48 protein-coding genes (1 of these 48 running past the window's edge) are annotated in these 57,671 nt (G+C 63.3%); 25 read left to right on the forward strand and 23 right to left on the reverse strand.

The annotated features are described in order from the left end of the window. Positions 1-23: 23 nt before the first annotated feature. The 7 genes from AD89_RS20375 to dnaA all read right to left on the reverse strand — a co-directional run bounded on the left by AD89_RS20375 (position 24) and on the right by dnaA (position 10,862). Positions 24-875 carry a DUF3566 domain-containing protein gene (locus tag AD89_RS20375; RefSeq protein ID WP_025779556.1) on the reverse strand — a complete coding sequence of 284 codons (852 nt, stop codon included), beginning with the start codon at positions 873-875 and terminating at the stop codon, positions 24-26. After that, positions 872-3,439, reverse strand: a complete 2,568-nt coding sequence (gyrA, locus tag AD89_RS0113000) for a DNA gyrase subunit A (RefSeq protein WP_025779558.1) — start codon at positions 3,437-3,439, stop codon at positions 872-874. The genes AD89_RS20375 and gyrA overlap by 4 nt, the downstream gene beginning before the upstream one ends. Before the next feature lie 140 nt (positions 3,440-3,579). Next, positions 3,580-5,577: a DNA topoisomerase (ATP-hydrolyzing) subunit B gene (gyrB, locus tag AD89_RS0113005; RefSeq protein WP_025779559.1), complete on the reverse strand. Its 1,998-nt coding sequence runs from the start codon at positions 5,575-5,577 to the stop codon at positions 3,580-3,582. A 241-nt stretch (positions 5,578-5,818) separates the two neighbouring features. Next, complete coding sequence (locus AD89_RS0113010; protein WP_025779561.1) at positions 5,819-6,331, reverse strand: DUF721 domain-containing protein; 513 nt, start codon at positions 6,329-6,331, stop codon at positions 5,819-5,821. Next, positions 6,328-7,464 (reverse strand): DNA replication/repair protein RecF, encoded by a 1,137-nt coding sequence (gene recF, locus AD89_RS0113015; protein WP_025779562.1) that lies wholly within the window; start codon positions 7,462-7,464, stop codon positions 6,328-6,330. Before recF ends, AD89_RS0113010 begins: the two co-directional genes overlap by 4 nt. Further along, the gene (gene dnaN / locus AD89_RS0113020; protein ID WP_025779563.1) at positions 7,465-8,604 is read right to left on the reverse strand and encodes a DNA polymerase III subunit beta; all 1,140 of its coding nucleotides are present in this window, start codon (positions 8,602-8,604) and stop codon (positions 7,465-7,467) included. Between the two features lie 557 nt (positions 8,605-9,161). Beyond that, positions 9,162-10,862 carry a chromosomal replication initiator protein DnaA gene (gene dnaA, locus AD89_RS0113025; protein ID WP_025779565.1) on the reverse strand — a complete coding sequence of 567 codons (1,701 nt, stop codon included), beginning with the start codon at positions 10,860-10,862 and terminating at the stop codon, positions 9,162-9,164. Positions 10,863-11,277: 415 nt separating this feature from the next. On the opposite strand from dnaA, the gene rpmH reads away from it, so the two are divergent. From rpmH to AD89_RS0113055, 7 genes are all read left to right on the forward strand, one after another. Beyond that, the gene (rpmH, locus tag AD89_RS19720; protein ID WP_039211706.1) at positions 11,278-11,415 is read left to right on the forward strand and encodes a 50S ribosomal protein L34; all 138 of its coding nucleotides are present in this window, start codon (positions 11,278-11,280) and stop codon (positions 11,413-11,415) included. 2 nt (positions 11,416-11,417) lie between these two features. Then, positions 11,418-11,783 carry a ribonuclease P protein component gene (gene rnpA, locus AD89_RS0113030; RefSeq protein ID WP_025779566.1) on the forward strand — a complete coding sequence of 122 codons (366 nt, stop codon included), beginning with the start codon at positions 11,418-11,420 and terminating at the stop codon, positions 11,781-11,783. Next, on the forward strand, positions 11,767-12,123 hold the full coding sequence (gene yidD, locus AD89_RS18665; RefSeq protein ID WP_025779568.1) for a membrane protein insertion efficiency factor YidD: 357 nt from the start codon (positions 11,767-11,769) through the stop codon (positions 12,121-12,123). The genes rnpA and yidD overlap by 17 nt, the downstream gene beginning before the upstream one ends. 133 nt (positions 12,124-12,256) lie before the next feature. Further along, positions 12,257-13,210, forward strand: coding sequence for a membrane protein insertase YidC (gene yidC, locus AD89_RS0113040; RefSeq protein WP_025779570.1), 954 nt, complete (start codon positions 12,257-12,259; stop codon positions 13,208-13,210). Positions 13,211-13,218: 8 nt separating this feature from the next. Continuing rightward, entirely contained in the window at positions 13,219-13,776 is a 558-nt protein-coding gene (locus AD89_RS0113045) for a Jag family protein (protein WP_025779572.1), read from the forward strand. Continuing rightward, the gene (gene rsmG / locus AD89_RS0113050; RefSeq protein WP_025779573.1) at positions 13,769-14,467 is read left to right on the forward strand and encodes a 16S rRNA (guanine(527)-N(7))-methyltransferase RsmG; all 699 of its coding nucleotides are present in this window, start codon (positions 13,769-13,771) and stop codon (positions 14,465-14,467) included. Before AD89_RS0113045 ends, rsmG begins: the two co-directional genes overlap by 8 nt. A gap of 67 nt (positions 14,468-14,534) precedes the next feature. Further along, positions 14,535-15,431: a ParA family protein gene (locus tag AD89_RS0113055; RefSeq protein WP_025779575.1), complete on the forward strand. Its 897-nt coding sequence runs from the start codon at positions 14,535-14,537 to the stop codon at positions 15,429-15,431. Here the strand turns inward: AD89_RS0113055 and AD89_RS20380 are convergent. Further along, positions 15,348-16,055, reverse strand: a complete 708-nt coding sequence (locus AD89_RS20380) for a hypothetical protein (RefSeq protein ID WP_231488674.1) — start codon at positions 16,053-16,055, stop codon at positions 15,348-15,350. The genes AD89_RS0113055 and AD89_RS20380 overlap by 84 nt on opposite strands. A gap of 214 nt (positions 16,056-16,269) precedes the next feature. On the opposite strand from AD89_RS20380, the gene AD89_RS20385 reads away from it, so the two are divergent. Then, on the forward strand, positions 16,270-17,394 hold the full coding sequence (locus AD89_RS20385) for a ParB/RepB/Spo0J family partition protein (protein WP_231488676.1): 1,125 nt from the start codon (positions 16,270-16,272) through the stop codon (positions 17,392-17,394). A 3,118-nt stretch (positions 17,395-20,512) separates the two neighbouring features. Here the strand turns inward: AD89_RS20385 and AD89_RS0113065 are convergent. The 7 genes from AD89_RS0113065 to AD89_RS0113095 all read right to left on the reverse strand — a co-directional run bounded on the left by AD89_RS0113065 (position 20,513) and on the right by AD89_RS0113095 (position 30,231). Further along, positions 20,513-21,601, reverse strand: a complete 1,089-nt coding sequence (locus AD89_RS0113065) for an N-acetylmuramoyl-L-alanine amidase (protein WP_025779579.1) — start codon at positions 21,599-21,601, stop codon at positions 20,513-20,515. Positions 21,602-21,753: 152 nt separating this feature from the next. Next, entirely contained in the window at positions 21,754-22,071 is a 318-nt protein-coding gene (gene trxA / locus AD89_RS0113070) for a thioredoxin (RefSeq protein WP_025779581.1), read from the reverse strand. A gap of 124 nt (positions 22,072-22,195) precedes the next feature. Continuing rightward, positions 22,196-23,182 (reverse strand): thioredoxin-disulfide reductase, encoded by a 987-nt coding sequence (gene trxB / locus AD89_RS0113075; protein ID WP_025779583.1) that lies wholly within the window; start codon positions 23,180-23,182, stop codon positions 22,196-22,198. A 113-nt stretch (positions 23,183-23,295) separates the two neighbouring features. Continuing rightward, positions 23,296-25,818 (reverse strand): integral membrane protein MviN, encoded by a 2,523-nt coding sequence (locus AD89_RS0113080; protein ID WP_025779584.1) that lies wholly within the window; start codon positions 25,816-25,818, stop codon positions 23,296-23,298. Between the two features lie 22 nt (positions 25,819-25,840). Continuing rightward, entirely contained in the window at positions 25,841-27,460 is a 1,620-nt protein-coding gene (gene murJ / locus AD89_RS0113085; RefSeq protein ID WP_025779586.1) for a murein biosynthesis integral membrane protein MurJ, read from the reverse strand. Between the two features lie 3 nt (positions 27,461-27,463). Then, the gene (locus tag AD89_RS0113090) at positions 27,464-29,746 is read right to left on the reverse strand and encodes a DUF6049 family protein (protein WP_025779587.1); all 2,283 of its coding nucleotides are present in this window, start codon (positions 29,744-29,746) and stop codon (positions 27,464-27,466) included. After that, the gene (locus AD89_RS0113095) at positions 29,743-30,231 is read right to left on the reverse strand and encodes an NUDIX domain-containing protein (RefSeq protein WP_025779589.1); all 489 of its coding nucleotides are present in this window, start codon (positions 30,229-30,231) and stop codon (positions 29,743-29,745) included. The genes AD89_RS0113090 and AD89_RS0113095 overlap by 4 nt, the downstream gene beginning before the upstream one ends. A gap of 140 nt (positions 30,232-30,371) precedes the next feature. On the opposite strand from AD89_RS0113095, the gene AD89_RS0113100 reads away from it, so the two are divergent. The 9 genes from AD89_RS0113100 (at position 30,372) to rplI (ending at position 41,242) form a co-directional block, all read left to right on the forward strand. After that, positions 30,372-31,847, forward strand: a complete 1,476-nt coding sequence (locus tag AD89_RS0113100) for a CCA tRNA nucleotidyltransferase (RefSeq protein ID WP_025779590.1) — start codon at positions 30,372-30,374, stop codon at positions 31,845-31,847. Positions 31,848-32,066: 219 nt separating this feature from the next. Beyond that, positions 32,067-33,440, forward strand: a complete 1,374-nt coding sequence (locus tag AD89_RS19355; RefSeq protein ID WP_025779593.1) for a choice-of-anchor L domain-containing protein — start codon at positions 32,067-32,069, stop codon at positions 33,438-33,440. Between the two features lie 232 nt (positions 33,441-33,672). Continuing rightward, positions 33,673-35,379 (forward strand): AMP-binding protein, encoded by a 1,707-nt coding sequence (locus AD89_RS0113110; RefSeq protein WP_025779595.1) that lies wholly within the window; start codon positions 33,673-33,675, stop codon positions 35,377-35,379. A gap of 281 nt (positions 35,380-35,660) precedes the next feature. Beyond that, positions 35,661-38,078 (forward strand): transglycosylase domain-containing protein, encoded by a 2,418-nt coding sequence (locus AD89_RS0113115; protein ID WP_025779597.1) that lies wholly within the window; start codon positions 35,661-35,663, stop codon positions 38,076-38,078. 16 nt (positions 38,079-38,094) lie between these two features. Beyond that, a complete protein-coding gene (locus AD89_RS0113120) occupies positions 38,095-39,420 on the forward strand; it encodes a hypothetical protein (protein ID WP_025779599.1) in 1,326 nt (441 codons plus the stop codon). A 109-nt stretch (positions 39,421-39,529) separates the two neighbouring features. Continuing rightward, positions 39,530-39,820, forward strand: a complete 291-nt coding sequence (rpsF, locus tag AD89_RS0113125; protein WP_025779601.1) for a 30S ribosomal protein S6 — start codon at positions 39,530-39,532, stop codon at positions 39,818-39,820. A gap of 34 nt (positions 39,821-39,854) precedes the next feature. Then, the gene (locus tag AD89_RS0113130; RefSeq protein ID WP_025779603.1) at positions 39,855-40,481 is read left to right on the forward strand and encodes a single-stranded DNA-binding protein; all 627 of its coding nucleotides are present in this window, start codon (positions 39,855-39,857) and stop codon (positions 40,479-40,481) included. 46 nt (positions 40,482-40,527) lie between these two features. Then, positions 40,528-40,767 carry a 30S ribosomal protein S18 gene (gene rpsR / locus AD89_RS0113135; RefSeq protein WP_025779604.1) on the forward strand — a complete coding sequence of 80 codons (240 nt, stop codon included), beginning with the start codon at positions 40,528-40,530 and terminating at the stop codon, positions 40,765-40,767. A gap of 16 nt (positions 40,768-40,783) precedes the next feature. Then, positions 40,784-41,242 (forward strand): 50S ribosomal protein L9, encoded by a 459-nt coding sequence (rplI, locus tag AD89_RS0113140; protein WP_025779605.1) that lies wholly within the window; start codon positions 40,784-40,786, stop codon positions 41,240-41,242. Positions 41,243-41,426: 184 nt separating this feature from the next. Here the strand turns inward: rplI and efeB are convergent, their stop codons facing one another. The 8 genes from efeB to AD89_RS0113180 all read right to left on the reverse strand — a co-directional run bounded on the left by efeB (position 41,427) and on the right by AD89_RS0113180 (position 49,043). Next, the gene (gene efeB, locus AD89_RS0113145; protein WP_025779607.1) at positions 41,427-42,761 is read right to left on the reverse strand and encodes an iron uptake transporter deferrochelatase/peroxidase subunit; all 1,335 of its coding nucleotides are present in this window, start codon (positions 42,759-42,761) and stop codon (positions 41,427-41,429) included. A gap of 14 nt (positions 42,762-42,775) precedes the next feature. Beyond that, the gene (gene efeO, locus AD89_RS0113150; protein WP_025779609.1) at positions 42,776-44,089 is read right to left on the reverse strand and encodes an iron uptake system protein EfeO; all 1,314 of its coding nucleotides are present in this window, start codon (positions 44,087-44,089) and stop codon (positions 42,776-42,778) included. A gap of 79 nt (positions 44,090-44,168) precedes the next feature. After that, positions 44,169-45,116, reverse strand: coding sequence for an iron uptake transporter permease EfeU (gene efeU, locus AD89_RS0113155; RefSeq protein ID WP_025779611.1), 948 nt, complete (start codon positions 45,114-45,116; stop codon positions 44,169-44,171). 227 nt (positions 45,117-45,343) lie between these two features. After that, positions 45,344-45,910, reverse strand: a complete 567-nt coding sequence (locus AD89_RS0113160) for a DUF488 domain-containing protein (protein WP_025779613.1) — start codon at positions 45,908-45,910, stop codon at positions 45,344-45,346. Then, complete coding sequence (locus tag AD89_RS0113165; protein ID WP_025779615.1) at positions 45,907-46,125, reverse strand: DUF2945 domain-containing protein; 219 nt, start codon at positions 46,123-46,125, stop codon at positions 45,907-45,909. The genes AD89_RS0113160 and AD89_RS0113165 overlap by 4 nt, the downstream gene beginning before the upstream one ends. 122 nt (positions 46,126-46,247) lie before the next feature. Next, complete coding sequence (gene argE, locus AD89_RS0113170; RefSeq protein WP_025779617.1) at positions 46,248-47,423, reverse strand: acetylornithine deacetylase; 1,176 nt, start codon at positions 47,421-47,423, stop codon at positions 46,248-46,250. A gap of 224 nt (positions 47,424-47,647) precedes the next feature. Next, positions 47,648-48,526: a class I SAM-dependent methyltransferase gene (locus tag AD89_RS0113175; protein ID WP_025779618.1), complete on the reverse strand. Its 879-nt coding sequence runs from the start codon at positions 48,524-48,526 to the stop codon at positions 47,648-47,650. Between the two features lie 76 nt (positions 48,527-48,602). Next, positions 48,603-49,043, reverse strand: a complete 441-nt coding sequence (locus AD89_RS0113180) for a hypothetical protein (RefSeq protein WP_025779620.1) — start codon at positions 49,041-49,043, stop codon at positions 48,603-48,605. 288 nt (positions 49,044-49,331) lie between these two features. Here AD89_RS0113180 and AD89_RS0113185 point away from each other — a divergent pair, with 288 nt between their 5' ends. From AD89_RS0113185 to AD89_RS0113220, 8 genes are all read left to right on the forward strand, one after another. Further along, a complete protein-coding gene (locus tag AD89_RS0113185; RefSeq protein WP_025779622.1) occupies positions 49,332-50,648 on the forward strand; it encodes a DUF445 domain-containing protein in 1,317 nt (438 codons plus the stop codon). A 255-nt stretch (positions 50,649-50,903) separates the two neighbouring features. Then, positions 50,904-51,689, forward strand: a complete 786-nt coding sequence (locus AD89_RS0113190; RefSeq protein WP_081770478.1) for an ABC transporter ATP-binding protein — start codon at positions 50,904-50,906, stop codon at positions 51,687-51,689. Beyond that, on the forward strand, positions 51,689-53,107 hold the full coding sequence (locus tag AD89_RS0113195) for an FtsX-like permease family protein (protein WP_025779626.1): 1,419 nt from the start codon (positions 51,689-51,691) through the stop codon (positions 53,105-53,107). The genes AD89_RS0113190 and AD89_RS0113195 overlap by 1 nt, the downstream gene beginning before the upstream one ends. A gap of 11 nt (positions 53,108-53,118) precedes the next feature. Further along, entirely contained in the window at positions 53,119-54,498 is a 1,380-nt protein-coding gene (locus AD89_RS0113200; protein ID WP_025779628.1) for an FtsX-like permease family protein, read from the forward strand. 154 nt (positions 54,499-54,652) lie between these two features. Then, the gene (gene dnaB, locus AD89_RS0113205; protein ID WP_025779630.1) at positions 54,653-55,990 is read left to right on the forward strand and encodes a replicative DNA helicase; all 1,338 of its coding nucleotides are present in this window, start codon (positions 54,653-54,655) and stop codon (positions 55,988-55,990) included. Next, entirely contained in the window at positions 55,987-56,661 is a 675-nt protein-coding gene (locus AD89_RS0113210; RefSeq protein WP_025779631.1) for a hypothetical protein, read from the forward strand. Before dnaB ends, AD89_RS0113210 begins: the two co-directional genes overlap by 4 nt. A gap of 86 nt (positions 56,662-56,747) precedes the next feature. Continuing rightward, entirely contained in the window at positions 56,748-57,107 is a 360-nt protein-coding gene (gene cmtR, locus AD89_RS0113215) for a Cd(II)/Pb(II)-sensing metalloregulatory transcriptional regulator CmtR (RefSeq protein ID WP_025779632.1), read from the forward strand. Then, a protein-coding gene (locus AD89_RS0113220) for a cation diffusion facilitator family transporter (RefSeq protein WP_025779634.1) crosses the window boundary here: on the forward strand, positions 57,104-57,671 show its 5' portion. 158 nt of this gene lie beyond the right edge of the window; only the first 568 of its 726 coding nucleotides appear in the window; it begins with the start codon at positions 57,104-57,106; the stop codon falls past the right edge of the window. The genes cmtR and AD89_RS0113220 overlap by 4 nt, the downstream gene beginning before the upstream one ends.

Consider the following 57,671-nt stretch of genomic DNA (forward strand, 5'->3'; position numbering starts at 1 on the left):
TCAGGTAGCAATAAGGGGAGAGGTCAGTCGTCGGTCAGGGTGAGGCTGAATCCGCCGGCGATGAGGGAGCCGATGTTGTAGATGAACGCCGCCAGAGTCGACAGCGCCGTCATCAGCACGATGTTGATGACCGCGATGATGAAGCCGGCTGCGACGACTCGGCCGAAGCCGAAGATCCCGATGATCCGCTCAGCCGACTCCGCGCCGGCGAGCTCGCTCATCGTCGATTCGAGGCCGCTCATCACACCGGTCGCCTGCAGCACGACCCAGAGGACGATGAAGGCGACGATTGTGGCGATGCCGATCGCCACGGACATGAGGAACGACATCTTCATGACCGACCAGGGGTCGACCGCGGAGACGGTGAGGCGAACCGTGCGGGGGCCCTTCTTCTTGCTGCCCTTCCCGCTGTCGACCATGTTCTTCACGCCCATCTTCACGCTGCCGGAGCTGGCGCGGACGGTGTTCGCGGCATTTCCCATCACCGAGGTGGCGCTGCGGTTGCCGCCGCCCGATCCCTGGGAACCCGATCCCTGGGAACCGGCAGTCGTTGCGCCGGATCCCTGCGACCCGGTCTGAGCACCCGAACCCTGAGAGCCGGTGTGTGCCGACGGCGTCGACCCGGCCGAGGGAGCGCGGTTGGGCTTCGGCGAAGCCTTCGGTGCGGGAGGTGCGACGACGGTGGCGTTCTGGCTGTCGGGCCCCGAGGAACCGCGACCGGAATCGGATCCCTGTTTCGAGCCGGTTCCCGACCCGGCGTTCGAACTCGCTCCGGCCGACTTCTCGTCCGACTTCGACGAGCCGGCCGTCAGACGGGTCGAGCCGCTCGACGTGCGTATGATCTTGCCTGAGCCTGGCTGTTTGCTATCGCTCACTCTTCCACATCCTCGTTGCCGGTCTGAGGCTCTGTGACCTCACCTTCCGGGACTTCGGCATCGTCTTCGCTTTCGATCTCGTCGTCGACCTCGGCTTCGGGCCCACGGGTCACTGCGATAATACGATCTTTCTTGCCCGGTTTCGCGAACACCACACCCATGGTATTGCGTCCCTTCGCCGGAACCTCATCGATGCTCGACCGAACGATCTTACCGCGCTCCATGACCACGAGGACCTCCTCACCGTCTTCGACGATGAGTCCGCCTACCAAGTCTCCGCGCTGTTCGGTGATCTTCGCAACCCGGATCCCCAGGCCGCCACGGCCCTGCAGGCGGTACTCGTCGACCGGTGTGCGTTTGGCGAACCCGGCTTCCGTGACGACGAAGACATAGGTGTCGGGCCTGACGACGTCCATCGTCAGCAGCTCGTCGTCCTCCTTGAACTTCATGCCCGTGACGCCTCCGGTGACCCGGCCCAGGGGACGGATCGACTCGTCATCGGCGGCGAAGCGGATCGACATGCCCTTGCGCGAGATCAGCAGCAGATGGTCATCGAAGCCGACGATGCGGGCCGAGACCAGTTCATCGGGCTGCCCCTTGTATTCGCGCAGGTTGATGGCGATGACACCGCCGGTGCGGTTCGAGTCGTACTCGCTCAGGCGGGTCTTCTTCACCACGCCGGAACGGGTGGCGAGGATGAGGAAGTCGGCTTCCTCGTAGTCCCGGATCGACAGCACCTGGGCGATCGACTCGCCCGGCTGGAGGGCGAGCAGGTTCGCCACGTGCTGGCCCTTGGCGTCCCGTGAGCCCTCAGGCAGCTCATAGGCCTTGGCGCGGTAGACGCGGCCGGTGTTCGTGAAGAACAGCAGCCAGTTGTGGGTGGAGGTGACGAAGAACTGTTCGACGACGTCATCACCGCGCAGTGCGGCACCCTTGATGCCCTTGCCGCCGCGGTGCTGGGCACGGTACAGGTGCGTCTGGGTCCGCTTCGCATAGCCGCCGCGCGTGATCGTGACGACGACCTCCTCTTCGGGGATGAGGTCCTCCATGGACACGTCACCGTCGAATCCGGCGAGGATCTTCGTGCGGCGATCGTCTCCGTAGCGTTCGACGATCTCGTCGAGTTCTTCGGACACGATCTCGCGCTGACGAGACGGTGTTGCCAGGATGTGGTTGTACTCGGCGATCAGCTGCTCGATCTTCTCGGCCTCTTCCTGGATCTTCAGACGCTCCAGGGCGGCCAGTCGGCGCAGCTGCAGGTCGAGGATCGCATTGGCCTGAATTTCGTCGACCTCGAGCAGCTCCATCAGACCGGCCCGCGCCTCGTCCGAGGACGGGGAGCGGCGGATCAGAGCGATGACCTCGTCGAGGGCGTCGAGGGCCTTGAGGTAGCCGCGCAGAATATGGGCGCGCTCCTCGGCCTTGCGCAGACGGAACTGCGTGCGACGGACGATGACTTCGATCTGGTGCTTGACCCACAGACGCAGGAACGAGTCGATGCTCAGCGTGCGCGGCACACTGTCGACGAGGGCCAGCATGTTCGCGGAGAAGTTCTCCTGCAGCGAGGTGTGCTTGTACAGGTTGTTGAGCACGACTTTGGCCACGGCATCGCGCTTGAGCACGATGACCAGGCGCTGACCGGTGCGGCCCGAGGACTCGTCACGCAGATCGGCGATGCCGGCGACCTTGCCGTCCTTGACGTAGGAGGCGATCTTCGCGGCCAGGGTGTCCGGGTTGACCATGTACGGCAGCTGGGTGACGACGAGGCAGGTGCGGCCCTGGATCTCTTCGACTTCGACGACGGCTCGCTGGGTGATCGAGCCGCGACCGGTGCGGTAGGTGTCCTCGATGCCCTTGCGGCCGAGGACCGTCGCGCCCATCGGGAAGTCGGGCCCCTTGATGATGCCGAGGAGGGCTTCGAGAGCCTCTTCCTTGCTCGCCTCCGGGTGGGACAGCAGCCACTGTGCGCCGGCAGCGACCTCACGCAGGTTGTGCGGAGGAATGTTCGTGGCCATTCCCACAGCGATGCCGGCCGAGCCGTTGACCAGCAGGTTCGGGAACCTGGAGGGCAGAACCATCGGCTCCTGGTTGCGGCCGTCGTAGTTGTCCTGGAAGTCGACGGTGCCTTCTTCGATGTCCCGGACCATCTCCATAGCCAGGGGCGCCATCTTGCACTCGGTATAACGCGGGGCGGCCGCTCCGTCGTCGCCCGGGGAACCGAAGTTGCCCTGACCGGCCACGAGCGGGTAGCGCATCGTCCACGGCTGCACGAGGCGGACCATGGCGTCGTAGATCGCCGTGTCGCCGTGCGGGTGGTACTGGCCCATCACGTCGCCGACGACGCGCGAGCACTTGGAGAAGTTGCGGTCAGGGCGGTAGCCGCCGTCGAACATCGCGTAGAGCACGCGGCGATGGACGGGCTTGAGTCCGTCGCGGATGTCGGGCAGGGCGCGGCCGACGATCACGCTCATCGCGTAATCGAGGTACGACCTCTGCATCTCGAGGTTGAGATCAACCTGTTCGATCCGGTTGATTTCTGTTCCGATATCGTTCTCGTCGGCCAATGTGGGCTCTTCCCTTGTGTTCGTACCGTATCCGGCTGGATCTCAGCCGTGTGCGGCGGCGATTGGTGCGTGCAAAGAATGGGTGCGGTGCATCCGGTCTCCCACCCTCACCGAGGCGGCTGCCCGGTGAGGACGGATGATCAGATATCGAGGAAGCGGACGTCCTTCGCGTTCTCCTGGATGAAGCGGCGACGCGAATCCACATCGTCGCCCATGAGGACGGTGAAGATCTCGTCGGCGACGATCGCATCGTCCAGCGACACCTGCTTGAGCAACCGGTGGTCGGGATCCATCGTCGTCTCCCACAGCTCCTCGTAGTTCATCTCGCCCAGACCCTTGTAGCGCTGGATCGCGAGGTCCTTGGGCAGTCGCTTGCCTGCGGCCCGCCCGGTCTCGAGCAGTCCGTCGCGCTCCTTGTCCGTGTACGCGAACTGGTGCGGAGCGTTCGACCACTTGATGCGGTAGAGCGGCGGGGTGGCGAGGTAGACGTAGCCATGTTCGATGAGCGGCTTCATGTACCGGAAGATCAGCGTCAGCAGCAGGGTTGTGATGTGCTGACCGTCGACATCGGCGTCGGCCATGAGGACGATCTTGTGGTAGCGCAGCTTCTCGAGGTCGAACTCCTCACCGATGCCGGTGCCGAAGGCCGTGATCATCGCCTGGACTTCGTTGTTGCCCAGTGCCCGGTCGAGGCGAGCCTTTTCGACGTTGAGGATCTTTCCGCGCAGCGGCAGGATCGCCTGCGTGTTCGGATTGCGGCCCTGCGTCGCCGAGCCGCCGGCCGAGTCACCCTCGACGATGAAGACTTCCGATACGAAAGGGTCCTTCGACTGGCAGTCCTTGAGCTTGCCGGGCATGCCCGAGGACTCGAGCAGACCCTTGCGGCGGGTGGCCTCACGCGCCTTGCGGGCGGCCAACCGGGCCTGAGAGGCCTGCAGCGCCTTGCGCACGACGTCCTTGGCCTGGGCCGGGTTCGACTCGAACCAGTGACCGAGTTCGTCGCGGACCACGCGCTGGACGAAGCCCTTGACCTCGGAGTTGCCGAGCTTCGTCTTCGTCTGACCCTCGAACTGCGGATCGCCGAGCTTGACGGAGATAACGGCGGTGAGACCCTCGCGGATGTCATCGCCGGTGAGGTTGGGATCCTTGTCGCGCAGCAGCTTCTGTTCCTTCGCATACGCGTTGACCAGCGAGGTCAGTGCGGTGCGGAAGCCCTCTTCGTGAGTGCCGCCCTCGTGGGTGTTGATGACGTTGGCGTAGGTGTGGACAGATTCGTTGTACGACGTCGTCCACTGCATCGCGATCTCGAGGGCAAGAGTCTGTTCGCCCTCTTCGGCTTCGAAGACGATGACATCGGGGTGGACGAGATCGGCCTTCTTCGTCGAGTTGAGGTACTCGACATAGTCGAGCAGACCGTTCGCGTATTCGTAGGTGACGGTGCGCGGCTTCCACTCGGTCGCCTCGTCCTCGTCGATCTGGACATCGTCGTCATCGACCTCGTTGTGGCGCTCATCGGTGAGACTGATCTTCAGACCCTTGTTGAGGAAGGCCATCTGCTGGAAGCGCGCACGAAGGTACTCGTAGGAGAAGTCCGTGGTCTCGAAGATCGACCCGTCGGGCCAGAAGGTCACGGTCGTGCCCGTCTCGTCGGTGGCTTCGCCGCGCTGCAGCTCGCCGGTGGGCACGCCCTGGACGAAGTCCATCGTCCACGTGTACCCGTCACGTCTGACCTCGACAGCGAGTCGTTCGGACAGTGCGTTGACGACGGTCGAACCCACACCGTGGAGACCGCCGGCCACGGCGTATCCGCCGCCGCCGAACTTGCCGCCGGCGTGGAGGATCGTGAGGATCACCTCGACGGTCGGCTTGCCCTCGGTGGGGTGCATGGCCACGGGCATGCCACGGCCGTCATCGGCGACGCGGACGCCGCCGTCGGCGAGGATGGTGACCTCGATATGATCGCAATAGCCGGCCATCGCCTCATCGACGGAGTTGTCGACGATCTCCTGAACGAGGTGGTGGAGACCGCGTTCCGAGGTCGAACCGATGTACATGCCGGGTCGTTTCCGGACTGCCTCGAGACCCTCGAGTACAGTGATGTCGCCGGCATCATAATGAGGCTGATCCTCGGTCGTCATATGACTCCTTGTTCGGATGGTCGCTATCAGCTCCCCATTCTACCGCGCCGCTCGCTGAAATGCCCGTAAGCGGCCTGTGAAGGCGTATTTCCCGAATTTTCGAGCCGCAGATGTACCCCCGGACAGGTCGGGGAGCGCCTATGGCCGTTTGAGGCCTTCTGTGTTCTTCTCAGAAATGCAGGGGGTTCACCTCAGAAATGCAGGGCCGATTCCCGGAATCTCGCCGAGGCGGCTGTCCGCTTCATCCGAATGTGTCCCTGGGTCCGCGGCCGGCCACCGATCGTCGGCCGCGTTTGAAGCTGCGCCCCTGGGGCCCCTTGATCTCGATCTCGGTGATCGTCGCCGAGCCCAGTCCCTCTTCGAGTCTGCGCAGGATCGTGGGTCTGAGCACCCGCAACTGGGTCGCCCAGGTCGTCGAGTCCGCGGCGATGACGAGCAGCGGAGGAGAGAAGTCGATGGGAGTCGCGTGCTGGGCCACTTGGGGTCCGACGAGGTCGGGCCACCGGCCGAGCACCTTGCCGATGTCGAGAGACGACGACCAGCCGCGGGCGGTGATGAGCGAGCCGAGCACGGATGACACCGTCTTCGGGTCACGGCCGTCTCTGCCCGATCCGGAGTAGACGACTTCGCCGCGCAGTCGGGAGCGGCGACGGCTGCGGACGAACTTCGCTTCGGTGACTTCCATCCGCCGTACCCGGTCGAGGGCTTCGAGTGCGGCGACGGGAGTGGAGTAGTCCCGGTCGATGCCGCTCATGATGCGCTGCTCTGCAGGAGTCGGGGCTGGTCGATCCGGATTCCCTCGAGTCCATCGGGCAGATCGGAGTCGACGGCTGCGGTGATGAAGACCTGTTCGGCCGACGTCACTCTCGAGGCCAGACGCCGGCGGCGACCGGTGTCGAGTTCGGCGAAGACGTCGTCGAGGACGAGGATCGGCTGTTCGGAGGCGCTGCCGGCATCGGCGGAGAGCAGATCCCATCCGGCCAGCTGCATGGCCAGCGCCAGAGACCAGGTCTCACCATGAGAGGCGTACCCCTTCGCCGGATGGTCTCCGATCATCAGCGACAGATCGTCGCGACCGGGTCCGTGCAGGGTCAGTCCGCGCTCGATCTCCGTCGTCCGGCGGCGGTCGAGGGCCGCAAGAAGCAGTTCCCTGCAGTCGGCGGCGGATTCGGCCTGCGAGTAGTCGATGCGCGAGTCATAGGCGATATGGGCACCTTGCCGCTCGAGTCGGGCGTCGGCGGCGATATAGGCGAAGTTCGTCTGCAGCGGCTCGACGATGTCGGCGAGGATCCGCTGCCTGCCGAAGACGAGCTCGGCCGCGGAGTCCGCATAGGCCATGTTCCAGATGTCGAGAGTCGCCTCAAGGCCGGGATCGCGATCCTCACGGAGTCGTTTGAGCAGAGCATTGCGCTGTTTGAGTGCCCGTTCGAAGTCCGTGATGATCGAGGCGAAGCGCGGATTGCGCGCGACGACGAGGGTGTCGATCCACGACCGGCGTTCGGCCGGTTCCCCGCGCACCAGGCTGAGGTCCTCGGGAGCGAAGACGACGCAGGAGACGAGGCCGAGGATGTCTTTGAGCTTGACCGCATTGCGGTTGACCCTGGCCCGGTTGGCGCCTTTGGCCTGGATGGTCACCTCGACGGTGGCGTGCCGCTGATCCCGGTTGACCAGTGCGGACACGGTCGCAGCCGGTCTGTCCTCGTGGACGAGCGGAGCGTCGAAGGCGACCCGGTGCGAGCGCTGATGAGCCAGGTACCCGATCGCCTCGACGATATTGGTCTTCCCGGTCCCGTTGTCGGCCACGAATGTGGTGACTCCGGGTGAGAACTCGAGGTCGAGCTCGGGATACGACCGATAGTCACGCAGGGAGAGTCGGGATATCCACATTCAGATGCGCGTGGGCATGAGCAGATAGCGATAGGACTCGTCGGCGGGGCCGTCGAGTTCCTTCTGCCCGGAGATGATGACCGGTTTCATCGGCTGGGTGAATGAGAAGTTCACATACGGGCTCTCGACGGCGGCGAGGCCCTCGGCGATGTAGTGCGGGTTGAATCCGACGGTGATCTCGTCGCCCTGCAGGGTGGCTTCGAGGGCTTCGGAGGCCTGAGCGTCGTCGCCGGTGCCGGCGTGCAGGGTGAGCATGCCGTCGGTGACCTCGAAGCGCAGCGGGGTGTTGCGTTCGGCCACGAGCGAGACGCGGCGGACTGCTTCACGCAGCACGGCTGTCTCGACGATGGCGTGGATCGGAACCGAATCCGGGAACAGCGACCGGACCTTCGGGTATTCGCCCTCGATGAGCAGCGACGTGGTGACTCGACCGGCCGAGGTGAAGGAGATGAGGTCCTTGCCGGCATCGGTGCTCAGACCGATCGTGACATCGCCGCCGAGGGACTTCGAGACATCGGAGAGTGTGCGCCCACGCAGCAGTGCCACGGCCGAGACATCGGGTCGTCCCGGGTTCCAGGTGAATTCGCGAACGGCCAGACGGTAGCGGTCGGTGGCGAGCATCGTGACCTTCTCACCCTCGATCTCGACGCGCACGCTGGTGAGGATCGGCAGGGTGTCGTCCTTCGAGGTCGCGATGGTGACCTGTGAGACGGCGTTCTGGAACTCTCCGGCCGAAACGGTGCCGGAGTCGTCGGGGATCTGCGGCAGTGCCGGGTACTCAGCCACGGGCATCGTCATCAGCGAGAAGCGGGAGGAGCCGCAGGTGACGTCGACCTTCGCATCGATCTGCTCGAGCGTGACCTCCTGGTTGGGCAGCGCCTTGGAGATATCGGCGAGTAGACGACCGGAGACGAGAACAGTTCCTGCAGAGGCGACATCGGCGACGATCTCCACGCGGGAGGAGACTTCGTAGTCGAAGACGGCCAGGCGCACTGTGCCGCCTGTTTCGGCAGTGATGAGGATGCCGGTGAGCACCGGAGCGGAAGGACGGTTGGGCAGAGTCTTGGTCGCCCAGGCAACAGCGTCAGCGAGAACGTCGCGATTGACTTTGAACTTCAAGGGGGATGCTTCCGCGTTCACTTTACTCCTTCGGGGTGGCCACCCGACCTGCACTGGGCATCTGGCACAAGATTCCGGGTTGCGAGTCACAGGCTCGATACTGCTCGGAAAACTTTACACAGCCTATCCGATTTGTGCCCACCTCAGGAGTGCCGGCCGAAAAGGGCTGCCAGGGGGTGCCAGCCGGATGAATCTCGCATTCGAGAATCGCTCGAGATCCTGTGTTCGAATATTCGGCGACTCTGCAACCGACGTGAGCTCGAGGTCCCGAGCTCGAAGCTCATCCACCGCAGCAGTCGGTGGCGGTCGCCCTCTTGAGAGTTGAATTCACTTGGTAGAAGTATCAGCACCTGTGGAGACTGTGGACAAGTGCCGCTTACCCCAGAGTAATCGAGGGTTCTGACCGACTATGGACTTGTGGATGCCATGTGCACCGCGACCGAGGCGTCGGTGGGCGCTTGGGTAAACACAAGCATGTAGTTCACATCTTTCCACCCGTGCAGCAGTTCTGTCCACCGGTCTGTCCCCAGCTGTGAGCAATTGTCCCCAGGGTTATCCACAGATGTGTATGACGTCTTCTATAGGCGGTGCTGTTGTTTAATGCGGTTTGTGAGTTCGGTGACCTGCGTGTAGACGGCCCGTCGTTCGGCCATCTGAGTTCGAATCTTCTTGTTCGCGTGCATCACGGTTGTGTGATCGCGTCCACCGAAGGCCTGTCCGATCTTCGGCAGGGACAGGTCGGTGAGCTCACGGCACAGATACATGGCGATCTGTCTGGCCGTGGTCAGCGTCCGGGACCGGGAGGTTCCGCACAGGTCGTCGAGGGTGAGGCTGAAGTAGGCAGCGGTCTGGCCCATGATGTCCGCGGCCGAGACAGCGGGGGTGTCATCCGGGGTGATGAAGTCCTTGAGGACGGTCTCGGCCAAGGACACGTCGATCTGCTGATCGTTGAGGTTGGCGAAGGCCGTCACCCGGATGAGGGCGCCTTCGAGTTCGCGGATGTTCGAGGACACCCGGGAGGCGATGTATTCGAGGACGTCATCGGGGACGTCGAGGTGTTCGGCCGCGGCCTTGCGGCGCAGAATGGCGAACCGTGTCTCCATATCCGGCGGCTGCACGTCCGTGAGCAGACCCCATTCGAATCGGGAACGCAGCCGCTCCTCGAAGCCCTTGAGCATCTTCGGCGGCTGATCGGAGGTGATGACGACCTGTTTGGCCTCATTGTGCAGAGCATTGAAAGTATGGAAGAACTCTTCGACGGTCGCATCCTTGCCCTGCAGGAACTGGATGTCGTCGATCATGAGGATGTCGACCTCACGGTAACGGCGTTGGAAGGCAGGCCGCAGGGCGTTCGACGTCTTCGACGAGCCGATCGTGTTGATGAAGTCGTTGACGAACTCTTCGCTGGAGACGTATTTCACCCGAATCTCGGGGAACAGCTGAGTCGCGTAGTAGCCGATCGCATGGAGCAGGTGAGTCTTGCCCAGTCCCGAGTCCCCATAGATGAACAGGGGGTTGTAGGCCTTGGCCGGAGCCTCGGCCACGGCGAATGCGGCGGCGTGGGCGAACCTGTTGGACGCGCCGATGACGAAGGTGTCGAAGGTGTACTTCGGGTTGAGCTGGGCGACGCCGGGAGCATCGACGGGCGGACCCATCGGGGCGGCGGTCGCCTCGGCGATCTTCATCTCACGGTCGGTCATGCCCGACTCGGCCGGGTCCTGAGGCTGCTGGGCGGGCATCTGCGTCGCCGGAGGTGCCGACGTCTCCGCCTGCGGCATCTGAGTACTCGGGGTCTGCGCGGCGGGTTGGCCCTGACCTGGTTGGCCCTGGTTCGGCTGGGGGATTTGAGGAGTCGACTGATCGTCGGGGGTCGGTCGCACCGGTTCGGCCGCCTCGGCGGGAGCGGGTTCCGGTGTGCCCGTCGTCGAGGTGGAGGTGACCGGATCGACGGGAACCTGGGTTCCCGGGGTCGGCTCTCCGATGAGGTCTTCGAAGCGGATCGGCACGTCGAGTTCCGGATCGACGACGAAGCCGAAGGTCACGTCGAACCCGAGAACCTTGGAGAACTCCCTGGTCAGGGGGCCGAGCAGCCGGGTTTCAATGGTGCGGCGGGTGTGCTCTTCGCGCACGGCGAGAAGGATGAGGGCATTGTCGACGAGGGCCTTCGGCACGGCGAGGGAGAGGAATCCCTTCTGGTGCGACGAGAGGTCCGGGTCCTGTTCCAGGTTTGAGACCACCGTGCGCCAACGGCTGATGAGCTCATTTTTGGAATTCGACACCGTCACATTTCCTCAGCTTTCAAAAAGTTCGTTCTGGCGTGATCCACACCTGTGCATGACTTCCACATAGTTTTCCACAGAATGTGGACTCTTGCCGACTCAGCCCAGTGAATCTCCACACTCGTGGATAAGCTTGTGGAAAACTACATGGGTGTGACTTGTGGACGAGCCTCGGTGACGGGAACGCGAACGTCGGTGAATTTCGGGCGAGCGTGACGTGAAACATGCGGATCCCGTTTGACCGCTCGGATTGCGCCTCGCTAAGATGGAGTGTCCTGTGTACCGGGCTTCATCCGATTATCCTGATTATCTTTTGGCTCTTATGCACAGGAGTGCTCGGCGGTCGAGACTCGCACCGCCGTTTTTTGTGAGAACGCACCGGCGTTCACCCGCAACCTAGAAATCGGAGACTGAAGTGAGCAAGCGTACATTCCAGCCCAATAACCGTAAGCGCGCCAAGAAGCACGGCTTCCGTCTGCGTATGCGCACCCGCGCGGGCCGCTCGATCCTGGCTGCACGTCGTCGCAAGGGACGTTCCGACATTTCGGCCTGAGCATGCTTGACGCGGCACATCGGATCCGCAGCGGCGAAGACTTCAGACGAATCTTCAGAGCCGGGGTCCGGGTGCGCACAGAGCATCTCATGGCGCACAGCCTGAGAGACACCGATGATACCCACGCTGCGCGCGTGGGTTTCATCGTATCCAAGGCCGTCGGAAACGCCGTGGTGCGCAACCGCACCAAGCGTCGCCTGCGCGAGATCATGCGTGCGCGTCTCGGTGAGCTGAGAGCAGGAGATCTGTTCGTCATCCGGGCGCTGCCGCATGCGGGACAGGCCGACTTCGTCGTTCTGTCCGCCGAAGTCGACGAGCTGCTGATCAAGGCAGAGAAGAAGCTGGAACGTCGTGGACGCCGAACATGATCTGAAACATGTCTCCGAGGTGCCCCGTCGGCCGGCCGGCTTCTGGCCCACACTCGGCTGGATCGCCCTGGTCGGTCCGAGGATGCCGTTCGTCTGGTTCATCCGCGCCTATCGGATCGTGATCTCACCTCTCTACGGCCAAGTGTGCCGCTACTATCCCAGCTGCTCCATGTACGGTCTCGAGGCGTTCGAGATACACGGAGTTCTCAAGGGAGTGGTGTTAACTGGGTGGCGCGTACTGCGCTGCAACCCGTGGTCGCACGGCGGCGTCGACCATGTGCCGGGTTCAGCGCGGGAGGCCAGGTCGAAGACCATCCACCGCGGTCAGGCACACAGTTAGAACATATTGAACTCGCAGTCCGCACGCGAGCGCGAACAAGCGGACTGCCTCGGGGCACACGTCGTGTCGCGCAGACCTGTGAACAATGGCAAAATGAACGACGCGCCAGCATCGTTGTAACGAGGAGAACTGAATGGACTGGATGGACAAGCTGCTCTACCCGCTGCAGTGGGTAGTTGCTTGGATCCTCGCGATCTTCCACGAGATCTTCACCGCGATCGGCCTGCCTGCCGACAGCGGGTGGACCTGGGTGCTCTCGATCGCCGGCCTGACCGTGGTCATCCGCGCTCTCCTCATCCCTCTCTTCGTCTACCAGATCAAGTCGCAGCGCAAGATGCAGCTGCTGCAGCCGGAGATCCAGCGTCTGCAGGCGAAGTACAAAGGCAAGAAGGACCAGTACTCTCGCCAGGCCATGGCCGAAGAGCAGATGGCACTGTTCCGCGACAACAAGACCAGCCCCTGGGCATCGTGCCTGCCGCTGCTCGTGCAGATGCCGATCTTCTTCTCGCTCTTCCGCGTCATCCACAACATGCCGAAGGTCGCCGACGGCTCTGTCGGCGCGATCGGCGGCTTCACTCAGCAGCTGGCGATTCAGGCCGAGAGCTCTTCGATCTTCGGCATCAGCCTTTCGGCCGTCTTCACCGACCCAGGCTTTGCAGTCAAGCTGCTGACCGGTGTGCTCATCGTCGTCATGGCCGCCACCATGTTCATCACGCAGAAGCAGATGATGGCGAAGAACATGTCGGAGTCGGCGATGGCCAACCCGATGATGCAGTCGCAGAAGATGCTGCTCTACGTGATGCCTATCGTCTTCGGCATCGGCGGCATCTACTTCCCGCTCGGTGTCCTCATCTACTGGCTGGTCTCGAACACGTGGACGATGGCTCAGCAGCACATGGTCATCCGCAATATGCCCGCTCCCGGCTCGAAAGCCGAGAAGGAGATGCTTGAGCGCAAGGCTCGCAAGGGCAAGACTGTGAAGCAGGATGAGCTCAAGGGATCGACCGTCACCGAGGAGGCCCCGAAGAAGAGCGGCCAGCGGCAGCAGCCCGTGAGCAAGAACCGTAAGAAGAACAAGAAGCGCTGAGGACAGACATGACCGAAGAGAAGATCGACGAGACCTCCGAACAGACACCGGAAGAGACTCCGGAGGAGACCTCGACGAAGCCGAGCCGTGCCGAACTCCTCGAAGAAGAGGGCGAGATCGCCGCGGACTACCTCGAAGAGCTGATGGATCTGGCCGACATCGACGGCGATATCGACATCGATGTCGCTGACGGCCGTGCCCAGCTGTCCATCGTCTGCGAGGACGACGAGGACTCGAACCTGCGTACCCTCGTCGGCCGAGAGGGCCGCACACTCGGCGCGCTGCAGGAACTCAGCCGTTTGGCCGTGCAGACGCAGACCGGTCAGCGGTCGTGGCTGATGCTCGATATCGACGGGTTCCGCAACAGCCGTCGCGAAGAGCTGATCAAGAAGGCCAAGCGTGCCATCGATGACGTCAAGGACGGCGGCGAAGAGTTCGCGTTCAAGCCGATGAACAGCTTCGAGCGCAAGATCATCCATGACCAGGCGGCCCGTGCCGGCTTGGTCTCGGAGTCCGAGGGTGAGGGCGACGGTCGTCATGTCGTCATCCGGCTCGCCGATGACTGATCAGCCGGAGAACGACCCGGAGCTCTCGACCGAGACTGAGCTCTCGACCGAAACGGCGACTGCGGAGATCGAGTCGCCTCCGACCGGCACCGAAGAGTACTTCGGTGCGGCGTATCCTGCCGCGCAGCGGTATGCCGAGCATTTGGCCACGACCGGAATCGAGTGGGGACTCATCGGTCCGCGTGAGGTCGATCGCCTGTGGACCCGGCACATCCTCAACTGCGCCGTGGTTGCGGAGTACATCGGTGAGAACGATGTCGTCGGCGATGTCGGCAGCGGAGCCGGCCTGCCGGGAATTCCGATCGCACTGCTGCGCCCGGAGTCGAAGATCGTCCTCATCGAGCCGATGGAGCGTCGCGTCGAATGGCTGAACATGGTCGTCGATGATCTGGGACTGAAGAATGTGCGCATCGTTCGTGCACGGGTCGAGGAGCTCGTCGACGAGGAGATGTTCACGGTCGTGACCGCACGTGCGGTCAAGGCGATGACGACTCTCATCGAATGGACTCGCGAGGTCATCAGCCCCGGAGGACGGATCCTCGCCCTCAAGGGAGCTTCTGTCGAAGGGGAGCTTGCCAAGGCGAAGAAGCTGATCAGACGGTATCGACTGTCTCAGCCCGAGATCCATATCGTCGATGGCGGCGGCATCCTCGAGGTTCCGAGTCGTGTCGTCGAGATCGTCAAGAAATAGTACGAAGTAGAGTTGGTCTAGGCTGGATGAGAGCCTTGTGAAACCGATGGATGATGGAGTGCGCCCTATGCCGATCATGGATGAGTCGTCTCCCATTGGTGCCGCGATTGCACGGGACAACCGGCGAGCGGATCGACTGTCGCAGACAACCTTTCCACGGCCGGACTCGACCCGCATCTTCACGATCGCGAACCAGAAGGGCGGCGTCGGAAAGACCACGACGGCGGTGAACATCGCGGCGGCCCTGGCCAATCAGGGGCTTAACGTCCTGCTCATCGACATCGATCCCCAGGGCAATGCGAGCACCGCACTGGGCATCGACCACTATTCCGAGGTCACGAGCATCTATGACGTCCTCATCGACGATGTTCCGATGCGTGAGGCTGTGGCACAGTGCCCGGACTTCGACACTCTCAAGTGTGTGCCGGCGACCATCGACCTCGCCGGCGCGGAGATCGAACTCGTGTCCCTCGTCGCGCGTGAACAGCGACTGCAGCGTGCCCTGGGCATCTACCTCAAGGAGGAGGAAGCAGCCGGAGACCGCGTCGACTACATCATCATCGACTGCCCGCCCAGTCTCGGTCTGCTGACAGTGAATGCCTTCGTGGCAGCTCGCGAGGTGCTCATTCCGATCCAGTGCGAATACTATGCGCTCGAGGGACTGAGCCAGCTGCTGAAGAACATCCAGCTCATCCAGAAGCATCTCAATCCTGAGCTCGCGATCTCCACGATTCTGCTGACGATGTATGACGGCCGCACGAACCTCAGCGCTCAGGTCGCCGAGGATGTGCGCACCCACTTCCCGGAGCAGGTGCTCGGCACTGCTATTCCGAGATCGGTGAGGATCTCCGAGGCACCGAGCTATGGACAGACCGTGATCTCATACGACCCACATTCCAGCGGTGCCCTGTCGTACCGGGAAGCCGCTGAAGAAATTGCGAATCGAGGAGTAAGTCGTGGCTGAACGCAAGAAGAGGGGCCTCGGACGCGGGCTCGGAGCATTGATCCCCGACGCGAACTCCAACGATCGTCCGGTCGATGTCTTCTTCTCCGGTGGGAGCACGGAAGACGGCCAGGCCGAGACGAAGACGCCACGCTCTGCGCGGACCGACCCCGCTGCGTCGATGCAGTCATCTCGGCGGCGCAAGCCGAAGTCCGGGCCGGCCAAGACTTCGACCTCCAACACCGCATCGTCCACGGCTTCCCAGTCCACATCGGCCGATACGAAGACGGCTGACACGACGTCGACCGGTTCGACATCAGCGTCGAAATCGTCGTCTGCCAGGACGTCTGCGTCCACCTCTGCAGGGTCGAAGTCCACCGCCTCGAAGACCAGAGGCACGAAGTCGACGACCTCCAAGTCGAGCACGTCGAAGAGATCGACGGCCAAGTCGAGCACGTCGAAGACATCGACGGCCAAGACGGGTGCCGCGACGGCCAGCGGGGGCAGTGGCTCCAGAGCAACTTCTGCTGGCAAAACGACCACACCGAAGACGAAGTCAGGCTCATCCGCTGCCGCGGCACCAGCTGAGAACGCAGAGAAGGCTCCTGCAGCCGCGAAATCGAGTACACGGAAGACTACTTCCACCCCTGCTTCGGTTACCGGCTCGACAAGGGGCGACAGCGATGCCGGAACAACAGTGTCGAGGACTGCTGCACAGTCCGATTCGACTGACGCAGACAACAACGTATCGGCCGACGTCATTCCAGATGAGCGCACCGATGCGCAGGAGATCGAGTCCGCAAATGCAGCCGCGGCCGCTCCGTCGCCCGAGGATGATGTCCGGGAGACTCATCCCGGCGTGTACACGTCTTCTGGTCGCAGCAGCGACGACGCCCGGGTTTATGAGAAGACACCGTCAGCAGACACGGGCGGTGACAACGATGCAGAGACTACTGATGTAGTGAATGGTGACCCAGCCGCTGAGCCAACCGCCGCTCAAGACGAGCGCGAGCCCGTGACTTCGGGGGCAACGGATTCCTCGTCCTCAGCGCCTGCGGAATCGAATGAGCAGTCGAGTTCCTCCGGCACGACTGAAAAGTCCGGTGAGTCCCACACGGCGGAAGTCGCTGATGGCGGCAACTCTGACGATTATGACGGCGTTGAGTCCATTCCGGATACCGAGTTCGGTGAGATCGATGTTGATCTCATCGATGCGAACCCACGGCAGCCGCGTACTGTCTTCGACGAAGATCTGTTGGCCGAACTCGTCCACAGCATTCGTGAGATCGGTGTCCTTCAGCCAGTCGTCGTCAGGCAGAAGCCCAGCGACCGTTCGCGGTTCGAGCTCATTATGGGCGAGCGTCGTCTTCGAGCGACTAAGGATGCCGGCCTGTCGACGATTCCGGCAATCATCCGGTACGTCGAGGATACGGATCTCCTCCGTGACGCACTTCTGGAGAACCTGCACCGTGCGGAGCTCAACCCGCTTGAAGAGGCTGCGGCTTACGGACAGCTGCTCGAGGATTTCGGGTGTACACAGGAGGAACTCTCGGAGCGCATCGGCCGTTCGCGTCCTCAGATCTCCAACACCTTGCGTCTCCTCCGCTTGCCTCCTCTGGTGCAGCGTCGCGTAGCGGCCGGGGTCATTTCCGCCGGCCATGCTCGCGCCATTCTGGGACTACGGGATCCGGAACATATGGAGGTGCTGGCGCAGCGCATCGTTGCCGAGGGCCTGTCAGTCAGGGCTTCGGAGGAGGCAGTCGTACTGCTCAATCGCGGAGATTCGATCAATGTTTCACGTGCAACCACGAAAGTGGCGCCGGAATTCCTTGCTGTCGCTGAACGCCTGGGCGATCGACTCGACACCAAGGTGAACATTTCCGTCGGCAAACGCAAGGGCAAATTGAGCGTGGAGTTCGCGAACCAAGAGGATCTCGATCGCATTCTGAGTCTCCTGGGAATCTCGAATGAGGATGCGATCTGAACATAGCACTACGAGAAGAGATGGCCCCCGCAGGTATGCTCGCGGGGGCCATTCTACTGTCGTCGGGTGTGACGTCACTCGGTGAATTTTCCGTGTGGCGTTGTGGTGTCTGTCGAATCCCCCGGTAGTGGGAGCGTGTGGTAGGCAACTGTACCGGAGAGATGGAATCCGTCCTGGTCTGCTATGCGCCGCCAGCAGTTTCACGTGAAACGCTGAGTCGCTATTCGTATTGGACGGACTTGCCAGGTGGAAGTTGTCAGTGCCCGGGTGATCCAAGAGTGCCGCCGGAGAATCTGCCCGCTCGAGTTGTTCGTGTGCAGCGGGTCTTCGCTGCTGATCTGTCATTTGTCCCTTGCGGCGATTGTCATGTCCGGCAGACTCGAGATTGCGGCGGTAGGGACGTTGATCGTGTGTGTTAGCGATGTCGTCCGTGACGTTTCGAGTATTCTTATGGCTACGTGTGCAGTGCTCCGAGGAGCGGAGGTCGAGACTGTGCGACACAATATAGACACCAGTGGTTCGATCGGTGGCCAGTTCGAGAGTCGGTCGAAGAGCCGATTCGACGGTCTAATGAAAGTGAGTTCTGGCGTTTCACGTGAAACTGAGCGCGGGGGCATTTGGTTCTCTTCCGATAGTCGAGTCGCTTGAGACCGTCACAAGACCGCTAGCACCTTCTGCGATGCCTTCGATATATGCCGCCGTTTCACGTGAAACGGCGGTTTGACCGGTCCGGACAGCGATCACTCCGACTGTGTCCAGCAGCCGGTAGAGATTCCGGCGAGAGATATGAATTCAGCTACGCAACTACTGCTCGATCAGCGATCTTGTAAAGCTTCCCCTGGAGACCCGCACAAATTCCGGTGACGATCCTTCTCATCGTGCTGTTAATGGACTCCGTAGTCACCTTGTTTGCATCGTTTGGTTGGTATCCGAGGCATGGCAAGGGCGGGCCAGACATATTTGCGGTGCATGGCGCGAACGTCGGAAGCAGAGAGACTATGGCATAGACGCGCCAGGTGGCTGAGATCCGCGAACCCACGACTCGCCGTGGGCCGAACTGTTTCACGTGAAACACTTCGGAGTGCAACTGATCGGCATCTGTCTACTGTGAGTTTTGCATGTCTGGATGTCCGTGGCGCTTGAAGTAGGTCACTTCGAGCTCTGTGACCGATTGGAGCCGCTGAGACAGAATGATTGTGCCATCGCTTGGCACTTTCATATTGACCGATTCGGACTCCGGATGACCGGATGCCCCAATCGAGTGTCAACGGTCGTGGGATTTTCGCATTTGGCGTATTCGTCACGGTGATCTCGCCGTACAGATCATCGGATGTGCCCGTTTGTTCCACGTGAAACGGCTTATTCGTGCGAGCCATATGGAGGACTGCAGCCCAGCAGGGAAAAGCAGTTCGGTGAACTACCGACTTGTTGATGAAAGGTCTTGGTTCCTGCGGGTCAATGGTTGAATGTTCAGTTGGTAAGGCTGGATAGTCACTTGGGGTCTTCCGGGATCTTGGCTTTTGCGCGTTGAGATTGTTTCCTCCGGCATTGGGTTCTCTATGTAGTACTGGTACCGAGTTGCTGGTTGATAGTTCCTGCCATTTGTACTGCCCCTCCTGCATTCGGCATTCCGATCCACATTGCCGAATGCGCCAGTTCTAATGGTGCTGCTCAGAAGGATTGCGTATTAGTGGCGGTCGTCGGGAACGTTGATAACTGAGTATTGATTCCTCTGAAGACCTGTCTGATGGGACTCTATACATGGTTCGTATCGGAACAGTTTCACGTGAAACTCCGGCTGGTCAGGCACGGAGGTGTCAGTCCTTCTCGTCGCCGCTCTGACGAGGATGTATCCGGCCGTAGGGTGAAGTTGGTGTACGCGAGTAAAGCCGGGTGTATGTTGAAAGGCACTTGGGCTACCGTAGTTCCCGGATCGCGGCCACTACTGCGTCTCATCATTTCTGGCTTAGCGACCCTGAGTACCGTCTATTATTGCGTTTCATGTGAAACATTCATGGTTGTGCCCCGAGATGTAATCAGACGGTCCTGGACCGACGTGGCGCCCGTAGTGCGTAATCCCGTCTTGGATCTACGGAGTGTGTATGACTTGTTTGCGAACACGTAGTGGGGCCTGATGCCAGTCATCGACTGCAAGAGAATCGTGGACCGCACTTCGTCTTGGGCGATGTATTGTGCGGTTGGTTCCCGGGCAGTGCGACGTCTCGGGTTAGCCCGCGGGCCACATTGGACAGTCAACGCTGCTTGAGCTGTGTTATCCAAGGTTGCAACGCCCATACACTTCACCGATCGCCGCGGCTATTGTTTCATGTGAAACCGAAACGGGCTCTCTGCATTGGTAGGAAAGGTGTACGCTGCCGTCGGCTCGCAACGCTGGGAGGTGCGGCGAGAGAATGAGGCTGGTAGCTACGGCGACTGCTTCGGGTGTACTTCGGCGCTAGCGCTTCCGCGCGTGAGGCGGACGGTACTTGCACATGGCGAAGTGAATTTATCGGTAGGCAATTCACACGCAGATACGATTCCGTCCGATCGGAGAACTGGATTCTGCTGCCAGTTGGAGTCGTTTCACGTGAAACACAATGGAACGGGCGGGATGTTGGATGGGGAGGCAACCTCTCGGTCGGGACTCGGAGACAGTTGTCGGTGGGGACTCAGGGACAGGGCGCCGGCGTTTCACGTGAACCCAATAGCCATCGTTACTGAGCACTAGTCGCTTCGAGGTGGGCTGCGCCGCTGACTCGTCTTTGCGTGTCCTTTTCGTGATTGGTCCACCGATCTCTTTGATGCCAGGATCAATTGCGTTGCGTTCTGTCGCCAGGACCAATTGCATCTGGTCGACCGTCCTGTCGCTGAGTTGCCGGCTTATGTGAGCGAGGATGAAGCTGAACTCTCTGCAGTCGGTCAAGAATGATGGCTGTTCGGGACCGATTGATGATGGCCGTACGGTGTTGTCCAATTGGGCACCGATCACCCCAGGCTGTTCGATTGGGCAGCGATCACCCCGGGTTGTCCGATAGGACACCGATCATCCCAGAAACTCCAATGCGCCGTGCTCCTCTGAAGGAGCACGGCGCAGATGAGTCAGTCGTGGTTGTGCAATTCAGTTGAGTGCTTTGATGGCATCGAGGCTGAGTGTTCCCGTCTGCGGATCCTTGTCCTCGCGGATGTAAAGTCGCTGGAGGGCAGCTGCGATTCCATCCGCAATGGCATCGCGGACATGTGGATCTTGCAGGCTCTCAAGGTCGTCGTGATTAGTGAGGTAACCGCTGACGACATGGACCTTCGGAGTCCTCAGTCGTTTGAGCGATGACCAGGTGCGTGCATGGGTCCGGCAGTCCAGCATTCCTGTTCGCGCGACCACCTCGCCTTGGATGAGCTCGGCGAGCTTCTGTCCGGTCGGTGAGTTCAGATCTGACTGGCGTTCGTGCCCGAAGAAGAAAGTAGCGATCCCGTTGGCGTCCTTGGACTTGCTGACATCCGCGGTCACGGTGATCACCGCGGAAGCGTCGAGCGTATCTGCCCGGTTGACCTCGACCGCATCGCCTTCGAGTAGAAGTGCTCCGGCACCGACCGCCTCAAGTCGACCAACAAGTCGGCTTGCTATATCAAGAGTGATCTGACGTTCGAGAGCAGACTGCTCATCGGTCATCGGCAGGTTCTGGAAATCTACAACTGTAGTGGCGGCTTCGATGACAAAGGTGCGTCCGACGAGCGATGTTCCCGAAGCGGCTACGCGCGCTCGCTCTTGGAGCGCAAAGAGATTGCCGGTGTCCTGATTGCGGTCGATCGCATTCAGTCCGCGCAGAGTCTGCGGACCGGTGACCCCATCGACTTTCGTGCCCAGGCTCATCTGGAGTTCTTTGACGGCCGTTTCGGTGAGAGCTGCGTACTGTGCGTCGATGCGACCCGGATAGAAGCCCAATCCCGCGAGCTTGGTCTGGAGGTTGACGACGTCATCGCCCGTCAGCACCCTGACAGGGTCGAATCGGAGCACACGGTCGCCGAGCTGATATCGAGCCTGTTCGAGCTCTGAAAACGTCTCAGGGCCCAATACACCGTCGCAGAGGATCCCACGATCCTGTTGGAACTGTCTGACCCCGAGCTCAAATGCTCGATCGAAATCCGCGGTTTCGGCATCTCCGACATGGAGGCCGAGCCGGGCCATCTGAGCTTTGATATTCGGCAGCATCTCGGAAATGTCGCCGCGCGTGTAGCGCGGTAAGTTCGTGTTCGTCAATGCGGTGCCAATCTTCGGTGATGCGGTTCGAGGGTCGGTGTCGGGCGGCGCCCGGAAATGCCTAAGGCGCCTGTTGATAGTACAACAGGCGCCTTAGAACTCGATCAGATGAAGTCGGAGAGCTCATCCTCGAGGGCCGGTTTCGGACGTGCGCCGATGATAGTCTTGGCGACCTCGCCGTCCTTGAAGACGTACAGGGCCGGAATCGACGTGATTCCATACGTGCTGGCGGTCTCGAGGTTCTCGTCGGTGTTGACCTTGACGACGTTGAGCTTGTCTGCGTGTTCTTCAGCGATCTGGTCAACGATGGGGCTGACCATACGGCAGGGGCCGCACCAGGGAGCCCAGAAATCGACGAGCACGGGCTTGTCGGACTTCAGTACGTTCTCTTCGAACGTTGCGTCAGTGACTTCTGTCGACATGAGTTACCTTCCTTCACAACGAATGTCTCTAGCGGAACAGTGGAACTGGGTCTTTCATTCCCCGGTGAACCTGCACGGTGCGGTCATGCCCGGGAGAGCAGCGATACGAGCGGTCGATCCGAGATCAGGATGCGACGACTGTTTCCGCTGGTGCAGCTTCGGCCACAGCAGGCTTAGAAGCCGCTTCGAGATCACCGAGGTAGTGTTCGGCGTCGAGCGCCGCCGAGCACCCCGAGCCGGCCGCAGTGATCGCCTGCCGGTAGACGGAATCGATGACATCGCCGGCCGCGAAGACACCTTCGACCGACGTCTTCGAGGTGCGCCCATCGACGCTGAGGTATCCGTCGGCGCGCATCTCGAGCTGATCGGCGAACAGACTGGTGCGCGGGTCGGAACCGATGGCCACGAACATGCCGGTCACGGGCAGCTCGGAGGTCTCCCCTGTGACGGTGTTCCGGATGGTCAGACCGGTGAGTGAGTCCTCACCATGGACTTCGGCGACTTCGGAATCGAGCAGGAACTCGAGCTTCTCATCGGCGTTCGCACGATCCTGCATGGCCTGCGAAGCACGCAGCTCCTGCCGGCGGTGCACCAGAGTGACCTTGGACGCGAAGCGGGTGAGGAAGGTCGCCTCCTCGAGCGCGGAGTCGCCACCGCCGATGACAGCGATGTGCTGATCGCGGAAGAAGAATCCGTCACAGGTGGCGCACCAGCTGACTCCGTGACCGGACAGCTTCTTCTCATTTGGCAGGCCGAGCTCGCGGTACGCCGAACCCGTGGCAAGGATGATGGCCTTCGCCGTGTAGCGCGACCCCAGAGCGGTCTCGATCTCATGAGCGCCCGGATTGAGCTTGAGGGTCTCGACGTCGTCGTAGATGACCTCGGCGCCGAACTTCTCGGCCTGCTCTCGCATGCTCTCCATGAGTTCGGGCCCCTGCACACCGGCGGGGAATCCGGGGAAGTTCTCGACATCGGTGGTGTTCATCAGCTCGCCGCCTGCGGTCACCGATCCCGCGATGACGACCGGCGAGAGGTTCGCGCGGGCCGCGTAGACGGCTGCGGTATAACCGGCCGGCCCCGATCCGATGATCACCAGTTGAGTATCAGTCATGTGAAAAGTTCCCTGCTTCTATCTGCTGTGCTCGGCGCGCCGCGGCGTGGCGCACTCGATGACGTTCGTATCTATAACGGTACGGTGCCGAGGACTATTCCGCACCGGTCGGCTCAGAAGAATCTCACGGAACTGATGGTGGCCCTGAAGCCGCCGTCCGTCTGCGGCAGTTCTGTGATCCAGAGGATGAGCTTGTCGGTCTCGACCTCCTCATCGAATTCCACGGTGACAGCCCCATCGGCATCGAAGACGCCTTCGCCGATGACTTCTGCGTCCTCGGGGTCGTCCCCGTCGCGGATCTCGAACTTGCCTCCGGAGTTCGCCGATGCCACCTTCATCTTGCTGATGGTGGTCGAGTCCTCGAACTCGAAGAGCAGGCCGAGACCCGACTTGAGATTGCCGAAGTTCGCAGAGTTGTACCGGTCCGTGTTCCACGACCCCTCGGTCTTGGGAATGACCTTGTCGGTTTCGCTGTCGTGTTCCGATCCATCGCCCTCGGGGTCGAGGGATTCGACGGATTCGATCTTCGGCGGATCGGCCTCCGGAGTCGTCTTCTCTTCCTTCTTCGTCGGCTGCTCGCTCGGAGCCGAAGTTTCGGAGACCGGGGTGGGCTCCTCGTCTCCGGAGTTGAATCCGATGATGACGATGCCGAGCACGATTGCGGCGACGACCGCGAGGCCGAGAACTAACCATAGGAAAGGCTTCCGAGTGGCCGCGGGATCACGCTCGTCGGGATCTGTTCCTCCCGAACCGCCGCTTGCACCGCCAGAAGCAGGACTGCCGCCGGAACCACCGGCGCCGGGACCTCCTGCCGTCGAAACAGCAGCGGCTGCGGAGCTCGCGCCCGCTGAACTCGACGACTTCGCTGCACCGCTGCCTGCACCGGCAACGCCTGCTGCTGCCGCAGCACCGACTGCCCCGGCGGCCTTGTTCCGGTTCTTCGCAGACGCAGCCTGTGCTGCATCGGTGGAATCGCTGTGCTGCTGGCGGGGTTTCCCGGCCTTCCGCTCGGCCGGGCGGACCGACGAGGAGGCCCCGGCCGCCTCGACGCTGGGCTCACCGACGGAGTGCTGATCGTCCGCTGCACTGTGATCATCCACGGAATCCGGGGACAGTCGACGCACCTCCTTCGGTGGGGCGGCAGCATCGGCGTCCTGCGCTCGTGTGCCCGAACTCGCCTCGAAGGCGGCGAGGCGCCTGCGCGCTTCGTCCTCCTTGGCCTTCGCGATCCGACGTTCGCGCTCATATTCACGTCGCTGATGCTCGCGCTGCTGTTCGTTGGTTTCGAACATGCCGCCGAGGAACCAGGAACCGTCGTCCTCGTCCTCGTCGTTGTCCATGATCACGCGGGTATCGTTCTCATCACCCTCGTCATCGTTGTCGGGGACGATCTCAAGCGCCTGAGTATCGGGATCCGAATCGTCTTCGCGACTCATGATCGGGGTCGTGAGGTTCTCGTCGTATTCGTGCTCTGCGTATTCCGAATACTGCGAATACGTCTGCTCCGGCTGCCATTCCTCCCAGTCCTGCGCGGCGCTGTCGAGCTGTTCCTTGGCGATGGGGAAACTCGAGGCTTCGCGCATCTGCATCCGGTCGGCATACCGGCCCGTGGTGTGTCCGACCACACCGGCAGCCAGTCCCCGAGTGCCCGGTCGGGTGATGCCGATACGCACGAGGGCGGCCTGCACCTGATCTTCGCTCGCGCTGGCCGAACCGTCAGGACCGGGCCCGATGGACTTCGATCGTGGTGCGGGCAGGCTGGTGGCTTCGTCGAAGCTGCGCGGCGACTGCTCGAAAAGATGCTCGTTCTCCGCCGCAGGAGCACGATTGACGTAGCGCAGCAGTTGGGCATCCCAGGAGTCGATGTAGCCGAGGACCTCGGCGACCGAACCCGGGCCGGGATCCGCACCCGTGATGATTCCGCTGACGAAATCATCGAGTTTGTCAGGGACGTCGGGATTGAGCGCCTGCGCCCGGGCGATCCGGGCATTCTCCTTCTCCGCAGGAGGAATGCCGTCGAATGGCTCCTCACCTGGCCAGAACCCGGTCAGAGCCGCATAGAAGAGCTGAACGAGAGCGAGTGCGTCCCGCCGTGATGCCTTCGTCGGCGTGTAGTCCTTCTGCTCGACGAGCCCGGTGTCCAGCGCCAGTGCCGCATCGATGCCGATGCCCGCGATGACCACCGCACCCTTCGAGGTCAGACCGACCACGCTCGGCCGCAGGAACATATGGAACAGGCCTCGCCTGGCCGAGGTCACGAGGGCCGTGCCGACTTCCCCGATGAGCGCGCACGCGGCATCGACGGGCAGCGGCGAACGCGGCAGGATCTGGTTGAACGGCGTCACCGCGATGCGTTTGATGACGATGTAGTCCAGCCCGTTGGAATGACCGACGTCGAGCGTCGGTGCGATGCGCGGGTCACCGAGGATCGATACGCGACGGGCGGCTTCGAGAACGTCGTTGGAGCCATCGGCATCGGCGACGAGGATGAGCACGGGCTCGTCGAGGATCGCATCGAGACCTGTGCAGACGGCGCCGACCTCGGGTTTCTCGGGAAGCCACCGACGGTCGACGGTCGATACGACATAACGGCCGGCCACCACCATGCCGGGTTCGATATCGATCAGGGCGACCACCTCCGGTGGGGATTGACGGGGCTCAGGCTGTTTTTCTTAGTTTTCCAGCAACCACGCCAATTATCGAATGCAACTCTCTGACTCTGAGCAAATAACAAGCTCCGATGAAGAACAGGAGCATCACGGTGCCGACGACGGCCGTGGTGATGAACGCCTGCCAGCGTCCGGCCAAGGCGAAGTCCGGGAAGAAGTAGAGCAGACCGAAACCTGCCCCACCGGCAATGATCGCGGCGAGGAGGAACTTGAGGTGCGACGTGAGGATCTCACGCAGATCGATGGCGCCGAGGCGCTTCTTCAGGACCGCGAACGAGATGACCATGGCCATGAGGTATCCGAGGCTCATGACGAGCCCGATGATCGCCACCGTCACCGACTTCGGGAAGATCGTGGCCGAGAGCACCGCCAGGGACTGGAAGATGATCTGCGGCAGCTGGATGAGGAACGGAGTCTTCGCGTCCTCGTAGGCATAGAAGACCCTCTGCGCGAGATAATTCGCGCTGAAGGGAATGAGCCCGAAGACCATCGTGATGATGACCAGACCGATGGCTGTGGCCTGTTCCCGACCCTCACCGGCGATGATCATCGCGACCGGGGTGGCGAGGACGATGAAGGCCACTGCGGCGAAGGAATTGACGAACCCGACCATCCGCACACCCATGGAGAAGTCGTTGACGACGGCTTCGGTGTCATCGTTCGCCGCGTCCTTGGCCAAGGAGGTGAACAGAGCCGTGGCCAGAGAGACCGCAATGAGCGAATGCGGGAGCATGAACACGAGGTAGGCGGTCGTATATGCGGCGTTCGAGGCGTTTCCGTCGCCGGGGATCGACGCCCCCGAGGCGACACGGGAGACGACGAGGAAGCCGATCTGGCCGATGAGCATGGCCGAGAACGTCCAGAACGCGACCTTGCCGGCCGAGCCGAGACCGACCCCGCGGAACCCGAATGTCGGCTTGTACTTGAATCCGATCCGCTTGAGCGGCCAGATGAGGATGAGAGCCTGGGCCGCGACGCCGAGAGTGGCCGTGCCTGCGATGAGCGCGATCTTATCCGGGGTCCATGTGTCGAGATCGTGCGGTGAGGCGTTGTTCGTGCCGAAGATGAGGATGAAGGCGGCAAGACCGGCGATCGCCACGACGTTGTTGAGCACGGGCGCCCACATATAGGGGCCGAACGACGACTTCGCATTGAGCACCTGGCCCAGCAGCGTGTAGAGACCGTAGAAGAACAGCTGCGGCAGGCACCAGAAGGCGAAGGCGGTGGCCAGGGCCAGCTGTTCGTGGCTCCACCCCGATGAGTAGAGCCAGACGAGCAGCGGTGCCGCAGCGGTGGCGATGATGCTCACGCCCGCCAGCAGCAGGAACGACAGGGTCAGCAGCCGGTTCGTGAAGTCGGCGCCGCCGTCGTCCCGTTTGGAGGCACGCACGATCTGCGGGACGAGCACGGCGTTGACGACACCGCCGGCCAGCAGCATGTACAGCGTGTTCGGCACCTTGTTCGCGATATCGAAGGCATCGGCCTGGACTGCGGTGACACCGATCGCGGTGGCCAGCATCGAGGCCTTGACGAATCCGAGCACACGCGAGGTCATGGTGCCGGCGGTCATGATCGCCGAGGACCGGGCCAGGGATGAGAAGCTGGACACGCTCTACCTCTTTTCGTTCTCGTCGGTCGTGGCGCGGGCCATCGCGTCCGCCAGCTGTTGTTCGGGGATCTTCGGTCGCCCGCGCGAAATGGTCTTGATCAAGCCGATCACGAACACGACGGCCAGGCCCAACCCGATCACAGCGGTGCCGATGTTCTCCCAATCGGCGCGCACCCGAACCATGAGTGATTCCTGCTCGGGCAGGACCACCTCGTCGGCGGTGACCATCTCGATCGTCGTCGGCACATCGGCGTTGGCGAGGCCTTCGACGGGCACATCCACACGCATCGTCTCCGCGGCGGGCACCTTCACGGTCTCCGTCTCCTGCGCCCGCAGCTGCGGGGTCTTCGGCTTCATCCTGATCCGCAGGGTCGCCTCGGCGGGGGAATCATTGACGATCGTCACCGGAATCGTCGTCTTCTCCCCGGTGACGAGGAGGACGGACGATCCCTTGCGCAGACGGAGGCTGTCCATGAGCTTCTCGCTCTGCTCACGGGCCTGATCGGCGCAGATGTTCGCATTCCGGCCCAGGGTCCACGCCGCCGAGGTGCAGGTGAGAAGCTCGCGGTCGAGTCGGATATCGGCGCTGTCACGGTCGCTGAAGACGCTGTTGAAGTCCTCTTGATTCGCCCGGGTCTCGGCCAGGGACTTCACGGCCTTCTTCCGGATGTGCGGAGCGTCGGAATCCGTCCGCAGCATTCCGCGCTCCTCGGAGTCGGAGTCGAGGATCTCATCGACCCCGGTGGGGGCGATCCACGGTGCCGAGCTCAGTTCCTCGACGGTCTGCTCCCAATTCGCCGAGGCGGCCGCGCGTGGGAGCGGAACGAACAGGCTCCGGGAACGGTAGGGGGCCTCGGATTGGATGACCGCGGACTCGGCGACGAGTTCGGACAGAAGCCCGGCGGGGTTGTCCTCGGCGATGACCTCGGCGCTCATGTCCGTGAGCTTCGAATCGGAGATGAGGGTGTCGATCGTCGACTCCCCGTCATCGGTGATCGTCGTCTGCGAATGCGCATCATCGTGGATGCCGGTGATCGAGGGCTGCTGAGCGTCGCTGATAATCGCGGTGGAATTGCCCGACTTCTTCAGCGCTCGCAGCCCGTTCTTCGTCGCGCTTCCTGCTACTGGCCAAGCGATGTCCGTGCGGGCATCGGGGAAGACGTCTGTGACGATCGTGCGCTGTTTCTGAGCGAAGGTGCTCAGTCGGTCGATCTTCGTCCCGCGCAGCGCACTGAGGTCGGGATCGCCATAGGGCAGAGCGACGACCGTGTGCTTCTGTGCCGAGTCCACGAAGTCCTGGTACCAGGAGTCGAGACGCTTGCGCTGGTCTTCTGCGGCTTCGAGCTCGGCGTCGCTGGAATCGGCGTCGTCGTTCTCGGGCGCCCCGATCGGCGGCGACTGGGTCTCTTCACCGTCGCCCGTGTCGGGGCCCTCGGTCTCCTCCGGTGGGTCGGCGGACGGAGATTCGGCAATCGCGGCTTCGAAGGAGACGATGACCCGCGGATCGATCGCCAGAGCGAGCTCTTCGTGTTCCAGCAGCTTCGCGATCATGTCGAGCGAGCCGCCTTCGGCGATGGCGGCATCGAGCCTGTCGGCGGGGATGAGTCCGCCTTCGGAGTGGCCGGGCAGGGTGACGGGAGCGAGCAGGCTGATCTTCGTCTGATCGAACTGCGGCTCCGGGTACCACGTGGTGAAGCCGAGGGCAGAGGCTCGCAGTCCGGTGTCGTCGCCGAGCTGGACCGCCAGCCCCCGTGGCCCCCACGTGCTCACGGGTGAGGACGTGCTCAGATCGAGGTCGTCAGCGGGCACACGGAACGTGAACTCTGCGGTGGCGCCGGGATCGATGATGTCGTCGAACGAGGTGTCGAGGGTGCTTCCCGAAGAGTCATCGGTGTCGTTGTCCTTCTGCGCCTTCTTCCTCGCCTCGGGGCCATCATGGTCGAGATCGGCGACGGTGCGGTGCCGTGCCTGACCCTGCTTCCAGGAACTCAAGTCGGATTCGGAATCGAGTTTGCGGGTCGACATCTGCAGACTCAGGCTCGGCTTCTCGACTGCCTTCTTCGTCGTGTTCGAGATCTTTCCCCGCACGGTCAGCGTGCCTTTGTCATCGACCCAGGGAGTCACCTCATCGAGGGTGATCGAAACCTCGTCCTTGTTCGCCTCGGTGCTGGCAGCGGCCGGGGCGGCTGTGATCAGCGAGTACGCGAAAACCGGCCCTGCGAGCAGCAGGAGCGTGCTCAGCAGGGCGGTGAGGAATCGCAGTCGGCGGATGGGAATGGGTTTCACTGCTCCAGTCGGGACACCATCGGTCGGGCGGCGGCGACGATTCGGCGCTCATTGGCGAAGGAGAGTCGTGAGCGCAGGTCATTGAAGGGCACCCACGCCGCATCGATCGCTTCTTGGTCAGGATCATTATCCACGGTCAGAGTCCCCGACTGTGCGCGCAGCAGGAAATGGTGGACGAGTTTGTGGATCCGGATTCCGGTCACGGTGAACCAGTAGTCGACGGTTCCCAGCGGGCAGATGATCTGCCCGGCGATCCCGGTCTCCTCTTCGACCTCACGGCGGGCCGCCTCGGCGGGGGTCTCCGTTCCCTCGAGATGTCCCTTGGGCAGGCACCATTCGATCCGTCCGGCGCGATTGATCCGGGCGATGACGGCCACGGTCAGCAACGGGTGAGAGAAGTCGACAACGATGCCACCGGCGGAGATCTCCTCCACTGTGGTGCGGCGGGACGTGCGGGGTCCCGGCTTGGGCATCGGTGTGGTCATTCTCCTACCTTAGTAGGCGAAGCTTGGAAGTTTCGTGTCATCTGCTCCCGGTAGTCTTATGGAGACCGGAACTCGCGCCTGGATGCGGGAGGTGAGTTCCCCTGGGCAAGAGCAGAAATCTGAAGAACCGAAGGAGCTCGGTGGATCCGCAGACCGCGCACAACCGACTGCACGACAAGCTCGACGAACTCGAGCACATCCTCGGCCCGCTAGGTCAGAGGTTCTCCTCAGCCGGTTTCGAACTCGCCCTCGTCGGCGGTTCAGTCCGCGACGCGCTGCTCGGCCGGCCCATGCCCGACCTCGACTTCACCACCGACGCGCATCCCGATGACATCCTGGCCCTGATCGCCGACTGGGTCGACACGCACTGGGACATCGGGCGCGAATTCGGCACCATCGGGGCCGTGAAGTCCGGGGTGCAGATCGAGATCACGACCTACCGTGCCGAAGCCTACGAAGAGGATTCGCGCAAACCGGTGGTCGCCTTCGGCACTGACCTCGACGCCGACCTCGTCCGCCGTGACTTCACGATCGGGGCGATGGCGATCCGTCTGCCCTCGAAGACCTTCGTCGACCCGCATCAGGGATTCGACGACCTCATCGCCGGTCGCATCCGCACTCCGGGGGCAGCCGCGGACTCGTTCTCCGATGATCCGCTGCGGATGATGCGCGCGGCTCGGTTCACCTCCCAGCTCGGGCTCGATCCCGTGGCTGAGGTGGAAGAGGCGATGACGGCGATGGCCGATCGGATCGAGATCATCTCCGCCGAACGCGTCCAGGTCGAACTCGTCAAGCTCATCACCGGCATCGACCCGGTGGCCGGAATCGACCTGCTGGTGCGCACCGGCATCGCCGATCATGTGCTCCCCGAGGTGTCCGGACTCCAGCTCGAGACCGACGAGCATCATCGGCACAAGGACGTCTACCAGCATTCGCTGACCGTGCTGCGTCAGGCCGTCGAACTCGAGGGCCGGTATGCCGCGGCCCAGGAGGAGGCCGGAATGGCCGACGACGATCCGCAGCGCCTGCGGGTGCCGGACTTCGTCGTTCGCTTCGCGGCGCTCATGCACGATGTCGGCAAACCCGCCACTCGGCGCTTCCAGCCCGGTGGTGCTGTGACCTTCTACCATCACGATGCGGTGGGTGCGAAGCTCACGGCCAAGCGGATGAAGGCGCTGCGCTTCGACAAGGACACGACGAAGGCGGTCGGTCGCCTCGTCGAACTGCATCTGCGCTTCTACGGCTACGGCGACGCCGGGTGGTCCGATTCGGCGGTGCGCCGCTATGTCACGGATGCCGGACGTCTGCTCTCGCGTCTGCACATCCTCACCCGCGCGGACGTGACCACCAGGAACAAACGCAAAGCCGACCGGCTGGCGTTCGCCTATGACGACCTGGAAGAGCGCATCGAGGCCCTGGCGAAACAAGAGGAGCTCGATGCGATCCGTCCGGATCTCGACGGCAAGCAGATCATGTCGATCCTCGACATCGAACCATCGCCGCTGGTGGGAAAGGCGTACAAACACCTGCTCGAGCTGCGGATGGAGCACGGACCGCTCGGTCCCGAACGCGCCGAGGCGGAACTGCGGGAATGGTGGGAAGCCCACGGACAGTGATGGGCCCTCGCTGGGCCGTTGGCCTCAGATGAGGGTCAACCGGGGTGGAGAGCCGTTCCTGAATTGTTACTGAAAGTATTTCCGTAGTAATCTGTATTCGGCGGTAATCTGCCGATGACAATGGGAATTGTCGCTGTAGTAATTGAAATCTTCCCTTTTGCAATGACCAGTTGACTGGGGAGACCTCTGTCTCCCCGCTGATCGTTTTGGAGAGAGTACATGGACGTACCATTCAGACGCGGACGCGTCGCCATCACCGCGGGGGCAGCCGCTCTGGCTCTCGTCGGTATGAGTGCCTCCGTCGCCCAGGCCGCTCCTGCCGACCTGCGCGAACAGTCGGCTCAGCAGCAGGTCGGCAGCCAGGCCTCCCCGGGCCAGAGCGCTGCCGATCTCACAGGCGGCCTCACCGCTGAAGGGCTCGTCGAGCAGATCGTCGGCTCCGGAGTCGACGTTTCGAACGTGACCTACACCGGTGCCGATACTGCTGCCGGCACGGTCTCAGGTGTCACCGACCTCGGCATCGAATCGGGTGTGGCGCTGTCGTCGGGAGCCGTGAGCGGGGAGTACTCCTCACTGCTCGGTCCGAATTCCGATGATTCGATGTCGACCATCTCAGGCACCGCCGGAGATGCCGATCTCGATGCGATCGTCTCACCCAATTCGACGAACGACGCGGCGGTGCTCGAATTCGACTTCGTGCCCGAGACCGATCAGATCGCCTTCACCTATGTGTTCGGCTCCGAGGAGTACAACGAATACGTCGACAGCTCGTTCAACGATGTCTTCGGCTTCTTCGTCAACGGTGAGAACTGCGCCGTGACCGATTCAGGTGACCCGGTCACGGTCAACACCATCAACAACGAATCAAACGCCGGCCTCTACAATGACAATTCCCAGGAGGCCGATACCCCGTTCGACACCGAGCTCGACGGATTCACCGATCCGCTCGTCTGCGCAGCCGCGGTCACGGCCGGTGAAGCCAACCACATCAAGCTCGCCATCGCCGATACCTCCGACGAGATCCTTGACTCCGCTGTCCTGATCGAACAGGGCACGTTCAAGGCGAACACTGCTCCGGTGGCCGAGGACAGCGACTTCACGACGGCGCTCGACACTCCTGTGGAAACGCCTCTGGAAGCCAGTGACGTCGACGGCGACGCCCTGAGCTACACCGTCGTCGATGAACCTGCGAACGGCACGCTCACGGGCACCGGGGCCGATCTCACCTTCACCCCCGACTCGGGCTTCCTCGGCGAGACGAGTTTCACCTTCCGGGCCAATGATGGAGCCGCCGATTCGAACCTGGCCACGGTCACGGTTACGGTCGCCGAGGAGCCCACCGAGGCTCCGACGGATGAACCCACCGATGAACCCACCGACGAACCCACCGAAGCTCCGAGCGATGAACCCAGCGATGAGCCGACCGAGACTCCGAGTGACGAGCCCAGCGAGGAGCCCACGGACGAACCGACTCCCGGCGGTGAGCTCCCGCGCACCGGTGTGGACGCCGCGGTGACGATGGGAGCGGCCGGCCTGCTGCTGCTCCTCGGCGGTGCTGCAGTGTTCCTCACCCGCAGGAACCGTCGGAGCTGACCGAGTGACCTCGGCAGCGAACTGAGCGACCTCCATTACGGTCACTGACAAGGGCATCGGCCCCGGACGAATCCGGGAGCCGATGCCCTTGTCATCTGTGTGCGGCCGAAGAAATCCCACCCCGGCGGAAGTCGGATCAGACCGACTGGTAGATTCGACACCACAGACGAATGTGCCAGACATCACATGACGACACAGTCGGTGGCGTGGCCGATGACGTGAGGAGATCACAATGACAGTGACCGACGAGTTCAGGGCAGCCCGAGATCAGCTGATCGAGCTCCGCAGCGACTACGATGCCGCCCGCGAACAGTTCGAATGGCCGCGTCTCACGCACTTCAACTTCGCGCTCGACTGGTTCGACCAGATCGCCGTGAACAACGACAAGCCCGCCCTGTGGATCGTCGAGCAGGACGGAACCGAGGGCAAGTGGAGCTTCGCGGAGCTCTCTGCCCGGTCGAACCAGGTGGCGAATCATCTCCGTCGTGCCGGGGTCAAGCGCGGCGACCACGTCATGGTCATGCTGAACAACCAGGTCGAGCTGTGGGAGACGATGCTCGCCGGCATCAAGCTCGGTGCCGTGCTCATGCCCGCCACGACACAGCTGGGCCCCATCGACCTCACCGACCGGGCCGAGCGCGGTCGGGCAGAGTTCGTCGTCGCCGGCGCCGAGGATGCCGCGAAGTTCGATGACGTCGATGTCGAAGTCGTCCGCATCGTCGTCGGCGGGGAGCCCACCCGCCAGCAGGACTACAGCTATGCCGACGCCGATGACGAGAGCACCGAATTCGACCCCCAGGGCAGCTCGCGCGCCGATGACCTGATGCTCCTCTACTTCACCTCGGGCACCACTTCGAAGGCGAAGATGGTCGCCCACACGCATGTCTCCTACCCGGTGGGTCACCTCTCGACGATGTACTGGATGGGCCTGACGCCCGGCGACGTCCACCTCAACGTCGCCTCGCCCGGGTGGGCCAAGCACGCCTGGTCGAATATCTTCACCCCGTGGATCGCCGAGGCCTGCGTCTTCCTGTACAACTACTCGCGCTTCGACGCCAACGCTCTCATGGAGACGATGGACCGTGTGGGAGTGACGAGTTTCTGCGCCCCGCCGACCGTGTGGCGCATGCTCATCCAGGCCGACCTCAGCCATCTGAAGAATCCCCCGTCGAAGGCCCTCGGTGCCGGCGAGCCCCTCAACCCCGAGATCATCGATCGCGTCCACAGCGAATGGGGTGTGCTCATCCGCGACGGGTTCGGCCAGACCGAGTCGACTCTGCAGATCGGCAACTCTCCCGATCAGGAGCTCAAATACGGTTCGATGGGCAAGGCCCTGCCCGGCTTCGATGTCGTGCTCATCGACCCGGCGACCGGTGAGGAAGGCGACGAGGGTGAGATCTGCCTGCGCCTCGATCCCCGACCCGTCGGTCTGACCACCGGCTACTGGAGCAATCCGGAGAAGACCGCAGAGGCCTTCGCCGGCGGCGTCTACCACACCGGTGACGTGGCTTCCCGGGATGAGGACGGCTACATCACCTATGTCGGTCGCGCCGACGATGTGTTCAAGGCCAGCGACTACCGACTCTCTCCCTTCGAGCTCGAAAGCGTGCTCATCGAGCACGAGGCTGTCGCCGAGGCGGCTGTCGTGCCGTCGCCGGATCCGGTGCGTCTGGCTGTGCCCAAGGCCTATGTCGTCGTCTCGAGCAAGTTCGAGGCCGATGACGAGACCGCGCGGTCGATCCTCGCGTACTGCCGGGAGCACCTGGCACCGTACAAGCGCATCCGCCGCCTCGAGTTCGCCGAGCTGCCGAAGACCATCTCCGGCAAGATCCGCCGCGTCGAGCTGCGGGCCCGCGAAGACCAGCTGCATCCGTTCAGCGGAGAACCCGCTGTGGAGGGCAACGAGTACTCCGATACGGACTTCGACCTCAAGGGCTGAGGGTGAGGCTGGGCTCGTTCAAGCCGGTGGACTGTTGAATGTGAGCAAACACGCAACCGTCACAGTTGATTCTCCAGTCGAGAATTAAAATGCCTGGTGAGATGCCGAATGCAGGGTTACTCTGAGAACTATTCGGTAACCTTGCAAGTCTGCAGGGCGTCGGGCTCAGCACTTTTTCATCCTCTACTAATGAATGCGTGCCAAACTGATTGGCGTCTTTGACCTTTTTCGGACCTCGTCGCCACGCATTGCGGCAGGCTGACTGACCTGGAGGACCTTGGGTGGCTAAGGGACAACACACAGCCAAGAACATCGGCAGGAATACGAAGAATCTGCTCAACTACCCCAGAGCGGGTGTGAGCGGATGGACTCGCTTCCTGCCGAGCATTCGCATACTCGTCGTCGGCGGACTCAGCCTCGTCATCGCCCTGTGCGTGGCATTCGCCGTCGGGTATGCCGCAACGGACATCCCCGAGCCCAACCTCGAGGCCACCGGTCAGACCTCGACGATCTACTACAGCGATGGCAAGACGCCGATCGGCCAGTACAAGGTCGAGGACCGCAAGTCCGTGGACATCGACGAGATCTCCGAACCCATGCAGAAGGCCGCGATCGCTGCCGAGGACACCTCGTTCTACGAGAACCGCGGCATCTCGATCAAGGGTCTCTCCCGCGCCGTCGTCGGTGTGGCCACGAACCAGTACGCGGGTGGCGGTTCGACGATCACCCAGCAGTACGTGAAGAACTTCTACCTGACGAACGAGCACTCGCTTGATCGCAAGATCAAGGAGATGTTCATCTCGCTCAAGATCGACCAGCAGCAGTCGAAGGACGAGATCCTCGCGAACTACCTCAACACGATCTACCTCGGCCGTCGTTCCTACGGCGTCGAGGTGGCAGCGCAGAACTACTTCGACAAGCCGGCCTCGGAACTCAACGTCAGCGAATCCGCTCTGCTGGCCGCGATGATCCAGCGCCCCGGTGCCGCCGATCCCTCGGAGAACCCCGAGGCGTACGAGGACCGCTTCAACTATGTAGTCAAGTCGATGGTCGACGAAGGCTTCATCACCGAGGAGCAGGCCGCAAAGGTCGAGATGCCGACGGTGCAGAAGCAGAACAAGGAGTCTTCGCTGTCGGGCCAGAAGGGCTACATGTGGGACTTCGTCCGCCGTGAGGCGCTGGCGAAGCTCGACATTGATGAGGCTCAGCTCGACCGCGGTGGCTACAACATCGTCACCACCTTCGACGAGGACCGGATGAAGGCGGCCGAGCAGGCCATCAAGACCCTCCCGCAGGATCAGCCCGAAGGCATGCAGGCCGGGCTCGTCTCGATCGACCCGGACAACGGCGGAATCGAAGCCTTCTACGGGGGCAAGAACTACCTGGACCAGGCATTCAACGCCTCGACTCAGAGCCATGTGCAGGCCGGTTCGACATTCAAGCCGTTCGCCCTCGTTGCAGGGCTGGAGAATGGTGTGCGGTTGACGGACACCTATCCGGGAGCCAGCCCGACATCGATCGACAACAACGGTCAGCCTTGGCCGGTGACGAACTTCGGAAACACGAGTTACGGACCCGTGAGCCTGCTCAAGGCCACCCAGTCGTCGATCAACACCGCCTATGCCGCACTGAATGTTCAGGTGGGCACGGACAAGACGATCGATGTCGCCGAACGTGCGGGAGTCAGTCCTGCCTGCACGGAAAAGCAGGTGGAGACCGGCGACACCGGGCAGTGCACGCTGGACATGAGCGAGGCGAACCCATCGACCGTCCTCGGTGTGCCCAGCGTCAAGCCCCTCGATATGGCCAACGCCTACGCGACATTCGCCGCCAACGGAGTCCACCACGAGACCCACGCGATCAAGACGGTCACTCAGGGTTCCGAGGACAAGGAAGTGTACAAGGCAGACACCAAGGGCAAGCGCGTCTTCGACAAGGCAGTTGGTGCTGAGACCTCGTATGCTCTGAGCCAGGTCGTCCAGGGCGGTTCCGGCAGCTACGCGCAGAACCTCGGTCGTCCCGCCGCCGGCAAGACCGGTACGACGAATGAGAACAAGGCTGCCTGGTTCTCCGGGTACACCCCGAATCTCGCGACCTCGGTCGTCCTCTACCGAGAGGTCGACGGCAAACAGCTGTCCATCGGCGCATATGGCGGCCGCAGCGAGGTCACGGGTGGTTCGTTCCCCGTGCAGGTCTGGACGGACTACATGAAGCAGGCCCTCCAGGGTGAGAAGGTCGAGCAGTTCCCGGCCCGCGGCGAACTGCCCGACAAGCCTAAGCCGACGAATACGAACGAGCCGGTCGCACCCAAGCCCGAACCCAAGGCGCCATCGGGCAGCAACGACGGCAGCGATGGGGACGAGGAGAAGGAGGAGCCCAAGGCTCCGATCGAGACTCCCAAGGACGACGAGGACAAGGACAAGGATTCCGACGGAGACGAGAAGGGCAAGGAAGAAGGCGCGAAGGACGGCTCCGACGAAGGTTCGAAGGACTCCGACGGAAAGGACGGCGGCGAAGGAGACTCCGGTGACGGCGGCAATGACGGCCCCGACAACGGCTCCGGCGGCGGTAGTGACACCGGTGGCGGCGGCAACGGTACCGACAGAGGCTCCGGCGGCGGTGGAGACACCGGCGGTGGAGACACCGGAAACGGCAGCAGCGAAGACGGCGGATTGGGCATCGATGACATCACCGGCTGACCGGTAACCTCGAGTCATGCCCTCGAAGTCCAGCACCCGGATCGCCGAGCCTCTGCTCGGCGGTCCGGTCGGCATTCACCTCGGTGCCGCCGGCCGCCGGTTCGCCAGTGCGCAGGCCACAGCGCTGGCTGCAGTCCTCGGCATCACCACCTTCCTCGCCCTGGCTCTGCAGGGCCCGTGTCTGAGCTCGGGATACGAACAGCCGTCCGCCTCGGCGAGGATGTGCGCAGGACCCCTGTCCACGGCGTTCCTCGGTGACGTCAACCCCGAGGTGCTCGGCCGGTCGCACAGCGGGGCGGCGGCCCTGGCCCCACTGGAAGCCCGCCTGGTCGACCTGTTCCACCTATTCACCGACGACGTCTCCGTGTTCATGGTCGGCGTGCTCCTGCTCAACACCGCAGGCATCGCGGCACTCGGCGCCGGACTCCTCGTCCTCGCCCGCTTCCGCGGGTGGCTGGTCGCGCTCTTCGCCTCCCCGCTCATCCTCTTCACGCTCGGCTCGACTCTCGACCCGCTCGCCCTGGCCCTGGCGGTGTGGGCTGTGGTCCTCTTCGTCGGAACGCCTCCGCTGCGCCCGCGCGGATGGTTGGCCGGTGTGCTGCTGGGCATCGCGACGTTCATCAATCCGCTCGCCCTCCTCGTCCTCCTGGCGCTGACCCTGGCCGGACCGAATCCGGCCCGGGGACTAAAATCCCGCAATCCGCGGATGATGCTCGCCGCGGCCACGATCACCTCGGCGCTGCTGCTCGTTGTCGACCTGACCGCGATCGACCGGATCATCCATTGGTACTCCGATGCCGTCGACGGCGGATCCTTCGCCTCGATCCTGGTCATGGCCGAACTCGGCGACGGCTCCGTCTGGGCACCGCTGTGGATTATCGTCAGCGCCGGAGTGGTCCTCGCCGTCACCGTCTCCCTCTACATGGTCCGCCGCACCGGCCTCGATCCGGCAGTGGCCGCGTGCCTGCTCATCGGCGGCTGCCTGCTGCTGGCACCGGGCCTCATGCCCTGGGACAGCCTGTGGCTGCTGCCCTTCATCGCCCTGTCCATCCGCCGCTGGTGGGTGCTCATCGTCTGGACCCTCGCCGAGGCGGTCTTCGCAGTTGCCATCCAACTCGGCGATGTGACCGGCTTCGAAGCCGACAAGGGACTCGACTCCACCTTCGTCGCCCTGTTCACCCTGCTGCGGCTGCTGGCCCTCGTCCTCGTCGTGATCATGGCCGGTGAGAACCTCTACCGCCGCGGTATCCGCGGTGCCACGGTCACTGCAGCGCCGCCTCGGCGAGGTAAGGAAGACCACGCGGATGAACATGACAGCCAGCGCACTGGTCGATTAGACTAGTGAGGTCTGTTCCCATTTCGTGACCATCACGGGATCGGGAGCGGGCGTGCATATACCCTCCTGCCATGGACCGACCATGGCCGCAAAGACCAGAGGAGGTGGGTGACATATGCGCAAGTACGAGCTCATGCTCATTCTTGATAACGACCTCGAAGAGCGGACGCTGGCTGACACCGTGAACAACCTGATCAAGGTTGTCCCGGCTGAGAACGGCACCGTCGACAACGTGGACATCTGGGGACGTCGTCGCTTCGCGTACGAGATCCAGAAGAAGTCCGAAGGCTACTACGTCGTGGTTGACTTCCACGCCGAGCCTGCAACGACCAAGGAACTCGATCGTCAGCTCGGACTCAACGAGTCCGTTCTGCGCACGAAGATCCTCCGCCCGGACGCCAAGTAAGGCATCTTAAGCTACCTCGCTTCAAGGAGATTCAATGGCAGGCGAAACAGTCATCACGGTCGTCGGGAACCTCACCAGCGATCCCGAACTGCGCTTCACACCGAACGGTGCGGCAGTCGCAAACTTCACCGTGGCCTCGACGCCGCGCATCTTCGACCGTCAGGCCAACGAGTTCAAGGACGGGGAGACCCTGTTCCTGCGCTGCTCGGTGTGGCGTGAAATGGGAGAGAACGTCGCCGAATCTCTGCAGCGCGGTACACGGGTCGTCGTTCAGGGTCGACTGAAGTCCCGGTCCTTCGAAACCAAGGAAGGCGAGAAGCGCACAGTCATGGAGCTGGACGTCGACGAAGTCGGCCCCAGCCTGCGACGCGCCACCGCCCAGGTGACGAAGAACAACCCCAGCGGCGGAGGAAACTTCGGCGGTGGCGGCGGCTTCGGTGGAGGCCAGGGCGGAGGCGGCCAGCAGGGCGGCTTCGGCAACCAGCAGTCCTCCGGTTGGGGCAACAACCCTCAGCAGGGCGGCCAGCAGGGTGGACAGCGCCAGGGCGGTTACAGCCAGGGCGGCAACAACGCACCCGCCAATGACCCTTGGGCATCATCGAACCCGCAGAGCGGCAACGGCGGCTGGGGCAACCCCGGCGCCGATGAACCCCCGTTCTGATCCACGTCTGAAGACATTTCGAGACATTCGTTAACAGGAGATACTCATGGCAAAGCCAGAGATCCGGAAGCCTATCAAGAAGAAGGCTAATCCGCTCAAGAAGGGCGAAGCGGCGAACATCCACTACAAGGACACCGCTACGCTCCGTAAGTTCATTTCCGACCGCGGCAAGATCCGTGCACGTCGCGTCACCGGTGTGACCGTGCAGGAACAGCGCGTCATCGCAAAGGCCGTCAAGAACGCCCGCGAGATGGCACTTCTGCCCTACTCGAGCTCAGCTCGCTGATCGGAGGGAGACAGACATGCCTAACCGCAAAGTGATTCTGAACCAGGAAGTCGACGGCCTCGGTGCCGCCGGCGACGTCGTCGAGGTTCGTGCCGGATACGCACGCAACCTGCTTCTGCCTCGTGGCTGGGCTTCGGCCTGGTCCGCCGGCGCTGAGAAGCACATCGAGTCTCTGCGCAAGGCCCGCCAGGCCAAGCAGATCGCCGATCACGACGAAGCCATCAAGGTCAAGGGCGAACTCGAGTCGACCACGGCTCGCATCGACATGAAGGCCGGCAAGAACGGTCGCCTCTTCGGCGCCGTCACCCCTGCCCTCGTGGCCGAGGCCCTGCAGACCGCGACCGGACGCGACTTCGATCGCCGTCAGGTCGCTCTGACCGGTCACGTCAAGACTCCCGGCAGCTACAACGCTGTTGTGCGCGTCGGCGACGAGATCACCGCGAAGATCAAGTTCGAGGTCATCGGCAAGGCCTGATCGACGGCCTGCGTCCGAATGATTCGGACGTGGTGAGGATCCGCCCGGTCCTTTGGGATCGGGGGAACCCCCAACACACCACCGCCGAGGCGGCACCTGAGTTCAGGTGCCGCCTCGGCGTTTTTGTTCGTGTGGTCGTGTGTGGGCGGGTTGGGGCTCGAGATCACGGCCCGGGCGGCATGGGTCAGCTGAAGAGCTTCTGGCCGATCATCGTGTCCCCGGTGCCCACGCCGGGCGGGATCGCGAACAGCGCCGAGGCCCGATGCTGCAGATATTCGGTGAGCAGGTCCTTCTGTGCCATCGTCTTGAGGATCGGATAGAAGTTCGTCCGCGGATCCCGGACGAAGGAGATGAAGAACAGCCCCGCATCGAGGCGGCCGAGAGAGTCGTTGCCGTCGGTGAAGTTGTATCCGCGGCGCAGCATCTTTGCGCCCTTGTTGTGTTCGGGTGCAACGATCGCGACATGGGCCCGGGCGTCGATGGCAGGGGCGCCCTCAGCGTTCTGCGCAGAGAAGTCGAGCGGAGTGAACTCCTCATCGGTGTCGGGATCGGCCACGGACTGCGGGGCGCCGAAGCGCTTGTCGCGGCCGATGATGTCCTCCTGCTCAGCCAGCGACACCCGATCCCAGATCTCTAAGTACATGTGGATCTTGCGAGCGACGAAATAGGTCCCGCCGGACAGCCACGAATCGGAGGCCGGGTCGTCACCGGATTGGACCCAGAGGTGCTTATCGAGCTCCTTCTGCGGGTCTTCGGACTTGATGTTGTTCGTCCCGTCCTTGAACCCGAATAGGTTGCGCGGGGTCTCCTGCTGTGTCGACGTCGACGAGGTCCGACCGTAGCCGATCTGACCCCACCGCAGCTTCGCAGTGCCGAAGGCGATGCGGGTGAGGTTGCGGATGGCGTGAACAGCCACCTGCGGGTCATTCGCACACGCCTGGACGAGCAGATCCCCATCACTGGCATCTGCGTGCAGCGCCTCATTCGCGAACTTCGGGACACCCTCCTTGAGGATCGCAGGCATCTTGTCCTTCAGCCCGAAGCGATCCTCGCCGTCCGAGTCGACGAACAGTGTGGCACCGAAGCCGAAGGTGATGGTCAGACCGCTGGCCGGGTAGCCCCAGACTTCGCCGGAATCCTTCGGCGGCAGTTCCGCATTGGCATCCGGTACCCCGCCGACGAGGTCGCCGGCGCTCATCTGTTCGGCCGCGACCGTCCAGTCCCGGAGGAGCCCGATGAGCGCCTGCCGGTCGGTGGTCGTGACATCGAAGGCCGCGGTGAACATATTGTCCTGGGCGGGAGTGAGGATGCCCTGCTGCTTTTCGGCCCGGAACGGGTAGCTGAGATGGACTGCGGACTGCTTCTTCTCCTGCGCCCCGCGGACCCCGTAGCCGATCGCTCCACCGCCGAGGCCGCCGATTCCGAGCGCTCCCGCCGCCCCGCCGAGGGCGAAGAGCCGTCGACGGGGAATGCCGCGGACAGCGCCGTCGGCGGAAGAACTGTGTTCGTCAGTGCTCATCGGGGGTCCCTCACTCAGCGTAGGATCGTGCCGCTGACCTGTGACAGGGGCTCGCTCAGTGCGTTCACGGCGTCGGAGAGCTCCTGCTGTGCCTCGGTGTAGTCCGAATCCTTCGGCGCCTCACCGGCGTCCTTCTGCACCGCGGCGACCTTCGAGTAGTCCTGGTAGAGGATATTGCCTTCATCGTCCTTGCCGTCCTGGTATTTCTTCAGGACCTGCTTGACCGCGTCGAGGTTCGTCGTGATCTTCTTCGCAAGCTCCGGGTCTTCGGCCTCGACGAGTTTCTCGACGTTGCCGTAGGCCACCTCGGCGCCTTCGACATTCGCGTGGAAGTCGAAGAGGTCGGTGTGGGAGAACGTCTCCTCTTCACCGCCGATCTTCGAAAGAGCAACCTCTTCGAGCAGCGCCGAGGCACCCGTGGCGACATCCGAGAGCTTGAGCTCGAACTTTCCGCTGGCACCGTCGACCTTGCCGTAGACGAGGTCGTAGAGGGTCTTCGTGTCCTTGTTGAGCTTGTCCGCGACCTTCTTCCGGTCGGCGTCGGACTTGAACTCAAAGCCTTCGGACTTCTTCGCGAACAGATCGGCTTCGATCCGGTGCCAGCCGGTCCAGTCCGCGAGGACCTCGGGATCATTGGGCTTCTTCCCGGCATCGACCGAGAGGTCCTGGACACGGGCGTCGAGCGAACCGTCGAGGTCACCGGCTTCCTTGATTCCGAAGGATTCCGCGGTCGGTTCGATCCGCTCGTAGTGCTGGCGGGCCAGCGGGTAGAGGGCCTTCGCCTTCTCGGTGTCTCCCGAGGTGTAGGCGTCGGTGAAGTCCTTCGTCGCGTCGACGAGCTGTCCCACCTGGTCCTTCACGTAGCCGGTGTAGTTCGTGATCGCCTTGTCTTCGGCGGCCTGAGTATCACTGTCGACCGCGACGTCTTCGCCCTTCGTCACGGTGAATTCCGCCAGTCCTACGAAGTCACCGACCATGTTCGGCTTGCACGCCGTGAAGTACGTGCCCTCTTCGAGCGCCGTGGTCACCGTGGTCGTCGTGCCGGGTCCGATGTTCTCCTTCTCGGACTCGATCTGGAGCTTGTTCTCGGCGAGGATCTCGAACTCGTTCGGCTTCGTTCCGTTGTTCGTCACGGAGAAACTCACCTTGCCCGAAGGCAGCGTGACCGGGCTGACTTCACAGGTGTCATCGGTGATCGTCACCGTGACTTTGTCGCCGGAGGCAGCGGCATCATCTTGTCTGTTCTGTGGATTGTCGGTGCAGGCAGCCAGCGACAGGGCAAGCAGAGTGGCCGTGGGCAGAGCGATGAGAGCGGAATGACGTTTCATGGATGTCCTTGCAGATGAGGCTGGCGAATGAGCGTGGTGCGATGGCGCGGGCGGGCCGCGTCAGGGGTGGTGCGGCGGTTCAGGGATGGGGTGTGGTTGCCGATGATCTCGGCTCGACCGTCGGCGAGGTGGGGGCCGCCTCGGCGGGGGTGTGCGCTTCCGTCGGGGCGGGGGTCGTTCCGCCCTTCTTGGCGGGCGACTTCCCGTGGACCTGGCGGAAGAAGATGATGGCCACGGGGACGATGTAGACGATCCAGCCGATGGTCTGGAGCACCGTGGGTTGGACGTTGACCTGGAAGATCGCCTGTCCGAGGACGTAGAGCCAGTAGATCGGCGACGTGGTTTCGGGCAGCAGGTGGCTGAAGTCCCACGCGTGGTTCATGATGCCGGGCAGGACTCCGGCTTCCTGCAGATCGCTGATGCCGTAGGCGAAGATTCCGGCGGCGACGAGGATGAGGAAGTAACCGGTGACGGAGAAGAAGAGCTTCATGTTGATCTTCCGCGAGCCCCGGTAGATGAGCCAGGCGAGGATGAGCGAGAGCAGCAGTCCGGTGACGACGCCGGCGGTCGTGGCGACGACGTTGTTCTCGACAGAGGAGCGGACGGTGGCCCAGATGAATAGCGCGGATTCCGCGCCTTCGCGGCCGACGGCGAGCACGGCGAGGCCGACGAGGCCCCATCCCGAGGAGCGTTTGTCCAACGAGGCGGCCATCGAGGATTCGAGTTCGCCCTTCATCTGGCGCGAATGCTTGCCCATCCAGAAGATCATGCCGGTCACCAGGGCGACGGTGATGATCGAGAGGACGCCTCCGATGATCTCCTGTGCCTGGTAGGTCAGTGTCTTCGGCCCCCAGGTCAGGAGGGCACCGAGGCCGAAGGGTATGAGGGCGGCCAGGCCGACGCCCAGCCAGAGCTTGGGCAGCACGTCTCGGCGGTCGGTTTTGACCAGGTAGCCCACGAGGATGCCGATGACCAATGTGGCCTCGAGTCCCTCGCGCAAGGCGATGAGGAGGTTCGCGACGAACATCTGACTCACTCTCGTCAGTTCGTCGAGGCGGAGGGGTGGAACCGTCTCGATGGTGGATGAACGAATTTAGCCTAACCTAATGTTGGCTAATTCAGTGTACATCCAGTTTTGGAGTGATTCTGACGCGGGTATCGGCGTGATTTCCGAGTGTGGCAGGGGCCGTTGTCGGCTTCCGTATCAGGTGTCAGCGGGGTGGGCCTCGGCGTTCGGGCTCGGTGTGGGCGGGGTCAGGCGTCTGCCGCGTGAGCCTCGGCGGGGTAAGTGAGTTCGCCGTCATTGCGAAGTCGAGCACCGTCGCTGAGCTTCGCCGCATCGACATGACCCTTCCCAAGGATGTTCGAGACCGGGAGCTCGCGGGCAAGCAATTGGTCGGCGATGATCCGACGGTGGCAGCGCCACCACACAGCCTCGGAACACATGATCGCCAAGCGGTGGGTCTTCGACCATTCGATGAGGGTGTCGAAGTCGGTGCGGAATTCCTCGGACAGGCAGTGGTCGGCGTAGTTGTGGAAGCTGCGGTTCTGCCACCAGGCATTCGTCTCGAAGGGCACCGTGTGGCTGACGGGTCGGCGGCCGGTCAGCCCTTCGAGCCGGCGCAGTTCGATGCCGTGCTCGGCAAGGTCGTTGACCAAGGTGTCGGCGTTGAACCAGGGGTTCTTATTCGAACCGGGCAGTCGGCGGACGTCGATGACCGCCTCGGTGCCGGTGTCGGTGAGCAGTTCGATGAACTCGTTCAGTGAACGATTCGAATGCCCGACGGTGAGGAGGTCCGGCAGGTCGGCGGTGTCCGTCATTCGTCGTCGATGAGATGTAGCGCGCCGCCTTTGTGGGCGGCGATGTGATCGGTCTTGTCGCTCTTGATCTCGTACTGCGGGTCATCGGGCGAGGCGCGACGTCGGTGGCCCTTGTAGTCGAAATCGGCGGTGTGGACCTTCGTGATGTGGCCGGAGACCTGCCCGGCCTCGGAGTTCCAACCGACGTGATCGCCGACCGAGAATTCGTGTGCCATGCTTCCTCCTCGACTGTGGTGAGTGGTCCTCTCTGCAGTGTACGACTGGACCAGCCGGCTTGCGTCGATCGTGCGGTTGGGTCGGCCGACTGTGCCATGTGGCTGGGTCGGCCGACCGGGCCTCAGCTCGCGGACAGGTCGGCGATGAGGGCGTCGATGAACGATTCGCAGGCTGCGATCTGGTCGAGCTCGATGAACTCGTCGGGAGCGTGAGCCTGAGCGATGTCTCCGGGACCGCAGACGACGGTCGGGATGCCGGCTTCGGAGAACAGACCCGCCTCGGTGCCGTAGGTGACCTTGTCATCGGTGGCGATTCCGCCCCAGTTCGCGGTGAGCGAGACGATGTCCGCATCGGCCGGGGTCTCACAGCCGGGAGCTTCGGCTTCGATCGTGAAGTCGACTCCGGCGGTCTCGTTCTCCGCGGCCATGGCCCGTCCCAAGCGCTCGGCCTCGGCACGGAAGCGGCCGATGAGGGCCTCGCGATCGACGGAACCCAGCGATCGGAACTCGAACTGGACGGTCGCCTCGGCGGGGATCGTGTTCACGGCGATGCCGCCGGTGAACGTGTTCGCCGTGACCGAGGTGAAGGGCACGACATAAGCCTCGTCGAAGGGCCCCTCGGTGCGGAATTCGGCGGCCACAGCATGGACGAAGGCGACGAATTCGGAGGCATAGGCGATGGCGTTGACGCCTTCGGGGGTGAGCGAGGAGTGGGCGGCGACGCCGTGGAAGTCGACGCGGAAGACGTTCATCGATTTGTGGCCGCGGATGACGCGCATGCTCGAGGGTTCGCCGACGACGCAGCCGCGGGGCGCCAGGCCCTCCTCGGTGATGGCCTCGACGAGGGAGATGGCGCCCACACAGCCGATCTCTTCGTCATAGGAGAAGGCGAGGTGGATGGGTTCGCTGAGTTTCGCGGACTTGAGCGCTTCGAGGTGGGAGAGGATGACGCCGATGAAGGACTTCATGTCGGCGCTGCCGCGGGCGAAGTACTTTCCATCGCGGATCTCGGGAGTGAACGGGTCCGACGACCAGTCCTGTCCGTCGACGGGGACGACGTCGGTGTGCCCGGACAGGACGATGCCTCCGGTGGTCGTGCCGTCGGCTGCGGGAATGGTCGCGAGCAGGTTCGCCTTCGTGCCCTCCGGGTTCGGGATCCGGCGTGATTCGATGCCGGCGGCCTGGAGGCGGGCTTCGACGTGGTCGATGAGCGGAAGATTCGAGTCCCGGCTCGTGGTGTCGAAGGTGATGAGATTCGTGATCTCGGTGATGGTGGCCTCGGCGGGTGTCGCTGGCACGACTGCTCCTGACTTTCGGATGCGGGTGGTCTCGGTTCGGTCGGATCGCTGCGGCTGCGGCCGGGGTCGCGGTGGTCCCAGCGGGGACGTGGTCCCCGTGCAGGACAACGGTGACCATACGCCTTCACTCTACGGGTCGGGCTGGTGGCGCGTGGGACCGGCCCAGTCGGTGGGCACTGCTCAGCTTTGAGCGCGCAGTTTTTGAACCCATGAGCGTCCCATATTCAGGCCCCAGCGAGGATGAGAAGGGCCTCATTCCGCGCATCGAGCCCGTCCTCGGGGATTTCGGCGGACATCTCTTCGCGCATGACCGCTCTCTTCACCGGGTCCATCGTCAGCTGAGCCGAGTAGGTGAAGACCATCGACAGCCACTCATGCCGCGAATAGTGGAGGTCTTCGATGAAAGTGGTCTCGTTCGGGGTGAAACCGGCGTCGCGCAGCTGCGTGAGAGCCGGGTGTTCGACGGGTTCGACTGCCGGCACGGACTCAGTCGTGCCGCTGCCCGCCGTCGCCTCTTGGTTCGTCTCGGTGCCCCGGCTTGCTCTCGAACCGAGACTCGCGGTCCTGCCGTCGGCATGGAAGCGTGCGACAACGGCATTGAGTCGGGTCTTCAGCTCGCCCTGCGGTCTGATGTCATTCCAGGCCAGAGCCAGACTTCCTCCTGGACGGAGCATGGTGCGAACCTTCGGCAGAGCCACTGCCGGGTCGACCCAGTGGAAGGACTGACCGAAGCTGACGAGATCGAAGTCTCGTCCTTGTGCATCCCAGTCCTCGAACGTCGAGACGTCCACATCGAGGCCTTTGGACCGAGCGACCGCAGCCATCTCGTCATCCGGTTCGACGGCGAGGATCTCGGCGCCTGCTGACCGGAGCTGGGACGCGAAGATGCCGGTGCCGGAACCGACGTCGAGGATGCGCGGGGCGCCCAAGGTTCGATCGCCGGTGGACGGCGGTGAGGCATCCGTTCGAGAGCCGGTGCCAACTGCGGCCGCTTCCATGATCGCTGTGATGAGCGCGGCAGGGTACTTCGGTCGGAAGGCGTCGTACTCCTGGGCGACCCCGCCGAAGGATTCAGCACGTTTACGATTCTCGAAGTATTCCATTTACGAAGCCTAACGATTCGCGGTCGGGCACGACCGCCTCGGCGAGGGGATGGAAATCCATCCGTACCGGATCAGATCAGATGGAGACCGTCTCCGGTTCGGGGAAATCCGCGAAACTCTGATCCTCGTCGATCGGCGCCAACTCGAGATAGCTGGGATAGTCGTCGTCAATGAAGAGCAGCAGCATCGCCCCTGGTGAACCGGCTGTGAGGACGATGCGATCTGACCAGTCCCCGTCTCCGCCCTGATCATTGCGGTGCTCATCGTCGAGGCGATCCTGCGGACGCATTCCCACGCTTGGACAGGTTCCACAGTCGCAATGGCTGGTGACCATCACCTCGCCGAGGCGGCCCTCCCAGATCTGGCGCTGTTCGTTCGAGATCGGCTCGGGTGGATCCCAACCTTGCCGTTGCTGAGGAGTGAAGTCGGCATAATCTGCTTCGTCGGGGGACGGCGTCGCCGAGCGGATCATGCGCAGCGCGAGGCTGGCCTCTCGGGCGTTCAGCGGGCGGACCATGGTCGAAGTCTAGCTCGAGTACCTGGTCGAAAGGCGCATCTCTCATGAGTCGTGGCATCTCCACCCGGCGCACCGGGGAGATACGAGAGCGACGGGGCGGATAGCGGGCAGCGCGGGGAAGTGAGAGCAACGGTGAGGGACGCTCGGGGTGGGCGAATGGAGTCCGTGGTCAGCGCGAGTCCCCGGCCAGAGCGGCGGGGCTCTCCGCGGAATTCCCAGGTGCGAACCCGCCTGCGGATGCGTGTGGAGCCGCGGGGTTTCGCTAAAGTCGTGGAGCAGGGGGTAACGATGTCGATCGAGAAGACACCATCCGTGCCGCGCTTCGGCGCCGGCGGCGGAACCGGCGGGCCGGCCGAGCTCACGCCGGAGGATCAAGAACGCGCTCGCGGGCTGAAGAAGATGCGCACGCTCGCGCTCTCACTGCTCATCCTCGCCACACTCATCTTCCTCTCCACTCACCTCTTCACCGACAACACCGGCGTCTGGGGGTTCGTCTCCCGCGCCTCGGAGGCGGCGATGATCGGCGCGATCGCCGACTGGTTCGCCGTCACCGCGCTCTTCCGCCACCCTCTCGGGCTGCCGATCCCGCACACCGCGATCATCCCGCGCAAGAAGGACACGCTCGGTGCGAGTCTGTCGGCCTTCGTGGCCGCGAACTTCCTCCACGCCGAGGCGGTGTCGACGAAGATCCGATCCGCCGAGATCTCCCACCGAGCCGGGAGATGGCTGGCCAAACCCGCCAACCGAGACATCGTCGTCGATCGTGCCGCAGGAGGCCTCGAATATGTGCTCGCGCGCATCGATGACGATTCCATCAAGGCGCTGACCAGGAACGTCATCATCCCGCGGCTCGTAGCCACAAGGAAGACGCCGGTGCTCGCGCAGCTGCTGCGCCAGATCGTGCTCGACGGTGCCCACCACAAACTCGTCGACCTCATCGTCGCCGAGGCCTATTCCTGGCTGCGTGACAACCCGCAGGTGATCGACGAGATCGTCCACAATCGGGCCCCGTCCTGGGTGCCCGATTTCGTCAACGAACAGCTGGCGAACCGGCTGCAGCGCGAAGTGCTCGGCTGGGTCGCCGACGTACGCGACAACGAATACCACAAGGCCCGTCAGGCCCTCGACGCCTGGCTGGTCGACCTCTCCGACGACCTCGAATCAGACTCATCTCTGTCCCAGCGTGCCGAGGAGATCATCAACGACCTGCTCAGTCAGGAGGGGGTCGTCGATTCGGTGCTCGAGATCTGGGGATCACTCAAACAGCTGCTGCGCGAAGCCATCATCGACGAAAGCGGCGAAGTCCGTGCCCGCATCTGGCAGCTCATCGGCGAATTCGCCGAACGGCTGCAGGCGGACTCGGACTTCTCCCGCCGCATCGATGACCGGATCGCCACCACTGCCGGTGACCTGGCCGAGAGCTTCGGCCCAGAGATCGCCAGCGTCATCTCCGACACCATCGAACGCTGGGACGCGAAGGAAGCTGCCGAGCGCATCGAGCTCTACGTCGGCCGCGACCTCCAGTACATCCGCATCAACGGCACCGTCATCGGCGCGCTGGTCGGCCTCGTGATCCACACCGTCATCGTGCTCCTGCCGGGGTGAGATCGGCAGACCCGCACCGAGGTTGCCCGGTCCTCTGCGGCGGAGACGATCCAGACGTCGAAGGAGTAGACCTGTTCGGTCGGGCGGGACCACGGGCAGCCAGCCCGGATCTCGCATGTCGATGAGCTGGTGTCGGAAGACTGTCAAGCACGGTGCCCTGACCTCGGTTTTCCGTCAACGGAGGTTGGGAAATCCCGCACCGGCTGACGGGCTGACTGCATAGTGCCAAGGCCCGTTGGGCGAAAACATGGAGACATGACTTCTTCACAGCATCCTGCCGCAGCGCAGCAGTCAGCATCTCAGCACCCGATTACCCAGAACTCTTCGCCCCAGCACCCCGCCATCATCACCGCCGGCACCGTCACGAAGCACTTCAATCAGACGTACGCCCTCGCCGGAGTCGACCTGACGATCGGCCTCGGCGAATCCGTGGCCATCATGGGACCCTCCGGCTCCGGCAAGACGACCCTTCTGCACTGCCTGGCCGGCATCATCAGCCCCGACGACGGTCACATCCGCCTGTCGCCGACCGACCGCAGCGCCGCCGCCGAGATCACCTCCCTCAAGGAATCCGGCCGCACCGCCCTGCGCCGCGAGGTCTTCGGCTTCGTCTTCCAGCAAGGGCTGCTCCTGCCCGAACTCACCGCCATCGACAATGTCGCGCTCGCCGCCATGCTCGCCGGTATGAGCCGCTCGGACGCCACCCAGCACGCCCGGGCCTGGCTCGACCGCCTCGGTCTGAGCGACCACGGACACAAGCGGATCGGACAGCTCTCCGGCGGACAGGCGCAGAGAGTGGCGATCGCCCGCGCCCAGGTCACCCAGCCCGTCGTCACCTTCGCCGACGAACCGACCGGTGCCCTCGACTCCCGCACCTCGAATGAAGTCCTCACCGAGCTGCTGGGCTCCACCGTCGGACGCGGATCCACCCTCGTCGTCGTCACCCACGATGAGAACGTCGCCGCCCGCTGCTCCCGGGTCGTCAGGCTCGCCGATGGCCGCATCGTCGCCGACTCCGCACTGCAGGAAGCCGCACAGTGATGAATCTCCTTCCCCTCCTCCTGTCCAAGCAGTCCCTGACCTCGACGACGTCGCGGCTCGTCGGGATCGCGTTCTTCTCCTGTTCGACAATCTTCCTCACCGTGGCCGCCGGCGCCTGGGCGTTCATCGACCGCCCCGAGGTCACCGGATACGGCGAGGTGGCCGAGCTCTACCAGCTCCTCGCCGTCCTCGCCACGGTCTTCCTCGTCGTCCCCGCGACCAGCCTCGGGGTCGCCTCGGCGAAATTGAGCGCCCGCCGTCAGGACGAACGACTCTCCACCCTGTCCCTGCTCGGGGCACAACGCAGCACGATCCGCCTCGTCGCCGTCGCCGAACCCTTCATCCCCGCCTCGCTGGGCATCCTCGCCGGAATCGGCGGCTACCTGCTGGTCGCCTGGCCGCTGAGCTTCATCACGTTCGTCGGCGAACCCCTGGGCTACCAGGTACTGCTCATGCCGATCTGGCTGCTCGCCGCGGTCGTCGCCGGCCTCCTGGCCGTCTGCCTGATCGCCTCGCTCATCGGCCTGCGCAAGATCACGATCTCCCCGCTGGGCGTGCGCACCCGGTCGCTGCCCCGGAGATTCCCCCTGGCCCGCGTCATCACGGCCATCCTGCTCATCCTCGTCGTGGCCATCGCGACCTACATCTCCACCCAGATGGAGATGCCGATGGCGGTGACGATCATGGCGAGCATCGCCACGATCGGCATCACCCTCCTGCTCATCAGCGTCATCGGCGTCCTGTGCATCCGCGTCCACGCCGGCATCGCCGGCAGAATCGCCCGCGGTCCCGCCTCGGTGATGGCGGCAGGAATGATCGCCGACGCTCCCGGACAGTACTGGCGCCGGGTCGCCGGGCTGGCGATGATCACGTTCATCGCCGTCGTCGGCGGGGCGGGAACGGCCATGATGCGCAGCGGTCAGGAGGACTTCTCCGCCGAGGACCGCGCGGTCATGGGACCGTACGTCCACCTCGGCGACGATATCTTCACCGGGCTCATCCTCACCCTGGTCATCGCCTTCGTCCTCGTCATCGTCTCGGCCACGATCAACCAGGCCGCTGACATCCTCGACCGGGCTCAGACCTACCGCGAGCTCCACGCCGCCGGCATGACCCAGCAGATGATGCACCGGGTGACCGTCAACGCCGTGATGTCGCCGATCGTGTTGGTCACCGTCGTCTCCCTGTTCCTCGGCGGGATCCTCGCTTGGCTGATGGCTTCGGTGAGCGACCTCGGTGATCCGCTGACCATCGGAACCGTCGCCGCCGTCCTCGTGGGCGGGGTCGCGATGGTGTGGCTGGGACTGCAGGTCACCCGCCCACTCGTCCGCCGGGTGACCGAGATCGACCCCGACACCCGCACCCTCGCCGAGGCGGTCCCCGAGAATCGGGCCACCGCCGAGGCGACCATGGCCTGAGAGGAGACACGATGTCCACGTCATTGACAGCCGTTCCCCTCGTCCTCGGACGCAGATCGCTGACGTCGGCGAGTTCCCTGCTCGTGGCTGCCGCGTTCTTCGCGTGTGCCACTTTGTTCCTCACCGTGGCCGCCGGGGCCTGGATGTTCTTCCAGATCCCGCCGAGTCCCGATCCCGCGGATCAGGGTCTCGACATCATGTACAAGACCCTGGCGGGGCTGGGCACGGCTCTGCTGATCATCCCCGCGGCCACTCTGGCATCGGCGTCGGCGACCCTGTCGGCTCGGCGGCAGGACGAACGGCTGTCGACGATGTCGCTGCTCGGGGCCAGACGGTCCCAGATCACCGCGCTCGCCGTGGCCGAACCGCTGATCCCGGCCCTGGCCGGCATCATCCTCGGGGTGCTCGGCTACCTGGGACTGGCGCTGCCGGTCAGCTTCATCCACTTCATGGGCGAACCCATCGGGTACCAGAACATGCTCATGCCCGCGTGGTTCATCCTCTTCGTGGTCGTCTTCCTCGCCCTGGTCTGCGCGGGCTCGGCCCTGCTGGGTCTGCGCAAGGTCGCGGTCTCCCCGTTGGGCGTGCGGACGAAGAGTCTGGAACGGAAGTTCCCGCTCGGCCGTGTCATCGTCGCCGTCGCCGCCGTCATCGCGCTGCCGATCGTCTTCGCGCTGACGAAGGCCGACCTCGGTCTCGGAGTCGTCCTCGGTGTGACCGTCGGCTTCCTGGCCCTCGGACTCGTCGTCGTCGACCTCGTCGGCGGTCTCCTCATCCGCTGGTTCGCCCACCTGTCCGGCCGTCGCGCGGCCACCCCGGAGCGCCTCATCGCCGCTCGACTGGTCTCCGACGAACCGAAACGGTTCTGGCGCCGGGTCTCCGGCCTGGCGATGGCGGCCTTCACCGCAGCCGTCTGCGGGTCCGGGGTCGCCCTGTCCCAGCTCGGAATCGACGCCGCCGAGGACTCTGAAGTGGGAGTGAGCGAGGCCGAGACCCACCTCTTCCACGACATGTTCACCGGGGTGCTGCTCGTCATGGGCATCGCGATCGTGCTCATCGGTGTCTCGGCGGTGATCAACCAGGTCGCCGACATCTACGACCGAGCCGACACCTTCTCCGATCTCTATGCCGCCGGCGCCGATCCCAGGCTTCTGCACCGTGCGCTGGTCCGCGCCGTCATGGCCCCGGCGATCTGGGTGTCCCTGCTGGCCGGAGGCCTCGGGCTGCTGCTCGTCCTGCCCCTGGCCGGAGCCGCGCTCGTGTTCAAGCCGGTCACCTTCCTCACGATCCTGCTCACCGTGGTCGTCGGCATCGGAATCATCCGCGGTGGACTGCAGCTGACGAAGCCGATTCTGCACTCCGTGGCCACGGCCGGGAGGTCTCGGGACTGAGATTCGGGAAGTCTCGGGACTGAGCTTCTACGTCAGTGCCGCATCCTACGATGGCAGGTGTCGAGCCGATGGGACCCTCCCCGGGTCTCCGGGTACAGTTGGAGCGCACCACATGAGGGTGGGCGATCCGATGCTGTGAGGAAGAGGAAATCGAGTGAGCAACGACCAGGGCTATGACGGTCTGAGGACCCCTCCGCAGGACGTCGAGGCCGAGCAGAGCGTGCTCGGTGCGATGCTTCTGTCGAAGGACGCCATCGCCGACTGCGTCGAGACGATGAATGGCGATGACTTCTACAAGCCAGCTCACGAAACCATCTACGAGGCGGTCCTCGACCTCTATTCCCGGGGTGAGCCCGCGGACTCGGTGACGGTGGCGAACTACCTGACGAAGACCGGTGACCTCGCCCGCGTCGGCGGTGCCGCCTACCTGCACACCCTAATCTCGTCGGTCCCGACCGCCGCCAATGCCGGCTACTATGCCGCGATCGTCAGCGAACAGGCCGTGCTGCGTCGCCTCGTCGAGGCCGGAACCCGCATCGTCCAGATGGGCTACGACGCCGAAGGCGACACCGATGACGTCGTGAACTCCGCGCAGGCGGAGATCTACAAGGTCACCGAACGCCATACGACGGAGGACTATGTCATCCTCTCCGACATCCTCGGCGAGGTCGCCCAGGAGATCGAACGCAACGGCAACACCGATGGGCAGACGGCGGGTGTGCCCACCGGTTTCACCGAGTTCGACAACCTCACCAACGGTCTGCACCCGGGCACGATGATCGTCATCGCCGCGCGCCCCGGTGTCGGCAAGTCGACTCTGGCGCTCGATTTCATCCGTTCGGCTGCGATCCACAACGATGCGGCCGCCGTGTTCTTCTCGCTCGAGATGGGCAAGAACGAACTCGTCATGCGTCTGCTCTCGGCGGAGTCGGAGATCCCGCTGCAGAACCTGCGCCGCGGCGAACTCAGCCCGCACGACTGGACGACCCTGGCCGCGACGGAGGCCCGGATCAACAATGCGCCGCTGTTCGTCGACGATTCGCCGAACATGGCGCTGACCGAGATCCGCGCGAAGTGCCGACGGCTCAAACAGCAGCACAATCTGCAGATGGTCTGCGTCGACTACCTGCAGCTGATGTCCTCGGGCAAACGCGTCGAATCCCGCCAGCAGGAGGTCTCGGAGTTCTCGCGTTCGCTCAAGCTGCTGGCCAAGGAGCTCGAGGTTCCGGTCATCGCGTTGTCCCAGCTCAACCGCGGCAGTGAGCAGCGCACGGACAAGCGGCCGATGATCTCCGATCTGCGTGAGTCCGGTTCGATCGAGCAGGACGCGGATATGGTCCTCCTCATCCACCGTGAGGACATGTACGACAAGGAACACGAACGTGCCGGTGAGGCCGACATCATCGTCGCCAAGCACCGCGCCGGTCCGACGATGGACATCCCCGTGGCGTTCCAGGGCGCGAAGTCTCGATTCGTCAACATGCCGCAGTGACGGGCGGCAGTGCGAGCGGCAGCCGCTGGAATCAGGGCAGCCGGAACCCGCTGAGCATCGTCATCACCGGTGCTGTGTTCCTCGTCGGCATCGGACTGGTCTTCGCCGTCGGGTACCTGTTCCCGTCCGTGCTGCTGGTGACCATCATCCTCGGGTGCGTCTTCTTCGTCGGTGTCACTCTGGCGATGAGAGCGATCATGGGCACTGCCTGGGCGTATTGGTTCACGGGGCCGTTCGTCGCCATTGCGTTCATCGGCTCGGTGATGCTCGCCGAGGATGTGGCCTTGTCGCAGGCGGGTGAGGTCACCGAGGTGGTCGTCATGGACCACGAGGTCGATGTGACGACCGAGCATGATTCGAACGGCAGACATGCCCGGAAGGTCTATACGCACACGTACAGTCTCGAACGCATCGACGGCACCCCCGTCGCCGAACCGCTGATCTACCGCGGCAAGGACGGATTCGACGACTTCGATGAGGGCGACACGATCTCCGTCCTCATCGATCCGGAAGGGAAAGCGCCGACCAAACCAGCCGAGGACGTGGATCTGCCTGCCGATATCGGCATCCTCGTCACCGGACTGGTCACCTCGGGGATCGTGTTCCTCATCTGTCTCATCGTCGTGCTGCTGCGCTGGACGCGCTCGCCGTCGCAGCAGCACGTGCGCTGACGACCGGGCGGCAGACGTCGGAAAGACCTTCATTCCGTCGTGAGCGACCCGCGACAACAAATCAGCACAGGCTGTATAGTCAGCATATGCTGACTATTGCCTCCCGTGTCGATGCCATGCAGCGCCTGGGCCGCGCGATGGCCGATCCCACACGCTCACGGATTCTGCTGTCGCTTCTCTCCGAGCCCGGCTATCCTGCGCGCTTGGCAAATGATCTGGGACTGACGCGCACCAATGTCTCGAACCACCTCGCCTGCCTGCGAGGATGCGGAATCGTGGTGGCCGAACCTGAAGGCCGGCGCACGCGCTACGAGATCGCCGATCCTCATCTGGCAACAGCACTCACTGCTCTTGTCGAGACGACTCTGGCAGTCGATGAGAACGCGCCGTGTGCCGATTCCAATTGCACGGTGGCCGGCTGCTGTGACGCTGGACCGAGCCGATGACCGAGACTGCGCCGCGAAGGGACAGAGCAGCAGTTCTGCGGAAGCGGATCCGGATCATCGTTGCCATCACCATCACTTGGAACGTGATTGAAGCGTTCGTTGCCATTGCCGCAGGCGGAGCAGCCTCCTCGGCGGCTCTCATCGGGTTCGGACTCGATTCGATTGTCGAGGTCCTCTCTGCCGCAGCGGTTGCCTGGCAGTTCTCGGCACCGGAACCCCAGCGCCGGGAACGGGTCGCTCTGCGCGTCATCGCAGTATCTTTCTTCGCACTCGCGGTCTACGTCAGCGTGGACGTTGTTCTGTCCATGGTGGGCCTGCGCCAGCCCGAACATTCGACCGTCGGCATCATCATCGCCGCACTCAGCCTGCTGGTCATGCCGTTCCTCAGCTGGTTCGAGCGGAGGACGGGACGAGAACTGGGATCTGCTACGGCTGTCGCTGATTCCAAGCAGACCCTCATCTGCACCTATCTCAGTGCTGCAGTGCTGATCGGAGTCCTGCTCAACAGCCTGCTCGGGTGGGCCTGGGCCGATTCCGTCGCAGCTCTCATCATCGCGGTCTTCG

It is taken from the genome of Brevibacterium sp. VCM10 (genome assembly GCF_000583215.1).
In the GTDB taxonomy this organism is placed as follows: Bacteria; Actinomycetota; Actinomycetes; order Actinomycetales; family Brevibacteriaceae; genus Brevibacterium; species Brevibacterium linens.

Excerpts from the sequence above, each read along its gene's own strand:
- gyrB (WP_025779559.1), bottom strand. The coding sequence starts at position 5,577 with ATGACGACCGAGGATCAGCCTCATTATGATGCCGGCGACATCACTGTA.
- AD89_RS0113010 (WP_025779561.1), bottom strand. The coding sequence starts at position 6,331 with ATGAGCGGCATCGACCGGGACTACTCCACTCCCGTCGCCGCACTCGAA.
- recF (WP_025779562.1), bottom strand. The coding sequence starts at position 7,464 with ATGTGGATATCCCGACTCTCCCTGCGTGACTATCGGTCGTATCCCGAG.
- rnpA (WP_025779566.1), top strand. The coding sequence starts at position 11,418 with ATGCTTGACGCGGCACATCGGATCCGCAGCGGCGAAGACTTCAGACGA.
- yidC (WP_025779570.1), top strand. The coding sequence starts at position 12,257 with ATGGACTGGATGGACAAGCTGCTCTACCCGCTGCAGTGGGTAGTTGCT.
- AD89_RS0113045 (WP_025779572.1), top strand. The coding sequence starts at position 13,219 with ATGACCGAAGAGAAGATCGACGAGACCTCCGAACAGACACCGGAAGAG.
- rsmG (WP_025779573.1), top strand. The coding sequence starts at position 13,769 with ATGACTGATCAGCCGGAGAACGACCCGGAGCTCTCGACCGAGACTGAG.
- AD89_RS0113055 (WP_025779575.1), top strand. The coding sequence starts at position 14,535 with ATGCCGATCATGGATGAGTCGTCTCCCATTGGTGCCGCGATTGCACGG.
- AD89_RS0113065 (WP_025779579.1), bottom strand. The coding sequence starts at position 21,601 with ATGCTGCCGAATATCAAAGCTCAGATGGCCCGGCTCGGCCTCCATGTC.
- trxA (WP_025779581.1), bottom strand. The coding sequence starts at position 22,071 with ATGTCGACAGAAGTCACTGACGCAACGTTCGAAGAGAACGTACTGAAG.
- trxB (WP_025779583.1), bottom strand. The coding sequence starts at position 23,182 with ATGACTGATACTCAACTGGTGATCATCGGATCGGGGCCGGCCGGTTAT.
- AD89_RS0113095 (WP_025779589.1), bottom strand. The coding sequence starts at position 30,231 with ATGACCACACCGATGCCCAAGCCGGGACCCCGCACGTCCCGCCGCACC.
- AD89_RS19355 (WP_025779593.1), top strand. The coding sequence starts at position 32,067 with ATGGACGTACCATTCAGACGCGGACGCGTCGCCATCACCGCGGGGGCA.
- AD89_RS0113110 (WP_025779595.1), top strand. The coding sequence starts at position 33,673 with ATGACAGTGACCGACGAGTTCAGGGCAGCCCGAGATCAGCTGATCGAG.
- AD89_RS0113120 (WP_025779599.1), top strand. The coding sequence starts at position 38,095 with ATGCCCTCGAAGTCCAGCACCCGGATCGCCGAGCCTCTGCTCGGCGGT.
- rpsF (WP_025779601.1), top strand. The coding sequence starts at position 39,530 with ATGCGCAAGTACGAGCTCATGCTCATTCTTGATAACGACCTCGAAGAG.
- AD89_RS0113130 (WP_025779603.1), top strand. The coding sequence starts at position 39,855 with ATGGCAGGCGAAACAGTCATCACGGTCGTCGGGAACCTCACCAGCGAT.
- rpsR (WP_025779604.1), top strand. The coding sequence starts at position 40,528 with ATGGCAAAGCCAGAGATCCGGAAGCCTATCAAGAAGAAGGCTAATCCG.
- rplI (WP_025779605.1), top strand. The coding sequence starts at position 40,784 with ATGCCTAACCGCAAAGTGATTCTGAACCAGGAAGTCGACGGCCTCGGT.
- efeB (WP_025779607.1), bottom strand. The coding sequence starts at position 42,761 with ATGAGCACTGACGAACACAGTTCTTCCGCCGACGGCGCTGTCCGCGGC.
- efeO (WP_025779609.1), bottom strand. The coding sequence starts at position 44,089 with ATGAAACGTCATTCCGCTCTCATCGCTCTGCCCACGGCCACTCTGCTT.
- efeU (WP_025779611.1), bottom strand. The coding sequence starts at position 45,116 with ATGTTCGTCGCGAACCTCCTCATCGCCTTGCGCGAGGGACTCGAGGCC.
- AD89_RS0113160 (WP_025779613.1), bottom strand. The coding sequence starts at position 45,910 with ATGACGGACACCGCCGACCTGCCGGACCTCCTCACCGTCGGGCATTCG.
- AD89_RS0113165 (WP_025779615.1), bottom strand. The coding sequence starts at position 46,125 with ATGGCACACGAATTCTCGGTCGGCGATCACGTCGGTTGGAACTCCGAG.
- AD89_RS0113175 (WP_025779618.1), bottom strand. The coding sequence starts at position 48,526 with ATGGAATACTTCGAGAATCGTAAACGTGCTGAATCCTTCGGCGGGGTC.
- AD89_RS0113180 (WP_025779620.1), bottom strand. The coding sequence starts at position 49,043 with ATGGTCCGCCCGCTGAACGCCCGAGAGGCCAGCCTCGCGCTGCGCATG.
- AD89_RS0113185 (WP_025779622.1), top strand. The coding sequence starts at position 49,332 with ATGTCGATCGAGAAGACACCATCCGTGCCGCGCTTCGGCGCCGGCGGC.
- AD89_RS0113190 (WP_081770478.1), top strand. The coding sequence starts at position 50,904 with ATGACTTCTTCACAGCATCCTGCCGCAGCGCAGCAGTCAGCATCTCAG.
- AD89_RS0113195 (WP_025779626.1), top strand. The coding sequence starts at position 51,689 with ATGAATCTCCTTCCCCTCCTCCTGTCCAAGCAGTCCCTGACCTCGACG.
- AD89_RS0113200 (WP_025779628.1), top strand. The coding sequence starts at position 53,119 with ATGTCCACGTCATTGACAGCCGTTCCCCTCGTCCTCGGACGCAGATCG.
- cmtR (WP_025779632.1), top strand. The coding sequence starts at position 56,748 with ATGCTGACTATTGCCTCCCGTGTCGATGCCATGCAGCGCCTGGGCCGC.